Consider the following 57,671-nt stretch of genomic DNA (forward strand, 5'->3'; position numbering starts at 1 on the left):
ACGCCTTTGTTGTCATCATCGTCTTTACTAGAGAATTTATTTAAATCCTTATTACTCGCAGCAAGCTCTGTATTAATAGTAGTTGTTGTAGTAGGTTGATAACTGGCTTTGAGTCCTGCTATCGTAAGAATTTCTGGGGTAAACAATTGTATTACTGGATCATAACTTCCTTGCGGGACGCCATTAATAGGAGCCACATACTCATAAATATTAGAAATAGCCTGATCGTTTACTAATCGGTAATTTCCTTGATTAGCGCCTAGAAACGAAAATCTAACATTAAAAAGCTGTGCGGTTCTATCTTGTGAAAACACAAAAACTTCTTCGCCATTAACAATTTCTCTTTCGTATAATATTTGGTTCTCTGAAAACTCGCTAGGGACCGCGCTAGGAGCAATCGCTTGATCTAGATCATCTCCTGCATCTACTAGAATTGCTACCTGATCTTCATTTAAATTTTGTTGTAGCGGCTGGTTTTTGGCATCGGTCTCTGTATAAATGTAGGAGTCTATTTTTAATCTTTTAGATTCATAACCACCTGTTCCATAACCGATGAATCTGGTAAAATTACGCTCGCTGTACTGATATTCTATAGAGATACGCATCTCACTAGTTATAGGAAAAGTAGGCGTAAAACGTACCTCACCAGCGTTGTAATCGATAACATAGTCTTGGTTCTCACCACGTCTTAAAGGAACACCATTTACATATACGCGCTCACTTCCAGAAACTACCAGAATGAACAACTCACCATTCTGCCCGGTTAATTTGTACGGCCCTTGATTACCTTCTATACCAGTAAACCTACTTATATTAAAAGTTCCTCTTACTAAAGCACCTGCTGCACCAGCATATCCCGAAGAGTCACCACCATCAAATCGTACCGCTCCTGATATTCCTTGAACACGTTTTGTGAAATTATTGAACTGGTAATCATTTTGTACTAAATCTACATCTCCTGCTCGTATGTTCCAGTCATCGCTAAAAAGCTCAATGAATATTTGGTCAAATTCGTCCAGTCTTTGTGAATACCCATTTTGAGTTTGTGGGACGTTTGCATCTTGAATAGAAGCTCGTAATGACACACGATCACTTAGTTTACCGGTAATTCTCAGGTCCAATTCTGAGTCTACCACGCTATTTTGATTATTTCCTACGCGCGCGCCTCGAGTAATACTACCAGAAGTTTGTAAACCATCAAATGGAACAAATGTATTTACGGCAGTAGGCTTTTGCAAGGTAACCAGCTGTTCCTGACGGCTGTTATTATCTAAAATAATATTAGTATCATATTGCTTATATGTCTTAGTAAGAAAATCTGGAAGTGGCAGGTAAGTAACATCTATCGAGTCGGTAACAATGTTAGTCTGACTGTTTAGTATCAAGAGAGCCTTAGAATAATCTACACGATATTGCGTACTATCAATAGGCATCCCAATTTTATCCTGAATCTTAAAGTAAAACGGATTGATACTAACCGAATCCACCATTATAGAATCTCTAACTGCGACTCGTTTTTTTTTCAAGTTGCTGTATTCTTGCGCACCAGCTATAGAGCAGCATAACACTAGAATAAAAAGCAACTTGAACTTCATATTTATCTTAAACAGATGGTTTTCAAAAATATTTTAAATATTAACCTCTGATAGCTCAAAAGACATAAAATCTATAAAAAAAACCTATCCAGATAAACTAGATAGGTTTTGAAAGTATAAAAGCTCGATGGAAATCTAAGCCTTAATAGGCTTCATTTTGAAATCATCCATAAAAGCCGTTGTGTAATTTCCTTCTACATAAGCTGGGTCTTCCATAAGCTGTCTGTGAAAAGGTATGGTAGTTTTGATACCTTCTATGACAAACTCGTCCAAAGCACGCTTCATTTTATCAATCGCTTCCTGGCGTGTTCTTGCCGTAGTAATCAACTTTGCGATCATGGAATCATAATTAGGTGGGATAGAGTATCCTGCATAAACATGAGTATCAAGACGTACTCCATGACCACCTGGTGCATGAAGAGTCGTGATTTTTCCTGGAGAAGGACGGAAATCGTGATAAGGATCTTCTGCATTGATTCTGCATTCTATAGAATGTAAAGCAGGTTCATAATTCTTACCAGAGATTTTTACACCTGCAGCAACAAGAATTTGCTCTCTAATTAAATCAAAGTCAATCACCTGTTCTGTAATAGGGTGCTCTACTTGAATACGAGTATTCATCTCCATAAAGTAGAAATTGCGGTGCTTGTCTACTAGAAACTCTACCGTTCCTGCACCTTCATAAGCAATATATTCAGCAGCTTTAACAGCAGCTTCACCCATTTCTTTACGTAGTTTCTTAGTCATAAAAGGTGATGGTACTTCCTCGGTAAGTTTCTGGTGACGTCTTTGTACAGAACAGTCGCGTTCACTTAAATGACAGGCTTTACCATAACTATCTCCTACAATCTGAATCTCTATGTGGCGTGGCTCTTCAATAAGCTTCTCCATGTACATGTCGTCGTTTCCGAAGGCTGCTTTAGACTCATTACGTGCACTTTCCCATGCTCCTAGAAGATCTTCTTCTTTCCACACAGCTCTCATTCCTTTTCCACCACCACCAGCAGTAGCTTTAAGCATTACTGGGTAACCAGTAGACGCTGCTGTTTTCTTACAGTCTTCAAAACCCTCAAGAATACCTTCTGATCCTGGTACACAAGGAACACCAGCGGCTTTCATAGTAGCTTTGGCAGTTGCTTTATCACCCATTCTTGAGATCATCTCTGCACTTGCACCGATAAATTTAATTTGATGCTCTTCACATATACGAGAGAAGTCTGCGTTTTCAGATAAGAAGCCATAACCAGGATGGATTGCGTCTGCATTAGTAATTTCTGCAGCACTAATAATATTAGACATCTTTAAATAAGATAAATTACTAGGTGCTGGCCCTATACAAACCGCTTCATCAGCAAATTTTACGTGAAGGCTATCAGCATCGGCAGTAGAGTATACTGCGACCGTTTTGATACCCATTTCTTTGCAAGTTCTTATTACCCTTAAGGCAATTTCGCCACGATTTGCTATCAATATTTTTTTAAACATGATGTTTCTTTTAAGTTACGTCACAACGAGTTACAGTGAGTTGTATTCAGGTATATGTAATGTTCCGCTTTCGCGAAAGCGATATAAACACAATCAATGTTGCTACATTATGACACAAAAAAATCCCTCTAATACTTAAGAAGGATCTACTAAAAATAATGGCTGATCAAATTCAACTGGTGAAGAATCGTCTATAAGCACTTTTACAATGGTACCTGAAACTTCACTTTCTATTTCATTGAAAAGCTTCATTGCTTCTATAATACATAAAGTATCGCCTTCTTTCACGCTATCACCTACTTCTACAAATGCAGGCTTTTCTGGAGATGCTTTTCTATAAAACGTACCGATTATAGGTGACTTAACAGTAATGTATTTATCATCACTTGCAGCTGGCGTAGCTGGAGCTGCTGGGGCAGCAGTTTGTGGTGCAGCTGGAGCAGCAGGAGCTGCCTGTACCGGTGCCATTTGCTGTTGCATAGGTGCCGCTTGAGATACATAAGTTACATCTGCATCACTTCCAGTTTTAATGGTGATTTTTATATCGTCCATCTCTAATTTTACCTCGCTCGCTCCAGATTTTGCAACGAACTTGATTAAATTTTGTATTTCTTTAATTTCCATAAATTAAGGGTGGTTATTAAGTTTAACTATCGTATGCCCAAGATAATAAAATTGATCCCCATGTAAAACCACCTCCAAATGCGGCAAAAACAAGTTGATCTCCTTTTTTTAACTGAGTTTCATATTCTTTTAATAATAATGGTAAAGTGGCGCTAGTTGTATTTCCATACTTCTGGATGTTCATCATCACTTTTTCTTCTGGAAGGTTAACTCTTTTTGCAGTAGCATCAATAATGCGCTTATTTGCTTGATGTGGGACTAACCAGCTTATGTCTTGATTAGTAAGATTATTACGTTTGACGATTTGCTCTGAAACATCTGCCATATTAGAAACGGCATATTTAAAAACGTTCTTACCGTCTTGAAAAACGTAATGTTGCTTATTTTCTACTGTTTCATGAGAGGCTGGTAATAATGAACCGCCAGCTTCTATTTTAAGAAAGTTACGACCTATACCATCTGTACGTAAAATTTCATCTTCAAATCCGTAACCTTCATGGTTAGGTTCAAAAAGCACTGCTCCGCCACCATCTCCAAAAATGATGCACGTAGCACGATCTTCATAGTCTATTATGGATGACATTTTATCTGCTCCTATGAGAAGAACTTTCTTATAACGACCAGACTCTATGTAGCTACTAGCTGTGCTCATTCCATAAAGAAAACCTGAGCAAGCTGCCATTAAATCAAATGAAAAGGCATTAACAGCGCCTATTTGTGAAGCAACATAAGCTGCGGTAGATGCTACCGGCATATCTGGAGTTACTGTTGCTACTAATACTAAATCTATAGTTTTAGGATCGAGACCTGAACTGGAGATTAAATCTTCTGCAGCTTTTATAGCAAGAAAAGAAGCCCCTTTATCTTTATCTTTTAATATGCGTCGCTCCTTAATTCCTGTGCGAGAAGATATCCATTCGTCGTTTGTATCGACCATGGTTTCTAAAATAGCATTAGTAAGTCTATACTCTGGAGTATAGCCACCTACTGCTGTTATCGCCGCTTTGATATTACTCATATTGGTGATTCTATTGAATTATTTAGAGCCGTGAAAGCTACTAAAAAAGCTCTAGAAACAACAAAAAATGACACATTTTTAATAAAAACGTGTCATTTTTTGTGATTTCATATTGAAAACCAAAGTTTTCTAAGAAAAATACAACTTAGAATTAAGCTTCTGCTACTTCTGTTTTATCGATAAGTACATTACCTCTGTAATATAATTTACCTTCATGCCAGTGAGCTCTGTGGTAAAGGTGAGCTTCACCAGTTGTTGAATCTGTAGCAATTTGAGGAACTGAAGCTTTATAGTGAGTTCTTCTTTTGTCTCTTCTCGTTTTCGAGATTTTTCTCTTAGGATGCGCCATGGCTATAAGTTATTATCCGTTTTTAATTTCTTTAATGCGTCCCATCTGGGATCTATTTCTTCACTTTTATTCTCTTCTGGACTTGAAACACGCAGTTCTTCAAGTTTTTCTAAGACATCTGATTCTAATGAACCGTCTTCGACACCTGGATGAACTCTTTTTTGAGGAATAGAAAGAGCTATCATTTCATAAACATATTGAGCAATGTTAAATTCATACTCACCATGTGATAAAATTAATAATTCTTCATTATCATCATTAAAAGCTTCTCCAAATTTAATTACCAAATCCATTGAAGCCTCAACATCTAGATCAAAAGGTTCATTAGTAACATCACAATTGACATTTACAGATCCTCGAGCTTCTAATAAAAGATCCATGATAGTGTTTCTTTTATCTAATTGTGCCTCAACAGTTATAGATGAACTATTAAATTCTTCAAATCCAAAATTTTCAAAAAACGTATTATCAACCTCGTACTTAAACAGGTGTTTACCTTGCTTCAATCCTGCAAAGGATATTGTAAAAGCTTTGAGTTCCATAATAATACTCTTTCAAAGAGCGTGCAAAGATAATAAAAGTTATTAAAAACCAAGTGTTAATATCATCTTCGTTTACGAGAAAGTTTTTTCAAAGGGTTTTTATTGAGAATTTCATATTCACTACGCTGTTGATATATATGAATAGCTGAATGAATTGCTGCAATGAAAGAAGCTGGATTTGCTTCACCTTTACCAGCAATATCAAAGCCTGTCCCATGGTCGGGACTTGTTCTAACATGACTTAAACCTGCAGTATAATTTACACCTTTACCAAAGGCAATTGTTTTAAAAGGAATTAATCCTTGATCGTGATAACTTGCTAGTATCGCATCAAATTCTTTATATTTTTTATTTCCAAAAAAAGAATCTGCCGCGTAAGGGCCAAAAATAATATTGCCATCTTCTCTTAATTCTTCTAATGCGGGAATTAAGGTATCTTGATCATCGGTCCCTATCACTCCATTATCTCCTACATGAGGATTTATTCCTAGGACCGCAATTTTAGGTCTACTGATACCGAAATCCTTTTTAAGTGATTCCTTTATAGTACCTATTTTTGTTTTAATGACTTTTGCATTAATTCTTTCAGGAACGTTTTTCACAGGAACATGATCTGTAAGCAAGCCTACTCTTAGCTCATCTGATACCATGAACATTAAGCTTTCCCCTTCTAATTCTTGATTCAAATAATCAGTATGACCAGGGAAATTGAATTCATCAGAATGAATGGACTCCTTATTTATAGGCGCTGTAACTAACACATCAATTTCATTATTCTTCAAAGCCTGAGTCGCTGCTGCTAGACTTTTTACTGCAAGTTCACCTGCTTCTGAATTCACTTCACCCCAATTTACGTGAAACGGTTCTTTGATAAGTCGCAATACGTTAAATTTTCCATGAACAACTTGATCTAAAGATGTAATTCCATGTATTTTAGTCTTAATCCCAAACGTTTTAGCATGAAAAGAAAGAAGTTTTGTACTAGCAAAAACGACTGGCGTAACTAATTCTAGCATTCTAGGATCTTCAAATGCTTTTAGTATTATCTCTCCACCTATTCCGTTAGGGTCACCCAATGTTATTCCTACCTTGATATTCTCTTCCTTAATCATATCTTGCGCTCTTTAAGCCGTATTTTTGAAAGTATAAAAGTAAAGTTTTTTAATCAGTTATGTTTACAGGAATTATAGAGAGTGCCGCAGAAGTTACAGAATTAAGAAAAGAAAATACAAACCTCCATATCACACTGCGCTCGAGTTTAACTACAGAGCTTAAAATAGATCAAAGTGTAGCTCATAATGGAGTATGTTTAACAGTTGTTTCTATTCAAGACGATAAATACACGGTTACTGCAATTGAAGAAACATTAAATAAAACCAATATAGGACGTCTTAAAGTAGGTGATATTGTTAATATGGAACGCGCTATGATAATGGGCGCGAGATTAGATGGACACATCGTCCAAGGACATGTTGATCAAACAGCTACTTGTACAGAAGTGCTTAACAAAGATGGCTCATGGATTTTTAGTTTTGAGTATGATAGTGAACTCCATAATGTAACTATAGAAAAAGGTAGCATTTGTATCAATGGGGTAAGCTTAACTGTAGTAGACTCTAAAGTGAATAGCTTTTCCGTTGCAATAATTCCATACACTTTTAACCACACTGGATTCAAAACCCTATCTAAAGGTGATATCGTGAATCTAGAATTTGATGTAATAGGTAAATATGTAAAAAGATTAATGAATCTTTAAGCAGCTTTTTTGAGCTTTGGTAATAGGCGAGCGATTATTAAAATAATAGCTATAGCGATCAATATCCATGAATTGCTATCTATAGGAACAACATCACCTGGAGGCGTAGGACCCATTTTTGTTCCCATGTTAGGCGGCGGTGGCACTTGCTGTACAATCGCTAACAAGAAAAAGTGAAACTTAGCTAATATCATTTGATAAAATATTCGGTTGCGAATGTAGAAATTAAATTGAATTACGGCAAAAAAGATTTACTATCTATACATTAAATTTAAGTTATGCGTAGTTCATCGATCATTTATTTGATTCACAGTAAATAAAACATGTTTCCATTATTTTAGAAAAACTTAAGTTAGTAATTAAATAAATACAAAGTTACATCTCTTGCCCTGCTTCCATATGTACGTAATATTTGTAACTGTAGTTTTAAAACATAAAAAACGACTGATTATTTTATATTAACCAGCCGTTTTATAATTTACTAAATCAGTTTTCTACATTTTAGACGCAAGTATTAATGCGTTATATAGGTTAACCATCTTACCTGACACAGTAGTCTCACCAAATGGTTTCATGTCTTCAGCATTTCCTCCTAATGTTACTCTAGCACTAGTTGTTAAACCACTATCCATGATGACTTGCTTAACTTGAGCTGCAGTTAATTTAGGATACTGAGATCTAATTACCGCTGCCACACCAGCAGTAGCAGGCGCTGCCATACTAGTTCCACCAGCGTTGCGGTATTTATTGTTAGGCGCTGTAGAGTAAATTGCAACACCAGGAGCAAATACATCTACACTGCTTTTCCCGTAGTTAGAAAAATTAGCGAGTAGGTTTGCACCGTACTCAAAATTTAAAGCTCCAACCGTTAAAAAGTTATCAGAAATCTCTTCACCAGCTAGCTCTTGGTCTTGTGGATATACCTGAGTAAAGTCAGTATCTATACCTTCATTACCGGCTGCATTTACAAATAATACATCTTTACTTTCTGCATACTTGATAGCTTCCCAAACCCATTCTGGATTTGTAGAATGATATTTACCAAAACTACCATTAATTATAGTAGCACCATTATCTGCTGCATAACGTATAGCCTTTGCTATGTCTTTATCATACTCATCTGCCTGAGAAACAGCTCTTAAAACCATAATCTCAACATTGTTTGCTACACCGTTCACACCTAAACCATTATCACGTTCTGCAGCTATAATTCCTGCGACGTGCGTGCCATGAAATGCATCTGCCTTTTCAGGATCTGGACCAGAGTATTCATTATTTCCGTAAACTGGTGTATCCCAAGTGTAAGGATCATCATTTAAAATATCTTTACGGTAATTAGTTTTTAATTTATCACCATTTAATAAAGCTGTTAGACCGTCAATCTCACCTTGCAATAAATCAATAAGGTTTTTAAAGCTCTCGTATTGAGGGAAAACTCTTCCCGCTATACCTTTAGCTTGTACTAACTCTTGATCATTACCAGCATCAACGGCATTTACATCTTCTAATGTGTAGTCTTTTTTTCCAGTAGCAGTTTCTAACTTTGCATCAAATCCTTTTACTGCGGCAACTTGTTGCTCATAAAAAGCTTTTTGTTGAGCTGCCTCTTCTACTTTCTTATCGTACTCCTTTTGAGCTTTTGCAACCATGTCTGCTGGTAGCATAGCTTTATCTCTTACGATACGCTCATATTCTAAGTTCTCATCTACGATGTCTCCTAAGAAATTCCATCCATGAATATCATCTATGTATCCATTGTTATCGTCATCCTTACCGTTGTTAGGTATCTCATCTTCATTAGTCCAGATAACATCATCTAGGTCTTCATGCTCTACGTCTATTCCAGAATCTATAACGGCAACAATTACGGTTTTACCCTTTTTACCTTTTAATAATTCTGTATAAGCTTTATTGATACTCATTCCCGGAATCGTATCAGTAACTAGGTCGTAATCCTTCCAGTTTTTTGCTTGCTCTTCTGTAAGCTCTTGGGTTTTTAATGGAGTGCTATCTATATTCCCTATAGGAGGAGATACTATTGCTCCACCACTACCACAACTAACTAGAAAGCCTGTTGCAGCTACTGTAAACAAAGCAGATTTTAAAATTGAATATTTCATTTGTTGTTATTTAATTAATTATAATAAATCTTTAAAAGTAAATGTTTTATCGAGTCGCACGCCTTTTTCTGTGTGCTTTACAGTAATGATCTCATTATAAGGATCATGCTCGAGTATCAAGTAGTAGCCTTTAGTTGCAGCTTCATTTAAGAATTTTTCTTTTTCTCCTAATGTAAGAAGTGGACGTGTATCGTAGCCCATCACATAGGGTAATGGTATATGACCAGCTGTAGGAAGTAAATCTGCCATGTAAACAAAGGTTTTCCCGTTTAAATGTATATGAGGTATCATCATTTTCTCGGTGTGACCGTCCACAAATAAGATATCAAAGTCCATTTCCTTTTGCTTCTCGTAGGAACTGTTTTGAGAAATAAATTTCAACTGACCGCTTTCTTCAATAGGATTGATGTTTTCCTTAAGAAAACTAGCTTTCTCACGAGCGTTAGGCTCAGTAGCCCATTTCCAGTGACTAGAGTTGGTGTGGATTTCCGCTTTCGCGAAAGCGGGCTCAAAAAAATCTCCTTTACTACTTTTTTGAATCACTCCACCGCAATGGTCAAAGTGTAAATGCGTTAAAAAGACATCTGTAATGTCATCACGAGAAAAACCTTTTTCCTTTAATGAACTATCAAGATCATATTTGTGATCCAAATAATAATAACCAAAGAATTTCTCGGATTGTTTCTTACCCATTCCTGTATCAATAAGCGTCAATCGATCTCCATTCTCTATGAGTAGGCATCTTGCTGCCATATCTATCATGTTATTAGAGTTCGCAGGATTAGTACGTGTCCAAAGCGACTTAGGAACAACGCCAAACATGGCACCACCGTCTAATTTAAAGTTTCCAGCTTCTATAGAATGTATTTTCATAAAGTAATAATGGCTTATATGTAGCGCAAGTTATAAAAATGTTACCTCAATTTTCATGAAATTGAGTTAAACCGGTTTTTGCAATACTTGATGAAGTCGTTTACCAAAATCAATTAAACCTTTTACTTCTTTAATACCTAATGTACGGTCTTGCCTAAATATAAGTAAACTGTTACCGTCTGACTCTATATGATAGTACGGATTACTTTCTAAGAACCTTATCAACGGTGTTGAGAAAAAGTCTTGAATTTCTTCACTTTTTTTTCCTAAAAGAAAGAAACGTCTTGAGAAATCTGGATAGTTTTTAAAATAAATTTTTTTGAAACCTGCTAGACCATAAATACGTTCTAGAAACCCTTCTCGATCGAGAGTAAATTGAGGTATATCATTATCTAACTTAATATGCAGCATGGTTGTTTTAACATCAGCTTTAGTGATTAATTCACCTTCAGAATAATGGATATCAAAGATTTTAAACAGTTTATTGTGATTGAAGATGCGATTGTAAACTCGTTCTATTTTCTTGAATTGGAAATATTTAAATGACTGAAGAAAATCGCTATTTCTGGACTTTTCAGCTTCATAAATCATTTGCAACTCTATAGCGACCTCTTTTAAAGTTTTTTGCCTTTTTGTAAGATTTGAATTTATAAACGGGAGACCTGGTATCAACCTGCGTAAAGCAAATGGGTGTGCACTATCAGCCCCATGCATGTCTAGCCCTATAATTTCAAAATGCCCACCACGTTTATGAAAAATGGATTGATAACCGTTCAAATTTTCTAGAACAGTATGATCAACAAACTGACATAATGATAAATCTAAGATGACATCTTGATTTTCAGGAATCATGTCTAGCTGTATTTTAAGTTTATAGTAATTTAAAAACGTACAGAAATGCTTTATGCTTAAATAATAATTATCGCTAGACTCTTTATACATGAGAACATTAGGTTTCCCTATGTTTCTAAGGAAGAGTAAAGCGCTTTTATTTACAAATACATGTATGATAAATGTTATAAGTAAGCCAGCTGTTATACCTGTAATTAGATCTATAAAGAGTGTGGTCAATAGCGTCACAAAAAATATAAGTAACTGTTCTTTACCTACTGTAATGATCTTTTTAATGAGCTTAGGTGATGCTAGTTTATAGCCTGTGTAAACTAAAATTGCCATAAGTGCAGGTAATGGGATGCGAGTCAGTTGAGAGCTAAAAAGCCATACAAAAGACACTAGAAATAAAGCATGAGCAAAATTTGAAGAACGGTTTGTGCCACCGTTATTAACATTTACAGAGCTACGGGCGATAACAGTCACTACATTAAGTCCACCTAAAAAACCACTTCCTATAGTTGCTACACCTAGAGCTTTTAAATCTCTATTCACATTAGAACGTCTTTTTTGTGGGTCTAATTGATCTACTGCCTTAATACTCAATAAAGACTCAATGCTCGCTATAAGGGTGAGCGCAATTACACTAGACCAAAATGGCCAGCTATTCATTAAACCAAAATCTGGTGTTGGAATAGTAGAGATAATTTCTGCACCACTAGGGATTTCTGGAATCATGTAATCACTAGCAATAGGATGATCTTCCTTTAAAACTAACTCATAAAAATAACTAGTTGCGATAGAGATAACAACTATCCACATAGGAGCAGGAAAGAGCTGGAGATATTTGTTTCTAATTTTCCCGTAAAAAATCATAATTAACAAGGCCACCACTCCGGCAAGTGCCGCATGAGTAAGCTGAATATTTTCATAATGAAAAGCACCAATAACCGTCTGTGGAATTGCGATTAAATAATCTAGACTGCTATCCAGTTCTAATCTGTTTCCTAGCATGATGTGAAATTGCTTTCCTAAAATGATTAACCCTATAGCAGCAAGCATACCTTGAATGGCGCTAGATGGAAAAAAATCTGATAGCTTTCCCATTCTCAAAAAGCCTAATAGTATAAGCAATACTCCAGAGCATATGATTGCAGCATATGCAGCCTGAAATCCTAAAGTAGTAAAAGCTATGAGTAAAACACCTACTAACCCATTACCAGGACCAGTAATAGTAACATGACTACCACCTAAAACAGACACCACTATACCACTAACTACCGCAGTTATTATTCCGGCAATAGGCGGCGCTTCACTTGCCATCGCAAGACCTAAACCGAGTGGCAAAGCGATGAGGCTTACTACAAATCCAGAAAAAATATTTCTAGGTAATTGATTAATAAATTCTTTGATATTCAAGTTGGGTAGTATTATTTAATTATAAGAACATCTGTAGGTAACTCTTTGAGAATATACTCGATGTCGTTAGGAAATAGCCTATTCCAGAAATTTGTTTTCTCAGGAGCATTCATCACCAGTAAATCTGCACGCGATATCTGTGCATAATGTCCTATAGAATAACCTCGTTTACCAAAAATGGGTTGTTTATCAACTTTTACTTTTGATTTGTAATCCTCTGGAATTTCTTCTAGAATTTTATCTACACGAGCATTTTCTTTCCTGCGCAATTTTTCACGTTGTAAATTAGCTTTACGTAAAGTCGCGTCATCCTTAACTTTAATAGATAAAGTGCTTTTATTTATCTCTTCAACAATTGTAATCCTTTTTGAATTTAATTTATTTGCCATGTAAAAAGCATATAAAATAGTCATTGGTGTATTCTCACTTTTCAAACCGTTTACTACTATATGTTGACATACTACTCTTTCTACTGAAGGTTTAATAAGTAGTAATACTGAGCAAGGTGCTAGCCTTGCTATTTTTCTTGAAATAGAGCCTAAAGAATAATTGAAAAAATGCTCCTTTTGCAAAGCACCTAAAACAAGTAAATCAATTTGATACGTTTTAAGATACTGCATCATCACCTCAACAAGATTTCCTGTCTTAAAAACAATCGAGTACTTGAGATTTTTTTTACTAAATTCAGCAAGGTAGTTAGTTATCTTCTCCCTTTTTTCAACGCTTTCTTCTCCTACATGAATCATAGATAAAGTGGCATTAAAAGATTGTGCCAGTCTTGCAGCTTCATACAAGTTTGCCTGTAACTTTGGTGAGAATGCTATTCCTATTGCGATATTGTTAAAAGAATGTTCTATCAAAAGTTGAAATTAGGTTTTAAATATAGCGTTAATTCTTGCTTAAAAACGCTTTCGCGAAAGCGTAAATTCTTCATCATTTAAGAAAAGGTCGTAATTTTCAAAAAAATTACAAATTATGCTAGAATTAGCAGGAATCATTATTTTAGGAATACTTGCGCAATGGATGGCGTGGAGATTTAAAATTCCAGCCATTTTACCTTTAATAATTATAGGATTATTAGTAGGACCTTTATCTACACTTTATACAGAAGATGCATCAAAAATAATTGAGCCTATGTGGAATGGATCAGAAGGTCTTTTTCCAGGAGATAGCTTATTTTACTTTGTATCATTAGCAATTAGTATCATTCTTTTTGAAGGTGGACTTACCTTAAAACGGGAAGAAATTCTGAATACGGGACCAGTCATAGGTAAGCTCATTTCAGTTGCTGTATTAATAACTTTTATAGGTGGTGGCGTTGCGGCGCACTATATTTTTGGCCTAAGCTGGAAGATCTCCTTGTTGTTTTCGGCATTAATTATTGTTACAGGACCTACGGTGATAACGCCTATCTTAAGAAATATTCCTCTCAAGAAAGATGTGAGCTCCATTTTAAAATGGGAAGGAATCCTCATCGATCCTATAGGTGCATTATTTGCGGTATTAGTTTTTGAATTTATAAGCGCTGGAGCTGGTGGTGAATTTACCATTGTTGCTCTTGAAGAATTCGGTAAGATTGTTTTATTCGGTTTTACATTTGGGTTCTCATTTGCACATGCACTTGCTTTTTCTGTAAAAAAGAAACTGATTCCTCATTATTTACTAAATGTATTTACACTAGCTGCTGTTCTAGGAGTATTTGTATTAAGTGATAGTTTTGCTCATGAATCTGGCCTGCTTGCAGTCGTTGTAATGGGTATGGTACTAGGTAACATCAACCTACCTAATATCAAGGAGCTGTTATATTTTAAGGAATCGCTGAGTGTTTTACTTATCTCGATTTTATTTATTCTTCTTGCGGCAAATATTAATATGGAAGACCTCTACTTAATCTATAGATGGGAAACAGCAGTTTTATTTGCAGTTATAGCATTTTTAATAAGACCATTGGGAGTATTTGCCAGCTCTACAAATAGCGGCCTTAAGTTAAATGAGAAACTTTTTATCTCTTGGGTAGGACCACGTGGTATTGTTGCAGCAGGTATTGCATCTCTTTTTGGTTCTAAATTAGTTTCTCAAGGTGTAGACGGAGCAGAATATATTACACCTTTAGTTTTCATGATTGTTTTAGGAACGGTATTATTAAACGCGACTACAGCAAGACTATTTGCAAAAATTGTAGGAGTGTTCTTGAAAAAATCTAACGGAATAATGATTATAGGAGCGTCTAAATTTTCTAGACTTATCGCAACTTATCTCAAGGATAATGGTCGCAGTGTCGTGTTAATAGACTCTAACACAAATAATGTGCGTACAGCCAAAGAGCAAGGTCTTGAGGCCTTTGCAGCAGACATCTATGCCGATGCTTTTTCTGATAACATAGAGTTTAATAACGTAGGTTACCTACTTGCTTTAACTGGTAACTCACAAATTAATGAGTATGCAATAGATAGTTTTGGAGATCGCTTTGGAGAAAATGGTTCTTTTAGGCTGGTTCATTCTAGCGAGATTAACAACCCTAATAAAAATCCTACTAAAGGGTTATTCTCCGCTACTGATGACTATGTAAATATGATGGAAGTCGCACGCTATCATGGTAAAATTCATGAGATAGAGATTAAATCCCAAGATCATTTTGAAGGACTTATAGAAATCACAAAAACAGATGATGATATCATTCCTTTATTCATAAGAAATGGCGAAAAGATTGAAATCGTGCCTTCCATGTCTCTAAAAATGGAAATTGAAGAAAACAGTATTCTAGCTTACTTAGGTAAAGAAATTATAGAACAAGAAACAGGTGAAATAACTATGGAAGAAGAGGCTTTGTAAATATAGAAGTCGCCTATTAAACCTTTTCAATAGCTATTCAAATAAAAAGCCCCATCAATCGATGAGGCTTTTTACTTATAACGCTTTCGCGAAAGCGACATTAAAAAATAGTTAATCGTTCAATTTAAGAACTGCCATAAAAGCTTGTTGTGGAATCTCTACGTTTCCTACCTGACGCATACGTTTCTTTCCTTTCTTTTGCTTTTCAAGAAGTTTACGTTTACGAGAGATATCACCACCGTAACACTTTGCAGTAACATCTTTACGTAAAGCTTTGATCGTTTCACGAGCTATAATTTTTGCGCCTATAGCTGCTTGTACTGGAATATCAAACTGCTGCCTAGGAATCAATTCACGAAGCTTTTCAACCATTTTTTTACCAATGGTATAGGCATTATCAAAGTGAATTAACGCGCTCAAAGCGTCTACCGTTTGTGCATTTAATAAAACGTCTAGTCGCACTAATTTTGATACTCGCATTCCTATAGGAGCATAATCAAAGGAAGCATAACCTTTAGAAACTGTTTTTAATCTATCATAGAAATCAAATACAATCTCGGCCAGTGGCATATCAAAGGTAAGCTCCACTCTTTCAGTAGTTAAATACGTTTGATTAGTTACAATTCCACGTTTTTCTATACAAAGCGACATTACATTACCTACAAATTCAGACTTTGTAATTATAGTTGCCTTGATGTAAGGTTCTTCTACTCTGTTTAAAGTAGATGGTTCTGGTAAATCACTTGGATTATTTACAATGATGCGCTCATCTGGCTCCTTATTAGTATAAGCATAGTAAGAAACGTTAGGTACTGTGGTAATTACAGTCATGTCAAATTCACGCTCCAGTCGCTCTTGAATGATCTCTAAATGCAACATTCCTAAGAATCCACAACGGAAACCAAAACCAAGTGCTGCACTACTTTCTGCTGTAAATACTAATGAAGCATCGTTAAGCTGAAGCTTTTCCATACTAGATCTCAAGTCTTCATAATCTTCTGTATCTACAGGATAAATACCAGCAAATACCATAGGCTTTACGTCTTCAAATCCACCGATGGGATTTGTAGTAGGATTTGCATGATCTGTAATAGTATCTCCTACTTTTACCTCTTTGGCTTCTTTAATTCCAGTAATTAGGTAACCTACGTCACCTGCACTTATTTCTTTTTTAGGAACTTGGTTCAATTTCAGCGTTCCTATTTCGTCTGCATAATAGCTTTCTCCTGTGGCAACAAATTTAATATGCTGTCCTTTTTTAATGGAACCGTTTATGACTCTAAAAATAGTCTCCACACCACGGAACTGATTGTACTGTGAGTCAAAAACTAATGCTTGTAGAGGCTCGTTAGGATCTCCTTTAGGAGCAGGAACTCTTTCTATAATTGCATCAAGAATATCTTGTATTCCTAGACCAGTTTTTGCACTGGCAGGAATCACCTCGCTAGGATCACAACCTAATAGGTCAACTATATCATCAGTAACCTCTTCAGGATTTGCACTAGGCAAGTCTACTTTATTAAGAACTGGTATGATTTCTAGATCATTTTCTAAAGCCAGGTATAAATTAGAAATAGTTTGCGCCTGTATACTTTGTGCTGCATCTACAATAAGCAATGCACCTTCACATGCAGCAATAGAACGAGATACCTCATAAGAGAAATCTACGTGACCAGGAGTGTCTATTAAATTAAGGATATACTGCTCACCATCAGGAGCAATATAATCCATCTGGATAGCATGTGATTTAATCGTTATTCCACGTTCTCGCTCGAGATCCATGTTATCTAAAAGCTGCGCCTGTGACTCTCTTTTTGTAACTGTATGAGTTGCGTCTAACAGCCTGTCTGCCAGCGTACTCTTACCGTGATCAATGTGAGCAATGATACAAAAATTACGTATATTCTTCATATTCCTTTCCATAGGTGTGCAAATATAATCTAAAACATCCCTTTAAGTTTTCTTGATCTTTGGTATTTTAGCTTTTCATTAAATTCTTATAATGAAATATTTACAGTTTTTTATCTTTATTCTAGCTCTTAGTACGACGGCACAAAACGATCTTACAGGATCGATTACTAATAATGGTAATGAGCCGCTAGCTTACAGTAATGTCGTTTTATTTAAAATGCCTGATAGTGTATTCTATAAAGCGTCCTATTCTGATGAAAAAGGGAAGTTTAAGATAGCAAATTGTGCTGCTGGTGCATATACATTGCAAGTGTCATCAGTTGGTTATGTTCCGCTTTCGCGAAAACTGACACTCAATCAATCTACAGACATAGGAGCTATTATTTTAAATGCAAATCAAGAAGAACTAGATGCTGTTGTGGTAAATGCGGCACGACCTTCTATAGATAAACGACCTGATCGACTTATTTTTAATGTGGAAAACACCGTTTTAAGCACAGGAAACACACAAAACTTACTAAAAAATACACCAGGCGTTTTTGAAATGGAAGGAACGTATATGGTTCAGAATTCTCCAGCTGTTATATACATCAATAACAAAAGGGTTTACTTAACCAGCGAGGAACTAGATGCGTTGTTAAAAGGTTATAGCGCCGATAATATTAAAAGTGTGGAAGTAATTACAAATCCGCCGGCGAGTTATGATGCCGAAGGTGTTGCAGTGATCAATATCAATACTTCTAAAGGAATCTCTTTAGGTTATAAAGGAAATGTAAACGGACAATGGACGCAAGGAACTTTTTCAAAATACCAGATTGGGACCTCACATTTTTATAAAAACGACTGGTTAAATGTCTATGCAAATTATAATTACAATCCTGAAAAAAACTTTAAACTAGATGATTCGAGAATAGGTTTCTTTAATCCAGACGGTACTCGATCAGAGCGATGGTTTTCAGAATTAGAAAAAGTTGATCGTAGTGATGCACATAATTTCAATACCATCGTAGATATTACTGTAAATGATAAAAACTCCTTGAGCTTTTCTGGTAATCTAAGCAGCAACCAGAATAACGATGTGACTTACGATAATGAAACACTTATACTTCAAGATGGCAGCACTACTTTTACAGGTTTTGATGCCAATTCTTTGTTTGAAAAAAACCGAACTAATGGTTTTGTAAACGCACAGTGGCAACACAGTATTAATGAAACTGGTTCCTCCTTGAGTCTTGAAGGGAATTATATTTTTACTGATAGTGATCAATTGCAAAATTTAAATACTACTTTTTTTGATCAAAATAGAAACACCACTGGAACTAACAGCTTTCTAACTGATGCCTTTCAAGAAATTGATATCTACACCGCAAAACTAGATTATAATACAACGATAGGAAGCTACGATCTTAGTAGTGGACTGAAGTTTTCTAATGTGACATCCACCAGTTCTCAAGACTTTTTTGATACTGATGCTGGTACTACCTTAAATCCTGCACTTTCAGACTTATTCTTGTATGACGAGACGATTTTTGCCGCTTATGCACAGGTAGATCGCTATTGGGAAAAGTGGTCCCTTACTGCTGGACTGCGTGTAGAACAAACAGACGTAGAAGGAGATTCTAGATCTTTAGGGCAAGTAAATACGCAAGAATACTTAGAGTTCTTCCCTAATCTAGCATTGACTAATCAAGTTAACGAGAACAATTCTTACACGTTGAGCTACAAAAGAACTATCGACAGACCTCGCTATTCTGATTTAAATCCGTTCAGTACTTTTTTAAATGATTTTGCCTTCAATACCGGTAACCCTAATTTACAACCAGCGTTTAATAATAAGTTTACATTAAGCTGGAACCATCAAAATACGTGGTTTGTAGACGCCTATTTTCTCTATACTAAAGATTTATTGAGCGACGTACCATTTCAGAATAATTCTAATAACACACTCAATACTCAAAGTGTAAACTTAAATTATGAATTGCAATACAGTATTGACGCCGCTACTTTTCAATACATCAACAACAGCTGGTATACTGGTGCAAGCGCAAGTTTATTTTACATGGAGAATGAAACGAGAGCCTTACAATCTGGTAATGTAGATGTGGTCACTTCTACTACTGGTCTTTACCTCAACTCCTTTAACAGAATCAATCTTGCTGAAGATAGAACTTTATCTATGGATGTAGATGTCTCTTATATTTCTAGTATTCTATTTGGAACCTATGAATGGGGCGGCTCTTTTGCCTCTAACTTAAGTTTTAATAAAAGTCTCTGGGATAGAAGAGCTCAGTTAACACTTAAGTTAACTGACATTTTCAACACGCAAAACCAGCGTATGAGCACGCGTTATTTAAATCAAGATAATAGTTACCTAGCATTACCGGAAACCAGAACCATAAGTATTGGGTTTACCTACAATTTTGGTAATTTTAGGCTAGAAAATAATGAAGTCACTACACCTGAAGAACAAGAACGTATTTCTAAAAGGGAGCGTGGACTTTAAAAAGACTTATATCTTTGACCAAAACAAAAAAGGCTTCTCAACAATGAGAAGCCTTTTCAATTTGATTAGAATAGTTCTTTTAGAATTTGTAGTTCACACCTATCAAATAATAGGACTGCAATTCATTATCTACATTTTCAAACGTAAAAGGGTCTGCCATAGGTGCTAAGTTGTTATTAGCAAAATTAAGCGCTTCTTGCTTGTTACCTCTTAAACCAAATTCAAAACCAATACCGATATTTTTCCATAGCGTATAACCAAAGGAGTTGATCCACGTATAGTTAGAAAGGTCACTACTTTCATAGCTGTAAAACATGGAGAGATTTGATTTAAAACTGATTTTACCTATGCTGCGTGTATAGTCTGCAACTACTTTTGCACCTAGAGAAGAGTTAAAGACTGTATCATCATCAGCAAATACAAAATTGTAGTTCAAAGGATGTACAACAACAACTAAGTTGTCTGTAGGCGTCCAAGTACCACCGACTCCAAGGTCTAAATAACCAGGATCATTAAAATTATTCAATAGAGTCGTGCGATATTCTCCTAGAGCTGACACGGCTAACTTCTCATTCAAACGGTAACCATAAAGAGATGAAATATTGAAAACATCAGTAGCTTCCTGAAAACTATCATCATCAGTTGGGTCGTTTTTATCGTCAAATTTTACCCAACCTAAATTAATGTTTAATGAATTTCTCCAGAAGTACTTAGGTTGTTTCAAGTTTGCATAGGCATTTGCGATAAGAGCAATGTTTCCCGAAGAAACGTCTGCACTTCCTTGAGAATACCAGTTACTAAACTCAGATAAATTAACACCTACTGTACCGAAGGCACCTTTCTTCCATCCAGGAAGCGCATCAATTTTAGCCTGAATAGCATTTGCACGTGCTTGTATTTGTGCAATAGAATCTGTTTTAGTCTTTTTTAAAGCTTTTAATTCAGCCTCAGTTTGTGCCATTGCAATACTAGCAGTGAATAGTATCACAAGAGATAGTAATATTTTTTTCATAATAGAATTAATTAATGCAACAAAGGTAATTAACCCTATTATAATCTAAGAAAGAATTAAAAAGTTAGCAATAATAACGATCAACAACCTTTTATTAAGATCAATCGCGCTGTCTTTTATACATGTCTTTTAAAATGTAGATATCTTCGATGAGTTTTTCAACATCTTCTGCATCAGTACCATCATAGGAACGACTACGCAATCTTCCTTCTTTATCTACAAGCAGAAAGTTTTCTGTATGCACAAGTGCGTACTCGCCACCATATTTGTTTTCCTTAGCGGCAAGATATGATTTACGGGCAAGATCATAAATTTGCTTGCGATCGCCAGTGACCAAATTCCATTTGTGATCCAGCACACCTTTTTTCACTGCATACTTTTTTAAAACCTCTACAGAGTCTATTTCTGGTGTCACACTGTGAGAAAGAATCATAACTTCTGGATCATCTTTAAACTCTTCTTGAACCAGCATCATATTCTTTGTCATAACAGGACAAATAGTAGGACAAGTAGTAAAAAAGAAATCTGCTACATAAATTTTACCAGTGTAATCATCTTGCGTTATGGTATCACCATTTTGATTGACCAGCTCAAATGGAGCGATTTTATGGTATTTTTTGACAAAAAGCATAGAGTCATCTACCAGCGATGGATCAAATTCATCTGGTTGTCTTATAGGCAAGGTTTTTTCTGGTGTAAGTGCATATTGAAATGATGCCAAAATACCACCACACAAAATAACCATGAACAGAATACGCCATTTGTTTTTATCTAAGAATTGCAGCATTTGTGATACTTTTTTACAAAATTACGACCTAATTATCAGCTCGCATTATATTGGTGAAGCTTTCGTAACTTTCCTTACTAAAAATCGGTCGTAAATGAAGTATTTCAAATGGTTGTTATTTGTGGGTTTTGTTCTCGCTTTCGCGAAAGCGGAATCTCAACAATCACCATCTTCACAACCAGGAGTGGACGCCTGTTTATTAAAAGCGGCGCTTATACAACCAGAAATGAGAACGGTGAATCAATCTACAGCAAACTATGATTTGAAATATGTGCGTCTAGAATTAGACATTGATCCAGACGTAGCGCAAATCTCAGGAACTGTAACCTCTCATTTTGAAGCAGTAGGCGATATCGATGAGGTGATTTTTGATCTAGCATCTAATATGGCAGTTAGCCAGGTCACACAAAGAGGTGTTGCTCTTAATTTCAGAAATAACGGAAATGACGAGCTGGTTATTGATCTACCTGCCATTCAAAGTAATGGAATTTTAGACAGCTTAAGTGTCACCTATAGTGGTAACCCAATATCTAGTGGTTTTGGGAGTTTTGCACAAACTACACATAACAATGCAGGAATTATATGGACACTTTCTGAGCCTTATGGAGCAAAAGCCTGGTGGCCATGCAAGCAAGACCTCAACGATAAAATTGATGTGACTGAGGTCATTTTAAACACACCAGCGGGAAACACTGGTGTTTCTAACGGTCTTTTAATATCTGAAACCTCAACAACTACAGGAAAACGTTACCGATGGATGCATAAATACCCCATTCCAGCATACCTCATCGCTATCGCGGTTACTAACTATATAAAATATACAGATACAGTAGGTAGTGGCGCAACGGCTTTTCCTATAGATAATTATGTTTATCCAGAAGATCTTGTTACCGCGCAGGCAAGTACTGCCGTTACCGTTCCTATCATGAATTTCTTTGAAAGTAGCTTTGGACCGTATCCGTTTAGAAATGAAAAGTATGGTCATGCGCAATTCGGTTGGGGCGGCGGCATGGAGCATACGACTATTAGCTTCATGGGAAGTTTTAATCGTGGATTGATCGCTCACGAGTTAGGACACCAGTGGTTTGGCAACAAAGTGACATGCGGTAGCTGGCAAGATATATGGCTCAATGAGAGTTTTGCAACCTACCTGACAGGAATGACAGTAGAGCATTTAGACGGTGCTGCTGCTTTTAAAAACTGGCGCGTAAATGCAAATAATCGAGCAACAACTCCTACCAGCGGTAGTGTTTATGTAACCGCTCAAGACACATTGAATGTGGGACGCGTTTTTAATGATAATCTTTCTTACAACAAGGGAGCGATGGTATTGCATATGTTGCGCAAGAAAATAGGTGAGACGAACTTTAATCAGACACTTAGAGATTATCTTGATGATCCACAACTGGCATTTGATTACGCTGTAACTACCGACTTTAAGGCCATTGCCGAAAGTACGAGCGGCGAGAATTTGACCGAGTTTTTTAACGATTGGATCTATGGAGAAGGCTATCCAGAACACCATATTGAATGGAGGCAAGAACCTAACGGTGTGAATATTGTTTACCAGCAGTTCACCAGCCATCCTTCGGTCAATTTGTTTGAAGTGCAACTTCCCATAAAAATTACTGGTATCAACGGTCAAGAGCAACACTTTATGTTGCCTATTGATAATAATAACGAGAACTTTAATGTGAGTATTCCTTTTATTGCTGCAACTATTGAGATCGATCCAGATGTAGAAACGATAAGTAAAAATAACAACACTACCTTAGGTACTAGTGCCGCTTTCGCGAAAGCGGAATTTCAAATAGCTCCTAATCCTGCACAAGATTCTTTTCAAATAACTTCCTCAAATATAGAGGTGAATCAAGTTAAAATATTCGATTTAAATGGACGATTAATAGAGGAACACTTTCCTGAGCTTTCAAATTATTCTGACATGATATTTTCAACTCCAAAAATGAGTGGTATGTACCTAATTCAACTTACTACTAGCAAGGGGATTTTTACAGAGAAGCTGGTCGTGTTGTAAAACTCTTAACCTATTATGCAAACTGTCGTGAATGACCTATTTTTGCGACTCTTAAAATAAACACATATGCACCCTACGGTTGTTCTAATTATAAATTTCTTAATGAGTCTTTCCTTGCTTATTGTTCTTCATGAGCTGGGGCATTTTATACCTGCTAGACTTTTTAAAACACGAGTGGAAAAATTTTATCTATTCTTTGATATAAAATATTCTCTTTTCAAAAAGAAAATAGGAGAAACCGTTTACGGTATAGGATGGTTACCGCTAGGTGGTTATGTGAAGATCTCTGGAATGATCGATGAGAGCATGGATAAAGAACAAATGGCTCAAGAACCTAAAGAATGGGAATTTAGATCTAAACCAGCATGGCAGCGCTTGATTATTATGTTAGGTGGTGTGATTGTAAATGTAGTTCTAGGTTTTGTGATTTACATAGGTCTTATTGCCTATAACGGTACCAATGAAGCAAACGGTGCCGACTTTAAATACGGTTTTGGATTTCCAGAAACATTAGAAGATGTAGGTTTTAGAAAAGGAGATCAAATATTGCTAATAGATCAAGACACTATAGATTTTGCTCCATCATTAAATCAAAAACTTATATTTAGAGACATTGAAACTGTAACTGTTTTAAGAAATGGTGAGCAAGTAGAAGTTACAATTCCTGAAGATATAGGCAGCAAGATGTTTGAGGCTGGAGTTTCCACTTCATTAGAAGCTCGAGTACCATTTACTGTAGATTCTGTAGCTGTAGATTCTAAAGCATATAAAATAGGTGTTAAAGATGGTTCTAAAATTATCTCTGTAGCTGGATACCCTATTGAATATAATACAGACTATAGTTATGCGATGAATCATAAAGTGAAGCATGAAGAACCGTTTGAAGTGGTATGGGAATACAATGGCGAGCGTTACAATAAAGAAGTTACTTTTTCTACCATTGAAAAGAAGTCATTCTTTTTCTTTACCAAAGAAGTGGACGAGCCTAAGGTTTTAGGAATTATCAAAAAGCCTACTGAGAAGGAGTATGCGCAGGTTACTCGCAAACAATACTCTTTTTCTGAAAGTATTTCTGCAGGTATTTCAAGAGGCTACTGGACCATGCACGACTACATCGTTCAGTTTAAGTATGTTTTTACGGCAAAAGGTGCGAGCCAGCTGGGTGGTTTCGGTACGATTGCAAAGTTATATCCAGATACTTTTGACTGGACAGCTTTCTGGGCAACTACGGCTTTTATCTCTTTTATTCTAGCGATTATGAATATCCTGCCTATTCCAGCTTTGGATGGTGGACACGTTATGTTTTTGCTATATGAAATCATTACTGGTCGTAAACCAGGAGATAAATTCTTAGAACGTGCACAGATTATAGGAATAGTAATATTGTTATCACTGATGCTCTATGCAAATGGAAACGACTTATTTAAAGCCCTATTCGGATAATTTATGATTTTTAAGTAATATTTTTCTCTTAAAAGTTTGCCATAAATAAAAAACGTATTAAATTTGCCATCGCTTAAGCAAATAGCTTGAGTTTGTGTATATCACAGTCCTCTTTAGCTCAGTTGGTTAGAGCATCTGACTGTTAATCAGAGGGTCCTTGGTTCGAGCCCAAGAAGAGGAGCATAATCCCAATCAGCAATGGTTGGGATTTTTTATGCTCGATAATGTTTCAAATTGAACCGTTACTTCAAATAATCTAGAAACACCTCTCGATCCATCTCTGCGCCACCTAAGCTTGCTAGATGATCGTTATAAACTTGTGCATCTATTAGATGGTAATCGAGTTGCTGTAACTTCTCTACCAGATGCATAAAAGCTATTTTACTGGCATCAGTGGCTAGCGAAAACATGCTTTCTCCACAAAATATTTTTTTATCAGGAATATCAATACCGTATAATCCTCCGACCAATTCATTGTCTTTAAAAATCTCTACACTTTTTGCATGATCTAATTCATGAAGCTTTGAATAGGCATCAAGCATATCCTTATTAATCCAGGTACCATCTTGATCGTTGCGTTTTACCATGCCACAATGTTTCATCACATCAGTAAAACAAGTATTTTCTCTTATCTCATAACCTCGGTTGCGTTTGCTTTGCCTCATGGATTTAGTTATACGCATAGGTCGGTCAGATTTCAAATCAAACACCATACGAGGATCTGGACTCCACCAGCAAATAGGCTCTCCATCATTGTACCAAGGAAAATAGCCTGAATTATAAGCCAGTAACAACCGTTCAACACTTAAATCACCACCTATGGCAGCAAGTCCATGATCTGGAGTAACGTTAGGGTCAGGAAAAAACAAAGACTCGTCTAGTAAATACAAGAGAAATAGTAGATTATGTTTGGAAAAGCCCTCAAAATTAACAATATTTGAATGGTCTTCAAATTTAAATTTATTTCATCATTGCTTTTTTTGAGTTTGTTTGAGGACCAACCTATTGAAAACGAAATCCCGATCTTGAGAAAGTCGGGATTTTTATTTTAAGAACTCTTATCAAAACAAAGGTGCCTTAAAGACACTAAAGTAATATTACCATTCTTTGCCAAAGCATTTACTATTCTCTACATTCAAATACGGTCCATAACAAGGAATCAATTTGTAGCCATTTTTCTCGTAAAGAGCAATCGCTTCAGCCTGGCGTATTCCAGTTTCTAAAACACACTTTTTATAATCCAACTCAAGAGACCAACTTTCTAGTTCTGTAAGAATTTGTGATGCGATTCCTTTACCTCGATAATCAACTAAAGTAAACATGCGTTTCACTTCCATGGTTTCTTTATCAAATGGTCGTAGTGCGCCACAACCTACTGCAACCTCGTTTAAATAGGCAACTATTACATACTGTAATCCTTCAATTTTATTAAACTGGTTATAGAAATCATGCTCGTCACCATCCGTCACAGCTAGAAAAGCATCGAGATCTTTCACCAGTTGCTGGAAATCTTTGTTTTGTGATGTGACGCGTTTGAGTTGAAGCATGTTTAAAAAGTTACTGTTTTCTAGTTATCAAAAAAGCAGCAAGAAAACTTGCTGCTTTAAATATTCATCTTTGTCAGTCTGAGCTTGTCGAAGACGAGTTAGTAACTAACAATTCTTTACTAAAAAATATTCCTAGAAAGGCAAATCATCATGATCTTCATTCTTTGAGTTAGAAACTGGTTCATACTCATCAAATGGTGGTACTTCTGGAGCTCCAGCTGGTGCGCTTGCACCTACTTTTTCAATTCTCCATCCTGCGATAGAGTTAAAGTATTTCGTCTCTCCTTGTGGAGATTGCCACTCACGACCTCTTAAGTTGATTCCTATTTTTACAGGTTCGCCTACGTTGAATGCATCAAGCAAGCTCGTTTTATCCTGTACAAACTCGATCATCAAGTGCTGCGGATACTGCTCTTCAGTAGTTACAACAAGCTCGCGTTTCTGGAAACCGTTTGCTCCGTAAGTTTTCGTTTCTCCTATTAGTTTAATTTTTCCTTGTACTTCCATAGTCTATAATAATAAATAATTCCACGCATTCAGGATTTCTCCTCTTGCGATGAGCTCTTTTGCTCCGTTATGTTTATCTGTTGTAGAGAGGTTGAATAATTGTTCCGCTTTCGCGAAAGCTAACACTTCTTCCTTCTCTGGGATCTTTTCAATATTTCCTAACTTACCAAGATCATTTCCTGTAAGTATATCGCTATTTCTAGCATGTTCTGGTAACGCATCAACGCCTACACCTAATGTAGATAGCGGCTTTGCTACCTCAAACATCGCATCTTTAGAGCGACAATACCAGTTGCCACCCATTCTTGCTACCGTATCAATTTTAAAGGGATCGATCTTATGATCAGCATCAAGAACCTTGTCATTTACATGAACCATAACCACTTCACAAATGATGAGGTTACCAGCGCCACCTTCCTGACCCAGCTCTACGATATCTTTTACTTTACATTCAAATTGAACTGGACTTTCTCCTACTCTTGGCGGTGCGACGATGTCACTTGCTATCGCAGTAAGACCAGCTTTTTCAAACTCATTCACACCTTCGGCATACTCAGTGCTTGACAAAGACATTTGTTGAACGATGTCGTAATTTACTATATTGATAACCACTTCTCCAGTAGCTTTTGCATTCAATAAAGTATGCTTTACCGTATTATTTCTCACACGTCGAGCAGGAGAAAATATCATCACTGGCGGATTTGCACTAAACACATTAAAAAAAGAGTATGGCGATAAATTCACCTTTCCATTCTCATCTATTGTACTAGCAAAAGCGATAGGACGCGGCTGCACCGCTCCTAGCATAATACTGTGAAGTTGAGCCGTTTCTATGTCTTTAGGATTGAGTTTCAAGCTGTGATTTTAGTAAGTTACAAAGGTAAGATTTTAATTGAGAAGTTGAGAATGCTGCTGTCGTAAAATCTGTAATGAAGATTCCGCACTCAATGCAGGATTTGCTAGAATCTCTCTCGTGATCAATTTCTAAGCGCTCACTAGATATCAAAATAAAAACTCCTTTCCTTAAAAAAGGAAAGGTGGATTTGACTCGGTAGAGGCAAAGACGGAAAGGTTTTGCAGTGCTGGAATATATATCTAAACCTATCATTTTTAAAATCAGTCCTCAATTAGTTGGTGATTTTTCCATCTTCAAGTTCAATTTCTATTTCATCTTCATTTTGTTTAACTTTCCCATCTTCCATAAAACCTCCAAACCATGAGACCTAAATCTCACATTTCTTCGGCAGCATCTTTTCTAGTTTTAATAGTAATGATTTGGTATGCTTTTCATAGCCAGACACCTTCTTCGGATTTGAAGGATCATGTCCCAGAAACTAAATGGTCTACAGCTCGTGCACTAGATCATGTGAAAGCTATTTCTCTACAACCTCATTATATAGGTAGTGATGCTCATAATGATGTAAAAAAATACATTGAAACAGAGCTTAAAAAAATGGGACTGGATGTCACCACTCAAAAAGGTTATGACATCAGCTGGAATGGTAACATGTCTCAACCAGAAAATATTCTCGCTCGTATTAAAGGTTCTGAGTCCGGAAATAAAGCTTTGGTATTACTAACACATTACGATAGTGATCCGCATTCTAGTAAAGGAGCAAGCGATGCTGGTAGTGGTGTGGCAACAATTCTAGAAGGAGTAAGAGCTTACTTAGCTGTAAACAAAGTTCCTAAAAACGATATCATTATCTGCATTACCGATGGTGAGGAGCTAGGATTAAATGGCGCCAGCCTTTTTGTAAACAAACATCCATGGGCAAAAAACGTAGGTTTTGTACTCAATTTTGAAGCTCGTGGTAGCGGTGGACCAAGTTATGTCCTGGTAGAAACAAATGGTGGTAACCGCAAAATAATGGAAGAGTTCATGGCGGCTGGAACAGATTATCCTGTGGCAAATTCGCTCGCTTATAGCATCTACAAAATGATTCCTAACGATACTGACTTGACTATTTTCAGACAAGATGGTGATATCAACGGTCTCAACTTTGCTTTTATAGGAGATCATTATGATTACCATACGGAACTGGACAGCTATGAGCGATTAGACCGCAATACACTAGCACATCAAGGCTCATATTTAATGCCGTTGTTAAATCATTTCGGCAATCTGGATATGACAGATCGAGTGATGGTAGCTCAAGGAGATGATCTGGTTTACTTTCCATTGCCATTAGTTAAAATGGTCAGTTTTCCATTCAGCTGGCTGGCTGCCATGATCATAGTTAGTGGTGTATTGCTTTTATTTTTGATCATTTTAGGAATCCGTAAAAGACGTATTACTGCAAAATATTTATTCGGTGGTTTTATTCCATTCCTTGGTAGTTTAATTATCGGTTTTTTATTGAGCAAATACGGTTGGGAAGCTATCCAGACTGGTGAATTTTACATAGATCAGCTGCATGGTTTTCCTTATAACGGTTACTGGCTTCTTGCAGCATCTGCTTTTGCTGCTGTCACCATTTGTTTTTTCTTGTATCATAAATTTTACCATCGCGATCGCATTGCTAGTTTGAGTGTCGCACCTTTGATCTTGTTATGGATCATAAGTGTCGCAATAGCCTTTCCAGTAGGCGATGGTGGTTTAATTCCAGATGTTTATTTAGGCGGCGCAGGTTTCTTTTTGATTCCGCTATTTGCTGGATTGATCATGTTATGGCTCAATATTTATCATAAACGACCTAGCTACGTTTTACTATTACTCCTTGCTGTTCCTGCGATTTTTGTTTTCGCACCATTTATAAAAGCCTTTCCAGTGGCTTTGGGTATGAGTATTCTTTTTGTTGCTGCCGTTTTAAGCACGCTATTATTCGGCTTGCTTGTTCCTATTTTAGGACATTACCGCAAGAAAGGGTTACTATCTTTTGCTTCTTTATTGGTTACCATAACTTGTTTGTGTTTCGCTTTCGCGAAAGCGGAATTTTCACAAACCCAACCCAAACCTACCAGCTTGATCTACGTTCAAAATCAAGACGACCAGACCGCACAATGGGCAACCTATGATCGTGCATTGTCAGATTGGACCAAGGAAAAACTGGGCGAAAAACCACAACTTGCCAAAGAATTAAATGCCAACTCCATAGATTCAAAATACGGAACAGGATTCACTTATGCGGCGAAAACCATCTATCAAGACTTACCTGAAGTAGCTCTGGAATTAGTTGCAGATGCTACAGTAAATGATTTACGTACAGTTAAGTTTAAGGTCTCCAGTGAGAGCGATGTGCATAGATATGAAGTTTTTGCAGACTCTAAATATGTTTTTGAAAAAGCAATGGTAAACGGATTAGAAATCGAGCCTAGCGGTAAACCTAAAAAGCCCTTTGCAAACAGATGGGGCAACCGATTCTTAAGCTACTACGTGAAAAATAATGCACCACTAGAAATGGAACTAACTTTTGATGCGGCAACAGAGCCTGAAATCATCATCTATGCAGCGTCATTTGATCTACTAGAACAAGAGCAATTTAATGTCTCACAAAGACCTTTAGATCATATGTCAATGCCTTTTGTATTAAACGATGCTGTGTTGAGAAAACGCACGGTAAAACTATCAAAAGATTTCAGACAACCCAATGATGAGGTAACCTACGAACTAGCTGAGCCAAATGCAGAGTAAGAAAACAATCGGTATCTTAGGTTGTGGCTGGTTAGGTTACGACCTTGCGTTAAAGTTAAAAAAGCAAAATTATCAAGTAAGAGGTACGTCTAGATCTCAAGAAAAATTAGAAAAGCTTAGGCAAAATGGTATTCAAGCTTTTGAAATAGATCTTACTGAAGATAAAATCTATGGTGATTTACAAGGTTTTCTAGAACATCTGGATAAACTCGTTATTGATATTCCACCAGGATTGCGTAAGAATCCAGAGAGTAATTTTGCCTACCGCATGAGAATGTTGATGCGATTTGTGCAGGTCTATGAAATACCTCATGTCATTTTTATTTCTTCAACTTCAATTTTTGAAGATCGAGAAGACATTCCATCTTATGACGAACATTCTATTCCTAACGCTACCAGCAACAGTGGTAAAAAAATCATCGCAGCCGAAGAAGGAATACAAAAGATGGCACAAAAATCTACTATTATCAGACCATGTGGTTTGATAGGAGAAGATCGCCATCCTATTAAAATGCTAGCTGGTAAAAGCGGAATCAAAAATCCAGATGCGCCCGTGAATCTTGTATCACGAGATCATGTGAATAAAATCATCCAAAACGTGATTGCTGGTAAAATCGACGCTCCAGTGATTCATGCCATCAGTGAACCTCATGCAAACCGCAAAGTTTATTATCAAAAAACCGCAGAAGAATTTGGGTTAGAAGCTCCTATTTTTGAACAGGATAAAACTAGTGTTGGAAAGAAGATTGTTTCAATGATTAAATCATCATAAGAGGAGTCATTTATTTTGTATATTTTAATGAAAGTAAAACTTCTAAGTCTGAATAATTTTTATCAATTCTTTTTTTTGAATCGCAAACTAAAAGCTTTCCCCTTTATTTCAAAGGGGAAAATTTAATTCGTTTAAGAATTAAATAAGGGGTTTGCGCTGCTAGAAATATTTCAAAATTTTGTTTTTCAGAAAAGTATTAGCATCGTTTCAAACCCTTTTCATTTGTCGCTGTCACTACCAAATCTCTTTCCCTTCTTCTGAAGGTAAATGCTTCGAATTTTCATAGTTTATAAGGTTTGACATGCCAACTGTTTGTATTGGCATTGTCTAAATCTGTTCTTGATGATTGAACTGGTCTGAATTCTTGATTTAAAGAATAAGCCGTATTGCATTATACCCTTTTTGTTTGTCGCTGTCGATTCCAAATCTCTTTACACTTCGACAATTCAGCATAATTTGTCCAAGATTACCTGTTTTTCAAGTAATGTTTTAAAAAGGTATTGGAAAGTCTGTCGTTAAAAATGAAATGAGTGAAGCGGTAAAAAGAAAAATTGTTGATGCTTTTAAAAGATGATGTTTTCAAAAAAAACATTTAGTTTTTCAGCAGTTTGTAAAATCAAAATAGTTTTATTTTTCTTTAGCGCAATGAATGAAATTTTTAGACAGGTGTTCCATAGCCTAGATCTTTTTGGTTACTTTTTGGAGCAATGCGAAAAAGTAACAGGAGCAAGAAGTTTTCAAAAAAGACAATTATTATTGCAACCAACTGTTTTAAACAATTAAAGAATCCGTAGATTCAAGCAGTGAAAAAGTTTCTTTTTAAACATAAGATCAAACTCAGCGTCCTAACGGTTTTACTCATTTGGTATGCAGTGTGTTTACCAGAAAAATTATTTGATGTTCCTTATTCTACAGTAATAGAAAGTAAAGATGGCAGGCTGCTCGATGCACACATTGCTAGAGATGAACAGTGGCGTTTTCCTGCGGTAGATTCTGTTCCATATCGGTACAAACAAAGCTTGTTGCAATATGAAGATGCACATTTTTACAGTCATCCAGGATTCAATCCAGTTTCTATAGGAAGGGCATTGGTAGATAATATTTCGGCAGGAAAAGTGGTCCGTGGAGGAAGTACGATTACACAACAAGTGATCCGGCTGGCACGTAAGAAAGAACGTAAATACTACGAGAAATTTATAGAGCTTATTTGGGCAACACGTTTGGAGTTTCGGCTTACTAAAGAAGAGATTTTAGAACTTTATGCTAGTCATGCACCTTACGGCGGCAATGTGATCGGTCTGGATATGGCGGCGTGGCGTTATTTTGGAAGAAAACCACATGAACTCAGTTGGGCAGAAAGTGCTACGCTTGCCGTTTTGCCTAATGCGCCAGGATTGGTCTATCCTGGAAAGCGAGAAAGTCTACTTAAAGAAAAACGTGATCAAGTCTTACTTAAATTAAAAGAAGAAAACATTATTACAGAAATGGATTACGAACTCGCTATTTCTGAAAACGTACCGACTCAAGATTTTAGAGTACCGCAACTGGCGCCGCATTTGTTGCAAAGAGCTAACAAGGAATACGGTACCAAAAAACTGCGCACCAGTATTGATTATGAGATGCAAGAAACAGTGAGCCGTATTGTAAAAAATCATCATAGAGTCTTGCAACAAAACGGAGTAAACAATCTTGCCATGCTGGTTCTGGACGTAGAAACCCAAACCGTTGCTGCTTACGTAGGAAACGCACCTACTACCAGAGAACACAGTAAAGATGTAGATATTATCACTGCGCCACGTTCTACAGGTAGTGTTTTGAAGCCTTTTTTATATGCTGCGATGCTGGATGATGGTGAATTATTACCTCATAGCTTAGTAAAAGACACACCTACTATAATTGACGGATTTTCTACAGAGAATTATGATAAAAAATATACAGGAGCAATTCCTGCTTCTCAAGCTTTATCCAGGTCTTTAAATGTTCCAGCAGTGCGACTGCTACGAGAGCATACTGTACCACGATTTTACAATAAGTTACAAGATTTAAAACTTTCTCATCTCAATCGCGGCGCAGGAACTTACGGATTGAGTCTGATTATTGGTGGCGGCGAGAGCAGCCTTTGGGATATGAGCCGCGCCTATTTAGGAATGGCCAAAACCTTAGAGCTTTATACAGAAAACAGCAGTCAGTACGATCCTAATATTATGAATAGGTTGAGTTATCTCGATAATAGTGTGGATCTCGCTTTCGCGAAAGCGGAACAACCATCAAACAATAAAGAAATAAGCTGGTCATTAGAACCATTCATCTATGGTGCAGGAAGCATTTACCACACATTTGAAGCGATGAAAAAGGTAAACAGACCAGAAGGAGAAGAAATCTGGCACTTCTTTAATCCAGACAGAGAAATCGCCTGGAAGACAGGAACAAGTTTTGGAAATCGCGATGCATGGGCGATAGGCGTGACACCTAAATACATCATAGGCGTCTGGACGGGAAATGCCGACGGAGAAGGACGTGCCGAAATGACGGGAATAGACAGCGCCGCGCCAGTACTTTTTGATTTGTTCAATCGATTACCCACGCAACAATGGTTTGCGCCACCTTATGACAATATGCTAGAAGTTCAAACCTGCAAGCAATCTGGTTATCTCGCCACACCATTGTGTGAACCTATCAACCAATATATTCCAGCAATAGGGGAAAAATTCGCTTCGTGTCCGTTCCATAAATCCATAAATCTAGACGCTACAAAAACCTATCAAGTAAATGCCGATTGCGAGCCAGCATCACAAATAATTACACAGTCGTGGTTCACGTTGCCGCCAGTCATGTCCTACTATTATTCAAGAGCCAACCCTAGTTACCAACCATTACCAGATTACAGAGCAGATTGTGTGCCTTCCACAGATGATGTAATGCGTTTTATAAAACCAAAACACAATACCACAATTACTTTAACTAAAAATGTGGAAGGCGAGCAAAACAGCGCCATTTTTGAAATTGCTCATAAGAAAAGCGACACAGAGGTTTTTTGGTATCTAGACAATGAGTTTTTAGGAGCTACTAAAAACTTTCATGAACTAGCCATTTCTGGTAAAAAAGGAAAACGATTAATTACTGCAGTTGATGAAGATGGAAATGATGTGCGTATTTATGTGGTTTTTGAGTAAGTAATAAATTGGGTACTTATACTTATTGTTTATAAAAATTAACTATTTAAATTTAAAAACTAATTAAATTCTTATAATTCATGACTAAATCCATTCACGGATGGAGTGTCAATAGAACCGATAAAATAATGTTACAATAAATGCACAAAATTAAAAACCTAATTGCAGCGAGTATATTACTCGCTGCTTTTTTTTCAGAAGCGCAAGAAAGATCGTTAATAGAAAATATAGGGGTAAAAATAAACTATTCACAAACCAATAGTTTTGAAAGAGACTTTACGCCAGCTGTTCTTGATTGGCAACATAAAAATTACAGGACATTTAGGCTAGGATTAAGTTATGATGTAGCAACTAAAAAAAAATGGAATTATAATTACAACATCTCTATTGATTGGTCTAAAGATATTATTAATTATACTATTAATGATCCAGATTTTGATGAACAAGTTTTTTCTAGAAGATTAACTGGTAATGGAACTGTTTATTTTATTTTTGAAAGTCAATTTCTTTATGCCTTGAACAAAAGCCAGTCTTTACATGGGATGATAGCTCCACAGATTAATTTCACTTTATTTGATGACGAAGGTAGGTCAGGTATAGGTGGTTCAAATTCATTAAATGGTTATTCTTATAGATTAAATACTGTTGACCGCAATCGCATAATAAGACCAAGTCTTGCCTTAGGTTTACAATATGATTTACCTACTAAGACTAAAATGAGATTAGGTGCTTTTTATTCGTATTCTTTTACTCCTATATACTTTGGAGAGTTTACTTATGAAAATTCTAATGGCGTTACTGCCTCGGGAGAATGGGAACAGAAAGGACATCAAGCCGGTATTACTTTTCAGATATTTCCTTTTTTTAAAAGACCAAGTAATTAAATATTTACCACCCACAAAAAGGCTTCTCACTTATATAAGAATTATAATAACGATTATCTCCTGTTACTTCTTGACCGATCCAATCTGGTAGCGAGAATGATTCTTCTTCAGACTTCAACTCGATCTCAGCCAGGTTAAGGCCGTTGTTTTCTCCGTGAAAGATATCTATTTCCCAAATATGTTGTTCTATTTGAATTTCATATCTGGTTTTATCGATTACACCTGGTAAACAGAGTTGCAGAAGTTCCTCAGCTTCTTGAGTAGTAATTTCTTTTTCCCATTCATAACGAGATAAACCGCTGTCGTTTGATTTTCCTTTTATAGTTAAGAAACCTTGATCGCCTTTTAATCGCACGCGTACAGTTCTTTCAGGATCTGTAGTAAGATATCCTTGCGTGATTCGTTTTCCTGTTTTGTCTTTTAGGAAATCGATTGTTTTGAGAAGGAATTTGCGTTCTATTTCTGTCATGGGTTGTTCAATTGTTATGCAAGATATGATTTTGTGAGGATTGTCATCCCGCAAAATTTAACGTTTCATAATCTTAATAAGTACGAACGGCTTATTCCAAATTCATCTGGGATCTGCTATTTCTTTTGTAAATCTGTTTTGATAGGTTTTCAGCATGGCGTCAAACCCTTTTGGTTGCTCCATCGGCGGTGCCTCTGTCGACGCCAACCTGTTTTCCCTTCATCTGAAGGGAAATACTACTAATAGAAGATAAAAATTTTGAGATTTGATATGCTCACTATTCTTGTTGACATCGTCTAGATCTTGTTTTTAATAACAAATGCGATCATGTTAATGAGATCCCAGATAATTCGCTTAGGCAAATTTCTAGGATTGGTGACTTATAGCGATCTCTTTTAATTCATCGCTCTCAATCCGTACTTTATCATATCCATTTACAGCTATATAAATCATTGCTTTTGCGATTGTTTTTGGTTCTATGGTACGATATTTTTTCAGAAATCCTATTAGTAGTGGATCAATGAGTTTTTGAAACTTTTTCCAGGCACTTTCAAAGGATCGTTTTTCCTCTCTGGTGCCACCTATTAAAGCTGGCTGTACAAAGTAGGATTCGGTAAATCCTAATGCTTCTATGTCTCGTTCCATTGCTCCTTTGCCACGATTGTATATAAAGCGGCTATCAGGATTGGCACCTAATGCAGAGATAGCAATTACTTTTTCTACACCATTTTTTAAAGCCACTTCAGCAACTTGTAGTGGTAAATCGTGTTCAATTTTATAATAGGTTTCTTTATCAGGTGTTTTGGCTTGCGTCGTTCCTGTACAAATAAATAAATGATCGCCTTTTAATTGTTCCTCATAAGTTGTAGGATCAAATAAATCTGCGATGTAATTCTTATGTTTTGGGTGATTGTTTTCAATTCGCTTTCGCGAAAGCGTAACTACCTTATCATATCTAGAATTTTCTAATAACTGATTTAATAAAACGCCACCTGTTAAACCTGTTGCGCCAATGATTATTGCTGTAAAACCCATTTGAGAAGTATGTTAATGTATATCGTTTTCTTTGTGAAAGGTAGTAATTTTGAAGCATGCATGAACTGGCAGATAGAAAAATTATACATGTAGATATGGATGCGTTTTATGCATCTGTAGAGCAGCATGATGATCCAGACTTGCGAGGCAAACCTATTGCCGTAGGTGGCGGCAGTGATCGTGGTGTTGTGGCAGCGGCTAGTTATGAAGCTCGCAAATACGGCGTGCGCAGTGCGATGCCTAGTGTTACTGCAAAACGTTTGTGTCCAGATCTCATCTTTGTTAAGTCCAGATTTGATAGATACCGAAAGGTATCTGCGCAGATAAGAGAGATTTTTCATGATTATACAGATCTTGTAGAGCCGCTTTCCTTAGATGAAGCTTATCTAGATGTCACAGAGAATAAGTATGATTTCCCAAGCGCAACGATTATTGCATATGAAATAAGAAGACGCATTTATGAGACTACAGGAATTACAGCAAGCGCTGGAATATCAGTGAATAAATTCATTGCCAAAATTGCTAGCGATTATAACAAACCTAACGGCCAGAAAACGATCGTGCCCGAAGAGATTATTGAGTTTCTAGAAGAACTAGAAATCCGCAAATTTCATGGAATAGGGAAAGTTACTGCAGAGAAGATGTATCAATTTGGCATATTTACTGGAAAGGATCTGAAAAGAAAGTCTCTAGAGTTTTTAGTAGAGAACTTTGGTAAAAGTGGTAGTCATTATTACAAAATTGTAAGAGGTATTCATAAAAGTCCTGTAAAACCAGATCGAATAAGAAAATCTCTTGGCGCAGAACGCACTTTTTCTGAAAATATATCGAGCGAAGTTTTCATGAAAGAGCGACTGATTCAAATTGCTGAAGAGATTGAAAAACGCATTGCAAAATCTGATGTATCAGGGAAAACAGTCACGCTTAAGATCAAATATCGAGACTTTAAAACGCAGACTAGGAGTAAAACATTGCCATATTTCATACGCGATAAGCAGACAATTTTAAATACTGCTATAGAGCTTATGGAGCAAGAAAGTTTTCGCGAAAGCGTACGCCTACTAGGCATTACACTTAGTAATTTAAATACTGGCGAAGAGGAAGAAAGTGATTTTGTTGAAGTTCAATTAGGATTTTCGTTCTAAAATATTAACAAATCTTATGCTGAAATTAAACTTCAAATTATAGACCTTTGAGAATTATGCAGTTAAAAGATTCTCAATTCACCATTATTCATAACGAACTTAAGTCTACTCCATTATTACCTTGGGAAATGGTCAAGAAGCTACTTTGGGATCTTGATAAAAATCTTATGGAAGATATAGACTGTATTGCTCAAGAATGCAACTGGCATTTCAAATACTTTATTGATGGGTTTTCGCATTTTAAAAATTACAGCATCGTCATAGCAGATAAAGACTTAACTATTTGCGCTGCATCTTCAAATATTTATGACATGACTGGTTACACTGCAGAAGAAATGGTAGGTAATAGACCTAGCATATTGCAAGGTGTTGATACAAACGAGGATAGTAAGTTTTTATTAAAAATTGCTATTGATGAAGAAGTACCTTTTCATAGTAGGCTAGTAAATTATACTAAAGATGGCACTAGTTATGGCTGCGAGATTCACAGTTTTCCTATTTATGATGGAACTGGTAACCTTTCTCATTTTATTGCCTTTGAAAGTGAATATTACGCTTAGAGTCTAAAATAAAAAAACCGCTTACAATGAATGTAAACGGTTCTATTTTTTCATTAGCGTGTAGCTTGTTATTCTACCTCTGAGACGCGTAGGGTATTTACCATACCGTGGTTTGCAACTGGCATAGAAACTAAGTTGATCAAGAAATCTCCTTTTTCTACAAATCTTTTTTCTCTAGCAAATTTATTTACGTCTTCAATTGTCTCATCCGTACTTACATAACGATCGTACAAATAGGCCTTAACTCCCCAGAGTAAACTTAACTGTGTGAGTATGCGTTCATTACTGGTGAAAGTAAGAATATGAGCGTCTGGTCTCCAGGCACTTATTTGAAATGCTGTGTAACCAGAATTAGTCATGGTTGTGATGGCTTTAGCATTCATCTCATCGGCCATTTTTGCAGCGTGGTAACAAACAGATTTAGTTATATAACGCTTCGTTTTAATATGCGGTGCAGAGTGAGGCACTGATATCAAATTGCTATTCTCTACTGTTTTACAAATACTTGCCATTTTTTCTATCACCTGAACTGGATACTGTCCTACAGAAGTCTCTCCTGAAAGCATCACAGCATCCGCTCCATCCATTACGGAGTTTGCAACGTCATTTACTTCGGCTCTAGTTGGAGTAAGACTGGTAATCATTGTTTCCATCATTTGTGTTGCGATGATAACAGGAATACGAGCTTTCTTTGCTTTAAGAACTAATTGCTTTTGAATCAATGGTACTTCATGTGCAGGGATTTCTACACCCAAATCACCACGAGCAACCATAAGTCCATCACAATAAGCAACTATCTTATCGATATTTTCTACGGCTTCTGGCTTCTCGATTTTAGCAATGATCGGTATTTTATTTTCTGAGTGTTCTTTAATTAAATCTTGCAATTCAATTAAGTCTCTACTATGACGCACAAATGAAAGTGCCATCCAGTCTACTTGCAACTCACAAGCAAATTTTGCATCGACTACATCTTTCTCAGTTAAGGCAGGTAAAGAAATATTTGTTTGAGGTAAGTTGACTCCTTTTTTAGAGCGTAATGGACCACCTTGAATTACCTTAGTAACAACGTCTTTCTCTCCATCAGTAGAGATTACTTCAAACATTAATTTCCCATCATCTAAAAGAATACGCTCACCTGCTTTAACATCTCTAGGAAAGTGCTCATAATTCATATAGACACGCTCTGCAGTACCTTTAAACGGCTCACCAGTAGAAATAGTAATTTGGTCTCCAGGCTGTACGACTACTTCTTCTTTCATGACACCTACCCTAAGTTTAGGCCCTTGAAGATCTCCTAGAATTCCTGTCGCAAAACCATGTTCCTTGTTTAAGTCGCGTATCATTTGCACGCGTTCTTTAACGGCGTCATGATCTGCGTGGGAGAAGTTGATTCTAAATACATTAACGCCAGCTTTCATCATATCCAGCAATACTTCTTTTTTTGAAGTAGCCGGACCTAATGTCGCGACGATTTTAGTTTTTTTAGTGTTTGGCATTATTCAAATATTAAATAATCTTGTTGTTTAATTTTAAAGGTATCTATTTGATAGACACTTATAACTTGGGGTATTTCCCCAATGGAATTTATCATTTTTTTAAGCGGAAAAACATCTTCCTCTTTCTCGATTTTGAGTAAAAAATCTACAGTACCATATTCTTTGATTAGGACAGTTTTTACTTTTATAGACTCATTATTATCAAACAAACTAGACGTTATAGGTTGATGAGTTGCTGTTCCCCAATATTTATTTGGTATCAAATAAAGAGGTGCATTTTGTTCCTGGTCAAAATATTTATAAACAGGATAATTTGCGGTGTAAGCTGGCTCCACTATATCTTGATCTTTTGTACACCTACTAAAACTCTTAAGCAAATGCTTGTTTAAAAGATAAGCCATTCTATATGGCTCTAGCGTAGAATGTATCGCAATTAAAATATATGGCTCGTCTTCTAATTCCCAATCTGCTAGTTTGTGAATGGCCATTCTTTATCCTCTTTAACCTTGCTAATTTAAGAATACTCAAAGCAATCTCATTACGCATTAACTTTAAATAAAGGTAAATATTTACGAAAACGATAGTAGTTTATACTTTAATTTTCTGATTTCGCAAAAAGTCAGGTTTGATTTAGAGAATTACGTCTCTTATGGAGCAATTAAAATTTGTCCTGTAAAGCAAAGTAAGCTCTTTTGCTTGCTTTTTCTTCAGCTTTCTTTTTTGAAGTAGCTCTAGCTTTAGAAATTACTTTTTTATCTATGGTAAGTTTTACAGAGAAGTGTTTTACATCGTCTGCACCAGAATCTTCGTAAGTGTTGTAGTCAAATTTCTTTTTATGCTTTTGACACCACTCGATAAGTAAACTTTTATAAGATATAACCTTTCCTTCTAGCTTTTCAATATCTACGTATGGCTCTACTACTTTTTTGCAAATAAACTTCTTGCATGTTACATAGCCTCTATCTAGATATACAGCTCCTACTAAAGCTTCAAATAAGTTACCATGAATATTTGCTCCAAAGTTGCGTGTAGGCACCTGAGTTTTTGCATATTTTATGAGACCAAAATCTTGACCCAACTCATTTAAGTGCTCACGACTTACAATTTTAGATCTCATTTTTGTCAAATAGCCTTCATCGCCACTAGGGACTTCATTAAAAATATACTCAGCAATAACCGCTCCTAGGATAGCATCACCTAAAAATTCTAATCGCTCATAACTTTTAGCATAACCCATGTCAGTTTTGAGCCCCATAGATTTGTGTGTAAATGCTGTTTCATAGAGGCAGATATCCTTAGGCTTTAAACCAGTAATAGACTTTATAGCATTAAATAATTGCTCGTTAGTATGAACAGTACTTCGAGATTTGAATATTTTGCGAATTCTATTCATAAATAGGAAAAGACCTGATTAGATCTTTCTAAAAGCAATACAACAGTTGTGACCACCAAAACCGAAAGTGTTACTCAATGCAACATTAACTTCTCGTTTTTCAGGTTCATTGAGAATTAATCTTAAGGAAGGATCAATATTTTCATCTACAGTGTTGTGATTAATTGTAGGTGGCACAATACCTTCATTAATTGCCATAACACTTGCAATAGACTCAATTGCACCTGCAGCACCTAAAAGGTGACCAGTCATAGACTTAGTAGAATTGATACTTATATTAGGTGCATGATCACCAAAAACCGCTTTAATGGCTTTCAACTCTGCAACGTCACCTAGCGGTGTAGAAGTTCCATGAGTATTAATGTGATCTACATCTTCAGGATTAATACCTGCGTTTTGTAATGTATTTTTCATTACTGCGATAACACCACGACCTTCAGGATCTGGCGCAGTAATATGATATGCATCACTTGAGAAGCCACCACCTATAACCTCAGCATAGATTTTTGCTCCACGAGCTTTTGCATATTCATAATCTTCTAGAACTAAGGCTCCAGCACCTTCTCCTAGTACAAAACCGTCACGAGTCGCATCAAAAGGGCGACTTGCAGTTTCTGGATTCTCATTGCGAGTAGATAAAGCATGCATGGCATTAAAACCACCCATTCCTGCTTGAGTAACTGCAGCTTCAGAGCCACCTGTCACTATAACGTCACAATGTCCTAATCTTATATAATTTACAGCATCGAGCATCGCATTTGCACTAGAAGCACAAGCAGATACGGTCGTGTAATTAGGACCCATAAAACCATATTTGATAGAAATATGAGCTGGCGCGATGTCTGCAATCATTTTAGGTATAAAGAAAGGGTTAAATCGTGGCGTACCATTACCAGCAGCAAATGATTTTACCTCTTCCTGAAAAGTTTCTAGACCACCTATTCCTGCACCCCATATAACACCTACTCTAAATTTATCGATGGCGTCTATATCAAGTCCAGAGTCTGCTATCGCTTCATCACCTGCAACCAGTGCGTACTGGGCAAATCGATCCATGCGTCTAGCTTCCTTACGGTCTATAAAGTCAGTGACTTTAAAGTCTTTGACCTCACAAGCGAATTTTGTCTTAAAATGTTCTGTATCAAAATATGTGATAGGAGCACAACCACTCTTACCAGCTTTTAATGCTTCCCAATATTCCTCAAGGTTATTCCCTATAGGAGTAAGGGCACCCATTCCTGTAATGACAACTCGCTTTAATTCCATGTAATTTTACTTTATACTTAAAGAGCTTAAAAATACCTTTAAAAAATCAATATAATGATTCTTAAGATATTTTTAAGCTCAGAATAGTATTACGCTTTTGCTTCCTCTATGTACGAAACAGCTTGACCTACAGTTGCAATGTTCTCTGCTTGATCATCTGGGATCTGGATATCAAATTCCTTTTCAAATTCCATGATCAACTCAACTGTATCGAGTGAATCTGCGCCTAAGTCGTTTGTGAAGCTTGCTTCTGTTACAACTTCGTTCTCGTCAACACCTAATTTGTCTACGATAATTGCTTTTACTCTTGATGCAATGTCTGACATAATAATCTTGTTTTAATTTTAAATGAATCGCAAAAATAACAAACTTTGGATTAAAACCACGTTTTAGTCATTTGAGTTAACTTGCAATTTCATTTATTTTATTTAATTAACTAACTCACTCGAGGCTTTACAACAAGCTTGCCATTAATTTATATGAAGAAAATAGTAATCTTAGCCAGCGGTAACGGTACTAATACTCAAGCAATTATAGATAAATATAATAGTTCTAATGAGGTGCAAATTTCTTTAGTTTTATCTAATAAACCACAAGCACATGTGTTAGAAAGAGCACGACTAGCAGGTATTCCAGCAATGAGTTTTAATAGGTACGCTTTCGCGAAAGCGGGACAAATACAATCTATTTTAAAGCAAGAACAGCCTGATTTGATCGTTCTAGCAGGATTCCTATGGAAAATTCCAAGTTTTTTAATTGAAGACCATCCTAATAAAATTATTAACATTCATCCTGCATTATTGCCTAATTATGGTGGTAAAGGAATGTATGGTATGAATGTACATCGATCAGTTATTGAAAATAAAGAGCAAAAAAGCGGTATTACCATACATTATGTAAATGAAAATTATGATGAAGGTGCGATCATTAAGCAAGCAACTTGTCAAATTGATGAAAATGATACTGCCGAAGATCTCGCGAGTAAAATTCATCAATTAGAACATGAACATTATCCTACAGTCATTGCTCAACTTTTAAAATAATGGATCAAGTACATATTTATACAGACGGTTCTTCTAGAGGTAATCCTGGACCAGGTGGTTATGGTATTGTAATGATTGCGGTGGGAAAAAATTTTAAAAAAGAATTTTCTCAAGGGTATCGTAAAACGACTAACAATCGCATGGAACTACTAGCGGTTATTGAAGCATTAGAAAAAATTAAACCAGATCATGAAGTTGCTATCACTGTTTTTACTGACAGCCGTTACGTGAGTGATGCGGTAAATAAAAACTGGATTGCAGGATGGATCAAACGCAAGTGGAAAAACGTGAAGAATCCAGATCTCTGGAAACGGTTTATTAAAATCTACAATCGCACACAACCTAAAATGCAATGGGTTAAAGGTCATAACGATCACCCCATAAATGAAAGGTGTGATGCTCTTGCCGTAAATGCAGCACTAGATAAAAGTAAACACTTAGTTGACGAGGGTTTTGAAACGGCAGAGAAAGGATTGTTTTAGTTTTATTATATTCAAAAGACTTATTTAGACAGAAGATCTTTGTAAAGTTCTAAATCATTTATTATGAAAAACCTCCTTGATCACTTGTCATTCCGCACTCGATGTGGAATCTGTTTGATACTATTCTCAATACTTTTAATTGCCTGCGACAGCGACGACGCACCATCTCAAGAAAGTTTATTACCACCCATTACCATGACAGGAGAAAACACATTTGGTTGTTTAATCGATGGCAAGTTTTTTAGACCTAGGGATGGGAACACCTCAATTAATATAGCAAATAGAGGTTTGAGGGTTTTGCGATCTGAAACAAATAATATAGAGTTTGAAAGCCATGATTTCAAAACTAATGTTGCTAGAACCTTCATAATTCATGTTGAGGATTTACTATTATCTGGTGAAGGTATTTATGAAGTAAACACATCAAATGGTTTACGAAGTTTAGATGGTAACAACAATTCTTACATTCATTGTACAACCAAAAGTCCTCTTACTGATGAGCAGGCGTTTTACACATCTTATGACAATTCTGGAAACATTTATATTGAGGAACTGCTTTTAGATTCAGTAAACGGTAATATCATCTCTGGAACCTTTAATGCTAAGTTGACTAACATTCTAAATCCACAAGACACTGTTTTAATTAACAAAGGACGATTTGACATTAACTCAATAACAATATTACAAACCACTTTTAACTAAAAGGCTGCTCATAATAATGGCTGCCCTTGAAGGCTTAACAACTAACGAAACCTTATCACTTAACATATTAAATCTATGAAAAAAATAATTCTTATAGTAGGATTAGTACTATCATTATGCAATGGTGTTGCTCAAAATCAAGATCCTACTTTGGATGTTGCTCTAAATAATGTTAATCAATCTGCGGTAAGCAGTGGGATTATTTATGAGCGTACGATGCAACTTGCCAATCTTTATAATTTCAATAGAGAAGAAGGTTTTAATGTCGCTAATTATAAATATTTCAAACAGGCATTACTGGAAATGCATAACGCAAGTAACAAAAATTTATTTGTTAATCTAGATCAACTGGACGGGCAACTAGAACAAGAAGCTCAAAATATAGTACCTATAGGTATTTTGAATACAGACTTTCAGTTGCTAAATTATAACATGGATAATGAGACTTTAGGTGGTTTATTATATAATGAAGACACTAAGCGATTTTCTCAAATTAATGGTAGACCACCATTTTATACCTTGCATACTACCGTCATAGCTCCATTGAAAAAAGTAGTAAACGAAATCGAGATTAACTATAAAATGCAACCGGTTTTAAGTAATTACGTAAATCCATAATATTGTTAATAGCTCGTATCTTAATTTACATTAGAAAACAGTTAAAAGACTAATTATCAAGTTTATTAGAGAATATTGTTTTACTTTTAGAGTAGTGATTGAACAGAGCGCTTTAGCGAAAACATAAAATTTCAAATTATGAAAACCATTTATCTACTTCTCATAGTATTACTTGCCACAGCCTGCGACAGCGACGACGCACCATCTCAAGAAAGTTTATTACCACCCATAACCATGACAGGAGAAAACACCTTTGGTTGTTTGATCGATGGCAAGTTTTTTAGACCTAGAGATGGAAATGGAAATTTTACCAGTACGAATAGAGGAATGAGAGTAAGACAAACGGAAAATGTTAATATAGAGCTAGATGCGAGAGATTTTAAAAGTGATAGGACTTCAAACATTTTGATTCACTTAGAAAATTTAAATCTAAATGGTGTAGGTGTCTATACTCTTGGTGAATCTAATGGATTAACGGGAATAGACGGTAACGACAATAACTATATTCATTGTAGAATTTGGAATGATGAAACTAACAGTTATGAAGGATATGTTTCCTACACAAATTCAGGATCTGTAGAAATATCTTACATTAATTTTATACAGGACGAAGAAAATATAAGGAGTGGTACTTTTGAAACAAGATTAGTTAATATTATTAACCCTCTAGATACTATAAAAGTTGAGTTAGGTCGATTTGACTTAGAAAGTTATTCATTAAGAAATACAACATTTAATTAAATAATGCTCCTAGAACCAAAGTCAAATAATTTTTAATAATCAACATCAATCAATTATTAAACTTCCAAATTTATGAAAAAAATTATTCTAAGCATCTGGATATTGCTATCGTTAAGTAATGTCATGTCGCAAAACCCAGAAGCTACTCTTGACGACGCTTTGCAAAATGTAAATCAGAGCACTGTGACTAGCGGTATAATATATGAGCGTACCATGCAACTAGCTAACCTATACAATTTCAATAGAGAAGAAGGTTTTAACACAGCAAACTACAAATATTTTAGACAAGCGTTATTAGAAATGCATAATGCGAGTAACAAAAATTTATTTGTTAACATAGATCAACTGGACGGGCAACTAGAACAAGAAGCTCAAAATATAGTACCTATAGGTATTTTGAATACGGACTTTCAGTTGCTAAATTATAACATGGATAATGAGACTTTAGGTGGTTTATTATATAATGAAGACACTAAGCGATTTTCTCAAATTAATGGTAGACCACCATTTTATACCTTGCATACGACAGTTATTGCACCGCTTAAAAAAGCAGTGGAAGGAAACAATGTTACCTATAAGCTCAACATCAATTATTTGTTTCAAAATCAGCAACAAAAGATCAAGACTTTATCCGCAGATTTTGGTGATGGCGTTAACCGAACGTTAATTACTAATCAACAACTTATTTCTCAAAATATTACAGTTCCTTATGCTACTAGTGGTGTTAAAACTGCCACTTATCAAGTTACTTATGAAGATAACAGTTCGCTTACTACTTATTCTACGCTATATTTTAAGAAAACGCAAGGTCTACAAAAGAGTATCGGATTGCTGTGCGCTGGTACACAAGGATTAGGAACTACAAAAAATGATACTTTACAGGCTGATATTTCTTTTCAAGGCTATAATAATGATCCATCAGATCCTAATCGAGATCCAACCATTAAAGCAAAAATTCAATACCGCACCTATTTTGCAAATAGTAACTCTAGTGGTGTCGTTAATAGTCCTATTATCATTTTAGATGGCTTTGATCCAGGCGATAAACGTAAAATAGAAGATTGTGATTGTGAAAATGATGCTGACTGTCTGAGCGTTAATTTGAATAGTGACGGTAGCTTTAACGGTGATGATTATAGGAGTATAGTTGATTTGCAAAATTATCAAGATAATTTAGGGTTTACTCAAAATGTATTAAATTCTTTAAGAGAACGAGGCTTTGACGTGATCATCGTTAACTTTCCCACTTACAAGACAGATGATTTAAACACTCCAGAAGTTATTCTCGATGAAGTAGAGATAGATGGTGGTGCTTATTATATAGAAAGTAATGCCTTTGCATTAGTTAAATTATGACAGGAAACCAGAGATTTACTGGCTGCTAATGGAAGCGATAAAAAAATAAAACTTATAGGTCCAAGTATGGGTGGGCAAATCGCAAAATATGCGCTTTCTTATATGGAAAAGCAAGAACAAGATACAGGAAATAGTGCCGTTTGGGATCACAATGTATCTCACTATGTGAGTTTTGACAGTCCACATTTAGGAGCAAATATACCTCTAGGAGATCAGGCTTTACTTTACTTATTGAGCGGCGAGTCTGCTGCTGCAAAAGAATTTTATGAAGAAGAACTTGCTAGCCCAGCCTCTAGGCAGCAATTAATAGAATTTCATCAACCTAAAATGGTAGATGTTTTAGGCATGCAAGTTCCTAGTAATTCACAAGTTCAACAATCACTTCTCAATGCTAGAACAATATCACAAGGCTTTTCACAAAATCATGGGGATGATTTTTTCAAATACACTATAACAACCAATTCAACAATGGGGTTTCAGGTTCCAATGGTTTTCCTTTAAAAACTGTTAATCTTGCCGTAGTAAATGGTTCTTTATCTGGTAGTACTCTAACAGATTATGTGGAAGATGAACGAGCTTATCATTTTGGAAATGATAGCCAGCGTGTTTTTAACGCAACTGCTCATGCAAGAGTTAAAATTGATTTACCTATAGAAAATATAGTATTTAGAGTTCAAGTAGCTAGTTTAGATTCACATTTTATGCCTTCATCAGGAAGTTCTGATAAGAAAATCGCTAGATTTTCTAATATTCGTTCTTCTGAAAAAGTGACTAAAGCGCCTAACTTCAATAATAGAGGGAACATGGATAATGTTTCAGGTGGTTACTTTGATGTTCAAGGTCAGATTCAAAGTTCTGTTGAAGGTGGACCACCACCATTTAACACAGTTAACCACATTCCCCTTTTACCTTCTGCTCAAGGTTTTCTTTACTCGCAACTTCATTTATTTGGAGCAAATGCAAGCGGAGAATACCGTTTTAGCGACGGTAATAACCCTATCAATTCATTCATACCTACTTTTTCAGCTATGGCTCATTTAAATCCAGATCAAGATTGGAGCAATCCTTTAAGTTTTAATCTGACTTGCGAGTCAAATACCCTAACACCTTTTGACAGTTATTACGGTGAGAGTTTAAATACGGAACATGTTAGTTTTAATCAGAAAAGTATAGATTGGTTGCTAGGTAATTTTGCCTTGGATGTTGGAGATGTTTTAGAACCAGTTTTCCCTATTGATACTGCTAGCTTTTCTAGTCCAGACACCATGTGTGTAGGTGATATTGTAACTATAGGATTTGAAGATGAGTGTAAAGTGGCAAGTGCTCCTACTTATATTGTACATAGCGATAATTTAAGAATAGTTTCTCAAAATGGATATTCTGCTCAGGTAGAAGCCCTATCAAATGGTGTAGGCTATATACAAGTAAATATCAGTAATAGCGTAGGTCCTTCACAAGGATTCGGTCGTCAAATTCATGTGGGTACTCCTAATTTAGATAATGCCTTTGTTACTGAAATTGATTCAAGTACATTTTTATCTCTTTATCCACCTAATAATTTTTGTGATCTGGTAGCATTAAGAATAGATGGGATAGAACGATTTGATTTAGTGGATGAAATTGAAATGCAAAAATTACCCACATCTATAGCTTACTGGGATGGAGATCAAAGAACAGGAAGAGATAATACCGTAGGCATTTACCCTAATTGTAATGAACTATTTAGATTTCAAGTTAGAGCTAGAAATGCTTGTGGATGGTCAGAATGGGTAGAATTTGTAAAAGATATAGACGGTTGCGGTAACGACTGCTCTTCCACAAGTTCAAGCAATATCGTAAGTAACAATTTCATTATTTCTCCTGTACCAGCGAGTACCATTATTGCAATAGATATGATTCAAGATCCACAATGGACATTCTATACCAAGGCATGTAGTGATGGCATTGCAGATGTAGGTGGAACAACCCATTGTACCTATTTTGTGAGTATTCAATTATATGACTTTAGCGGTAATCAGGTTTTGAACATTTCTCATCATGAGTTAGGGACATCATTCGATATTTCTCATTTAACAACTGGTACTTATGTAATGCACGTTTCTCATGGCGGGCAAACTGAAATACACCAAATACCTATAAATTAGAACAATATATTTTCTGAAGCCTCTATTATTTTGCAATAGAGGCTTCTTTATTTTAATATGTTGTTTGTTGATTCCTCTTTCGTGAAAGCGAGATAGATCAACCTTCATACTTCTTTAACAACATATATTTTACCAAACCATAATCATGGCTTACTTTTGCTTATTCAAATTTATTCTAAATAAGAATGAGTAACACCATTGCACATCTTAAACGTGGGGAAACAGCTATTATCAAAGAATTTGATGAAATCGATGTTCCTTTAAAATTATTAGAAATGGGGTGTTTACCTGGTAATCGTGTTACCATGATGCAATCTGCTCCATTTAAAGATCCTATTTATCTAGATATAAACGGGACACATCTAGCCATAAGAAGAGAAACAGCAGTAAAAATAAGCGTGGAACGTCATGGGTAAATCAATTAATGTTTCTCTAATCGGTAACCCTAATACTGGTAAAACATCGCTTTTTAATAGACTTACTGGTTTAAACCAGCAAGTAGGAAACTATCCAGGTATTACGGTAGAGAAAAAAGAAGGCGTTTGTAAAATAGACCGCAGTCTTAAAGCTCATATTCTAGATTTACCTGGTACGTATAGTTTAAATACTACCTCGATAGATGAGAGTATAGTGGTAGAAACACTTCTCAATAGAAATTCAAAGGACTTTCCAGATGTTGCCGTAGTGGTGTCTGACATTGAGAATCTAAAAAGAAATCTTCTTGTTTTTACTCAGATTAAAGATCTTGAAATTCCTACCATTCTAGTCATCAATATGGCAGATCGTATGGAGCGCAAAGCGATCTCTCTTGATATTGATTTGATGCAAAAAGAACTCAATACAAGTGTTGTTCTAGTAAGTGCTCGCAAAAACCAAGGAATTGATGAGTTAAAAAAAGCGATTGCAAATTACAAACAACTCACAACAGAGCCTTGTATGAATGCTTCTGTCATCGATACAGAATATTTCAATACACTTAGAAATACATATCCTAATCAGCTGGTTTACAAATTATGGCTGGTGATCACCCAAGATGTAAACTTTGGGAAACTAGACCGCAATAGAGATATAGAAGACTTAAAAAAGCACAAGTTTGATATAAAGTCTGAGGCCGATCTTAAGAAAATGCAACACAAAGAAACCGTGGTGCGCTATCAGTTCATAAACGGTCTGCTTAAAAAAGTCCTAACTGTTGATAAAGTAAATGCAAAAGATTTAAGATCAAGACTGGATCGTATTTTACTTCATAAAGTCTGGGGTTATTTAATATTCTTTTTTATCCTCCTACTTATTTTTCAGGCCATTTATGACTGGAGCACCTATCCTATGGACTGGATAGATGGGACATTTGCTAGTATAAGCTCTTGGATCAATAGTACATTCCCAGCAGGACCATTTACAGATTTGTTTGCAGAAGGTATTATTCCGGGCTTAGGTGGCATCGTTATTTTTATTCCTCAAATCGCTTTCTTATTTCTGTTTATAGCTATACTCGAAGAAAGTGGTTATATGAGTCGCGTGGTTTTTCTCATGGATCATATTATGAAACGATTTGGTTTAAGTGGTAAAAGTGTTGTGCCACTAGTATCAGGGACCGCTTGTGCCATTCCGGCTGTTATGGCGACTAGAAATATTGAAGACTGGAAAGAACGATTGATCACTATTCTGGTAGTTCCTTTTACAACATGTTCTGCTCGATTGCCGGTTTACTTGATCATTATCGCATTAGTAATTCCAGATGAGCGCATTTTAGGAGGTGCATTTAACATGCAAGGACTTACTTTAATGTTATTGTACTTATTAGGTTTTGGCGCGGCTATATTCTCTGCTTGGGTATTGAATAAGGTGTTACCTATAAAACGCAAAGCATTTTTTGTAATGGAAATGCCTGCTTATAAGCTGCCTATGTTTAAAAATGTAGCCATCACTGTTATAGAAAAAACCAAAAGCTTTGTAGTAGGAGCAGGAAAAATAATCATGGCGATTTCTATCGTTTTATGGATTCTTGCAAGTTACGGCGTAGGCGACCAGTTCAACGGAGCCGAGCAAATCGTTACAGAAAAATATGCCAGTCAAAATTTAAGTCAGGAAGAACTCGATCAAAAAATCGCTTCTCATGAACTAGAATACAGTTTTATAGGTTACATAGGTAAAGGAATTGAGCCAGCGGTAAGACCATTAGGTTATGATTGGAAAATAGGAATTGCTATTGTAAGTTCTTTTGCCGCTCGTGAAGTTTTTGTAGGTACTCTTGCGACCATTTATAGTGTAGAAAGCGATGGTGAAGAAGAGCAAACTATAAAAAATCGTATGGCAGCAGAGACTAATCCTATTTTAGGCGGCCCATTATTTAATTTTGCCAGTGGTATATCGTTGCTGCTTTTCTATGCATTTGCTATGCAGTGTATGAGCACGCTTGCTATCGTAAAACGAGAAACCAATAGCTGGAAATGGCCAGCAATTCAATTTTTATTCATGACCGCAGCTGCCTATTTTGCAGCACTAGGTGCTTTTCAAATTTTGAAATAATGTACATCGCACAAACGATATTAGTAGTTTTAATAGCTGTTTCAGCACTTGTTTGGTTGTTTAGAAAATTCTTGTTCCCTAGTAAATACAACTCCTCAAACTGTGGTGATGGAGATTGTGGCTGTCATTAAAGTAAGTGTTGATCTCGCTTTCTATTTTCTTTTTTGAAAATAGAAGTTTATGCTGAACTTGTTTCAGTACGAAAGCGGAATAAAAAATCACCTCTCTTGAGGCATGTGAATAAATAGAATCATATTGCAGTGCAGTCACCTTTTCTCTTATTTTTACAACTATGAATAAGAATCCGATAGGTTTTTTTGACTCTGGAGTAGGCGGCACAAGCGTGTGGAAAGAGGTAATAGAACTGTTACCTCATGAAAATACCATTTACCTAGCCGACTCGAAACACGCGCCTTACGGGCGTAAGTCTAAAGAAGAAATCATTGCGCTATGTGTAAAAAACACTGAATACTTACTTAACCAAAACTGTAAAATCATTGCAGTGCCTTGTAATACCGCTACTACAAATGCGATTAGTTACTTGCGCGCTAATTATGATGTACCGTTTATAGGGATAGAACCAGCTATAAAGCCTGCGGCGCTCAAAAGCGACACAAAAAAGATAGGAATTCTTGCTACTAAAGGAACCTTATCTAGTGAGTTATTTAATAAAACTCAAAAAGAGTTTACTCAAGATGTGAACACCATTGAAATAGTAGGTACAGGAATCGTTGAGCTCATTGAAGCTGGGAAAAAAGACTCTCAAGAAATGTATGACCTGCTTATTAAAATCACAGAACCGTTCATGATTTCTGGAATAGATTATCTGGTTTTGGGATGCAGTCACTATCCGTATATTAAAGATCGGTTACAAGAATTGTTACCAAACAGAGTGCGTATTATAGACTCTGGAGCAGCAGTAGCAAGACAAATGCTCAACGTTTTAAAATCTAAAAATTTATTGAATGTAAGTGAAAAGCCTGGTGAGCATGTGCTTTATTCTAATTTACAAGTACAAACACTTGATTCTTTAACTAGCGAGGTTGCTAACAGAAAAGTGTATTTACTAGATTTCTAGGAATGATTATCTAAAATACTCAAACAATCCCAACTTCTTACTTGGACTAACTGGCAACTCTACTTTTCCTAATAGTACACTGCCGCCTTTTCCTTTTTTATAAGCCGTGACGTGAGAAACATTAATCAAATGAGATTTATGAATACGCGCAAAACCTTTATCAGATAACATATCATCAAAATGTTTCAAAGTTTTAGAAACCAGTTTTGTATCGTTTTCTAGATAAATATGTGTGTAATTATCGTCTGCACTACAATAAATAATGTCTTTGATAGGCAAGACTTCAAAACCTTCTTGAGTAGGAATGGTGATCTTATCAGTAAGTTGTGAGCTGTTTTCTTCTTTGATACTTAAATCTACGTTCACCTCACTTTCTCGTGTTTTTATCGCTTGTACTATTTCTACTGCTTTGATCAACTCATCTATGTCAATAGGCTTAGTCAGATAATAAGCCGCCTGCTGATTAAGCGCATCTTTTGCATACTGGTCATAAGCAGTAACAAAAACGGTTTCAAAGGTTCTATTAGGTAATTTGTCTAGCAAATCAAACGCAGTACCAAAAGGCATTTCTACATCTAGAAAAACCAAATCCACCTCAGTATGTTCAAGAATTTTAAAAGCCTCATCTACATTAGTCGCTTCATTCAATACGCTAACGTCCTTGCAATATTTGGCAATATAGTTCTTCAAGATATCTCTAGATATTTGCTCGTCTTCTACAATTATGGCGTTTAGTTTCATGGGTTCATTCTGTTTTCCAAATGTTAAATTCTTCTCTGACAATTTGTAATATCTCACACATGAATTGTAATTCATCTACTTCTGGATACTCTTCTAAATAGTAATCTGGACTACTGTAGCTAAAAGAATTGTTCCGATTGTGGGCTCTGACCTGAACATAAAAAATTTTTCCGTCAACCGTAGTTGAAAATGTACTTGACGCGTAGTATTTTTTAAAAGCTTTTCCTCTCTTATCTATTCCTTCATCAATTATTATGTCATTTCTTTTCTCTAGTTTCCAATTTATTTTACTCATTGTCGGTAAATCAAGAGCATAGCTTCTTATAAAATTTTGAAACACAAAATCAGAATCACTTATAGGTATCAACTGCCTTTTTATGACTTGAGGTTCTAAACCATTAAAATGTTCATAAAAGTGAGAAGACCATTTATCAGAGTCATCTTTGAACATTACAAATACAGATGAGTAAGTAGTGGTGCCTCCACCTTGATAAATACGGATTTCAGATTTGTGGGATAAGGAATCAGGTATCTTTAAATCTGAGTTTATTTCACTCACGTTTTGTCCCATGAGGATTGACGTACTTAAAATAGCCATTATAATTTGTATTGTTTTCATAACTACAACTTTTTAAAGATATACTGCAAGTCGGTCGTCCACATCTTAATTCCTCATTAAAACCACAACCTCAGTCCCCACATCAGGACTCAATCCAGCATCAGTAACTTTGATATCTATCTCGCAATCGTGCAACTCATTTAATAAGGCCACACGGTTTTTAATATTGCCCAAGCCTTTAGAATCGCGTTTCTTTTGATGTTCTGTTTTTATGGCTTTGGACTTTTCTCTCCCGATGCCGTTATCTGTTATGGTGACTTGGATTCCTTTTTCCGCTTTCGCGAAAGCAACATCTAAAAAGCCTTTTTCTTCTTTATAACGCAATCCATGCCACACGGCATTTTCAATGATAGGTTGCAGCAACATAGGCGGTACTTTCAATTTTGTATCTCGCAATGAAGGATCAATTTCTAAGGTATAATCAAATTTATCCTTGAATCGCTCGTGTTCTAGTTTTAAATACAAACCTAAGAGATCAATCTCTTTCTCTAGCGGCATAAAGTCTAACTCACTATTCTCTAAAACACTACGCATGAGTTTTGAGAAATCGGCAAGGTATTTATTTGCAGCACGTTCATCATTTTGAGCGATATAGTTGTTTACAGAATTGAGCGCATTAAATATAAAATGCGGATTCATCTGACTGCGTAATGATTTTAAAGCAAGTAAATGGTTGTTGATCTTTTGCTGTTTATTATTACGATACATAAAGTAAGCAAGTGTAAGAAGCAGTAAACTAAGCGCTACAAGTGAATAAATGATCCATCGCTGGCGCTGGTTCATTTCTTGTGTGAGCTCGCGCTCTGTGTTTACTAATGCCAGCTTATTTTCTGTAAGCTCTCGGTCTTTTTCTAAAGTTAAAATTCTAGTCTGTTTAGCTACAAGTTCTTTTGCTCTTCTTGCTGTAGCTTCTAGCTCATTTTCTTTTTCTAGATAAAGGGCATCGACTGTGTTGATGTATAATTCATTGTAATCCAATGCTTTTTTAGTATTTCCGGCTTTTTTATTGAGCTCATAAAGGTTTTTTGCAGCATCTTTTTTTACTTCAAGATCATTATTTGTGGTTGCTTCTTCTAGACTGGACTCGTAATAAGTTATGGCATCACTTATTTTATTTTGAGCTTTAAAAGCTTCAGCAATTTTGAGTTGTTCTTTTTGTTTAGAAAGGCCATCAATCACTTCATTTTTCAATGGTTCTACTGTAGGAGTAACCACTACTTCTTCCAGAGAGCTTTCTTCTTCAAGATCATTCACCACTATCTCTGACTCATCTTGCAGCTGCTTATCTACAGAGTTTAAAAAGCCTTTAGTACCTGACTGCTTTTTTGCCTTATTTTCATCACTTCTTTCCCTAGACTTAATGCTATCTAGAAGCTTAATGTTATTCTTACGCAAAGCAATCTCTTCATCAAATCTGGAGTTGCTGTTATAAAAATCTGCTGTTTGAGACTGTATTTGTGCATTTACAATAGGACTTTCCTTCTTTGATTCAATTATTGCCTGATCAAAATAAACCTCAGCATCATCTTCTCTACCGAGATCATTTAAGAGTTTAGCAATTTTAGAATTGATGGTAGTTACCTGTTGAGTACGTTGCTCTTTTTGGGCAAGTTGCAAGGCGTTCTTATAGGTTTCTAATGCTAGGTCGCCTTGGTTTGTTTTGGCATATGCATCTCCTAAACCGGTCCATCGCCTTATATTTAAATCATCAGTATTTTGATTATTTGATGATTTTGACTTTTTACTAGAAGGTGAGTCCAGACTTTTATATGCAGTGATCGCTTCTTGATAATTACCATTTAATCGCAAGGCATCTGCCTTTTTTACAACAAGCTCTGTATTAGAAACAAGCTGAGCAGCTTGATTATAATTAGATACAGCAAGATCGTATTGTTCATTAAAAAGGTACAAATCACCTAACTTTTCATAAGCTGCGCTCTCTTGAATTTTAGTTAAGGACTTAGGATTATTAGAAAGAGCAGCGATGAGGAAGTCTGCAGTTTTTTTTGCGTCTTTTCTTAGGTATTCTTGAGCACTGTCCATCGCCACTTGATAGCTTAAAGTACTTAACTCTTTGGCATCTTTTTCTTGATTTTGAACACGTATTTCAATGTCGTTTCTAGTATTGATGCGGTAATAAACCGTTTCAAAATTAAGGCCTCTTATGGTTACTTCTTCACCCATATTTGCAGGTAAAGTAAATCGCCCTAAAGCATCTGTAGTGGTATATCTACCCATTTTACCTTCAATATTTACCCCAGAAATAGGCTTTCCACTCTCTGTAAGCACACGACCTTCTAACACCATACTAGTACTAGAGGTACGAGACTTCTGATTGGAAGTGTTTTGAGCAAAATTGATTTGTACACAAAACAGTAGGAAAATAAATAAGAATAGATGTTTCATTTCGGTGTAAACTTAGTCATTAAAAAATATATGACTCTTTGTAAATAGCTTGTTTTAGGCATTTAAGATGGTGTTTTTTCCGCTTTCGCGAAAGCGAACTCACCAGCATACTTCTTTCACTCATTCAAAACTGTCTTTCACTCATTTCAACTATTAATACGGTTTTATTCCAGATAGATTTGGATCAAAATCA

Annotated in this window: 50 protein-coding genes, 1 tRNA gene and 1 pseudogene; 23 read left to right on the plus strand and 29 right to left on the minus strand. The window is 36.0% G+C overall.

Going from position 1 to position 57,671, the window contains the following annotated elements:
• From A9Q93_RS06815 to pdxA, 7 genes and pseudogenes are all read right to left on the minus strand, one after another.
• Nucleotides 1-1,595: pseudogene (locus tag A9Q93_RS06815) on the minus strand (hypothetical protein); the annotation flags it as partial.
• Nucleotides 1,596-1,730: 135 nt separating this feature from the next.
• A complete protein-coding gene (gene accC, locus A9Q93_RS06820) occupies nt 1,731-3,080 on the minus strand; it encodes an acetyl-CoA carboxylase biotin carboxylase subunit (protein ID WP_303686634.1) in 1,350 nt (449 codons plus the stop codon).
• A gap of 135 nt (nt 3,081-3,215) precedes the next feature.
• Complete coding sequence (gene accB, locus A9Q93_RS06825; protein ID WP_303686635.1) at nt 3,216-3,704, minus strand: acetyl-CoA carboxylase biotin carboxyl carrier protein; 489 nt, start codon at nt 3,702-3,704, stop codon at nt 3,216-3,218.
• A 22-nt stretch (nt 3,705-3,726) separates the two neighbouring features.
• Entirely contained in the window at nt 3,727-4,722 is a 996-nt protein-coding gene (locus A9Q93_RS06830) for a beta-ketoacyl-ACP synthase III (RefSeq protein WP_303686636.1), read from the minus strand.
• A gap of 151 nt (nt 4,723-4,873) precedes the next feature.
• Entirely contained in the window at nt 4,874-5,071 is a 198-nt protein-coding gene (gene rpmF, locus A9Q93_RS06835) for a 50S ribosomal protein L32 (RefSeq protein WP_015361852.1), read from the minus strand.
• Between the two features lie 2 nt (nt 5,072-5,073).
• Nucleotides 5,074-5,613, minus strand: a complete 540-nt coding sequence (locus tag A9Q93_RS06840; protein ID WP_303686637.1) for a DUF177 domain-containing protein — start codon at nt 5,611-5,613, stop codon at nt 5,074-5,076.
• 62 nt (nt 5,614-5,675) lie between these two features.
• Nucleotides 5,676-6,725 (minus strand): 4-hydroxythreonine-4-phosphate dehydrogenase PdxA, encoded by a 1,050-nt coding sequence (gene pdxA / locus A9Q93_RS06845; RefSeq protein ID WP_303686638.1) that lies wholly within the window; start codon nt 6,723-6,725, stop codon nt 5,676-5,678.
• A gap of 59 nt (nt 6,726-6,784) precedes the next feature.
• Here pdxA and A9Q93_RS06850 point away from each other — a divergent pair, with 59 nt between their 5' ends.
• Nucleotides 6,785-7,369, plus strand: a complete 585-nt coding sequence (locus tag A9Q93_RS06850) for a riboflavin synthase (RefSeq protein WP_303686639.1) — start codon at nt 6,785-6,787, stop codon at nt 7,367-7,369.
• Here the strand turns inward: A9Q93_RS06850 and A9Q93_RS06855 are convergent.
• The 5 genes from A9Q93_RS06855 to A9Q93_RS06875 form a co-directional block, all read right to left on the minus strand.
• Nucleotides 7,366-7,563, minus strand: coding sequence for a hypothetical protein (locus A9Q93_RS06855; protein WP_303686641.1), 198 nt, complete (start codon nt 7,561-7,563; stop codon nt 7,366-7,368). The genes A9Q93_RS06850 and A9Q93_RS06855 overlap by 4 nt on opposite strands.
• 300 nt (nt 7,564-7,863) lie before the next feature.
• Nucleotides 7,864-9,489: a S8 family serine peptidase gene (locus A9Q93_RS06860; protein WP_303686642.1), complete on the minus strand. Its 1,626-nt coding sequence runs from the start codon at nt 9,487-9,489 to the stop codon at nt 7,864-7,866.
• 18 nt (nt 9,490-9,507) lie between these two features.
• Complete coding sequence (locus A9Q93_RS06865) at nt 9,508-10,362, minus strand: MBL fold metallo-hydrolase (RefSeq protein WP_303686643.1); 855 nt, start codon at nt 10,360-10,362, stop codon at nt 9,508-9,510.
• Between the two features lie 66 nt (nt 10,363-10,428).
• Nucleotides 10,429-12,612 (minus strand): SulP family inorganic anion transporter, encoded by a 2,184-nt coding sequence (locus A9Q93_RS06870; protein WP_303686644.1) that lies wholly within the window; start codon nt 12,610-12,612, stop codon nt 10,429-10,431.
• Between the two features lie 11 nt (nt 12,613-12,623).
• Nucleotides 12,624-13,472, minus strand: coding sequence for a universal stress protein (locus A9Q93_RS06875; protein ID WP_303686645.1), 849 nt, complete (start codon nt 13,470-13,472; stop codon nt 12,624-12,626).
• 115 nt (nt 13,473-13,587) lie between these two features.
• Here A9Q93_RS06875 and A9Q93_RS06880 point away from each other — a divergent pair, with 115 nt between their 5' ends.
• Nucleotides 13,588-15,444, plus strand: coding sequence for a sodium:proton antiporter (locus A9Q93_RS06880; RefSeq protein ID WP_303686646.1), 1,857 nt, complete (start codon nt 13,588-13,590; stop codon nt 15,442-15,444).
• A gap of 111 nt (nt 15,445-15,555) precedes the next feature.
• Here the strand turns inward: A9Q93_RS06880 and lepA are convergent, their stop codons facing one another.
• On the minus strand, nt 15,556-17,355 hold the full coding sequence (lepA, locus tag A9Q93_RS06885) for a translation elongation factor 4 (protein WP_303686647.1): 1,800 nt from the start codon (nt 17,353-17,355) through the stop codon (nt 15,556-15,558).
• Between the two features lie 91 nt (nt 17,356-17,446).
• On the opposite strand from lepA, the gene A9Q93_RS06890 reads away from it, so the two are divergent.
• Nucleotides 17,447-19,858, plus strand: a complete 2,412-nt coding sequence (locus A9Q93_RS06890; protein ID WP_303686648.1) for an outer membrane beta-barrel family protein — start codon at nt 17,447-17,449, stop codon at nt 19,856-19,858.
• 79 nt (nt 19,859-19,937) lie between these two features.
• Here A9Q93_RS06890 and A9Q93_RS06895 read toward each other — a convergent pair whose 3' ends face one another.
• Together A9Q93_RS06895 and A9Q93_RS06900 are read right to left on the minus strand one after the other, a co-directional pair.
• Complete coding sequence (locus A9Q93_RS06895) at nt 19,938-20,870, minus strand: DUF3078 domain-containing protein (protein WP_303686650.1); 933 nt, start codon at nt 20,868-20,870, stop codon at nt 19,938-19,940.
• 100 nt (nt 20,871-20,970) lie between these two features.
• Nucleotides 20,971-21,657: an SCO family protein gene (locus A9Q93_RS06900; RefSeq protein ID WP_303686651.1), complete on the minus strand. Its 687-nt coding sequence runs from the start codon at nt 21,655-21,657 to the stop codon at nt 20,971-20,973.
• Between the two features lie 94 nt (nt 21,658-21,751).
• On the opposite strand from A9Q93_RS06900, the gene A9Q93_RS06905 reads away from it, so the two are divergent.
• From A9Q93_RS06905 to A9Q93_RS06915, 3 genes are all read left to right on the plus strand, one after another.
• On the plus strand, nt 21,752-23,692 hold the full coding sequence (locus A9Q93_RS06905) for a M1 family aminopeptidase (RefSeq protein WP_303686652.1): 1,941 nt from the start codon (nt 21,752-21,754) through the stop codon (nt 23,690-23,692).
• Between the two features lie 66 nt (nt 23,693-23,758).
• Entirely contained in the window at nt 23,759-25,135 is a 1,377-nt protein-coding gene (gene rseP / locus A9Q93_RS06910) for an RIP metalloprotease RseP (protein WP_303686653.1), read from the plus strand.
• A gap of 107 nt (nt 25,136-25,242) precedes the next feature.
• A tRNA-Asn gene (locus A9Q93_RS06915) sits at nt 25,243-25,316 on the plus strand.
• 61 nt (nt 25,317-25,377) lie between these two features.
• Here A9Q93_RS06915 and aat read toward each other — a convergent pair.
• From aat to A9Q93_RS06935, 4 genes are all read right to left on the minus strand, one after another.
• Complete coding sequence (gene aat / locus A9Q93_RS06920) at nt 25,378-26,025, minus strand: leucyl/phenylalanyl-tRNA--protein transferase (RefSeq protein ID WP_303686654.1); 648 nt, start codon at nt 26,023-26,025, stop codon at nt 25,378-25,380.
• Nucleotides 26,026-26,232: 207 nt separating this feature from the next.
• Nucleotides 26,233-26,682 carry a GNAT family N-acetyltransferase gene (locus tag A9Q93_RS06925; protein WP_303686655.1) on the minus strand — a complete coding sequence of 150 codons (450 nt, stop codon included), beginning with the start codon at nt 26,680-26,682 and terminating at the stop codon, nt 26,233-26,235.
• 132 nt (nt 26,683-26,814) lie between these two features.
• Entirely contained in the window at nt 26,815-27,189 is a 375-nt protein-coding gene (locus A9Q93_RS06930; protein ID WP_303686656.1) for a DUF3127 domain-containing protein, read from the minus strand.
• A gap of 3 nt (nt 27,190-27,192) precedes the next feature.
• Nucleotides 27,193-28,044, minus strand: coding sequence for a flavin reductase family protein (locus tag A9Q93_RS06935; protein ID WP_303686657.1), 852 nt, complete (start codon nt 28,042-28,044; stop codon nt 27,193-27,195).
• 361 nt (nt 28,045-28,405) lie between these two features.
• Here A9Q93_RS06935 and A9Q93_RS06940 point away from each other — a divergent pair, with 361 nt between their 5' ends.
• The 4 genes from A9Q93_RS06940 to A9Q93_RS06955 all read left to right on the plus strand — a co-directional run bounded on the left by A9Q93_RS06940 (nt 28,406) and on the right by A9Q93_RS06955 (nt 35,652).
• Complete coding sequence (locus A9Q93_RS06940; RefSeq protein ID WP_303686658.1) at nt 28,406-30,823, plus strand: M28 family peptidase; 2,418 nt, start codon at nt 28,406-28,408, stop codon at nt 30,821-30,823.
• The gene (locus tag A9Q93_RS06945) at nt 30,813-31,595 is read left to right on the plus strand and encodes an NAD(P)H-binding protein (protein WP_303686659.1); all 783 of its coding nucleotides are present in this window, start codon (nt 30,813-30,815) and stop codon (nt 31,593-31,595) included. Before A9Q93_RS06940 ends, A9Q93_RS06945 begins: the two co-directional genes overlap by 11 nt.
• Before the next feature lie 803 nt (nt 31,596-32,398).
• Nucleotides 32,399-34,768, plus strand: coding sequence for a penicillin-binding protein 1C (pbpC, locus tag A9Q93_RS06950; RefSeq protein WP_303686660.1), 2,370 nt, complete (start codon nt 32,399-32,401; stop codon nt 34,766-34,768).
• Between the two features lie 140 nt (nt 34,769-34,908).
• Entirely contained in the window at nt 34,909-35,652 is a 744-nt protein-coding gene (locus A9Q93_RS06955) for a hypothetical protein (RefSeq protein ID WP_303686661.1), read from the plus strand.
• A gap of 4 nt (nt 35,653-35,656) precedes the next feature.
• On the opposite strand, the gene A9Q93_RS06960 is transcribed toward A9Q93_RS06955, so the two are convergent.
• Both A9Q93_RS06960 and A9Q93_RS06965 read right to left on the minus strand, forming a co-directional pair.
• Nucleotides 35,657-36,121, minus strand: coding sequence for a CYTH domain-containing protein (locus A9Q93_RS06960; RefSeq protein ID WP_303686662.1), 465 nt, complete (start codon nt 36,119-36,121; stop codon nt 35,657-35,659).
• Nucleotides 36,122-36,487: 366 nt separating this feature from the next.
• Nucleotides 36,488-37,156 (minus strand): NAD-dependent epimerase/dehydratase family protein, encoded by a 669-nt coding sequence (locus A9Q93_RS06965; protein WP_303686663.1) that lies wholly within the window; start codon nt 37,154-37,156, stop codon nt 36,488-36,490.
• Nucleotides 37,157-37,212: 56 nt separating this feature from the next.
• Here A9Q93_RS06965 and dinB point away from each other — a divergent pair, with 56 nt between their 5' ends.
• Both dinB and A9Q93_RS06975 read left to right on the plus strand, forming a co-directional pair.
• Nucleotides 37,213-38,301: a DNA polymerase IV gene (gene dinB, locus A9Q93_RS06970; protein WP_303686664.1), complete on the plus strand. Its 1,089-nt coding sequence runs from the start codon at nt 37,213-37,215 to the stop codon at nt 38,299-38,301.
• A gap of 56 nt (nt 38,302-38,357) precedes the next feature.
• Nucleotides 38,358-38,861, plus strand: coding sequence for a PAS domain-containing protein (locus A9Q93_RS06975; protein ID WP_303686665.1), 504 nt, complete (start codon nt 38,358-38,360; stop codon nt 38,859-38,861).
• A gap of 68 nt (nt 38,862-38,929) precedes the next feature.
• Here A9Q93_RS06975 and pyk read toward each other — a convergent pair whose 3' ends face one another.
• The 5 genes from pyk to A9Q93_RS07000 all read right to left on the minus strand — a co-directional run bounded on the left by pyk (nt 38,930) and on the right by A9Q93_RS07000 (nt 43,345).
• The gene (gene pyk / locus A9Q93_RS06980) at nt 38,930-40,360 is read right to left on the minus strand and encodes a pyruvate kinase (protein ID WP_303686666.1); all 1,431 of its coding nucleotides are present in this window, start codon (nt 40,358-40,360) and stop codon (nt 38,930-38,932) included.
• Complete coding sequence (locus A9Q93_RS06985) at nt 40,360-40,848, minus strand: IPExxxVDY family protein (RefSeq protein ID WP_303686667.1); 489 nt, start codon at nt 40,846-40,848, stop codon at nt 40,360-40,362. Before A9Q93_RS06985 ends, pyk begins: the two co-directional genes overlap by 1 nt.
• A gap of 170 nt (nt 40,849-41,018) precedes the next feature.
• Nucleotides 41,019-41,753, minus strand: coding sequence for a ribonuclease III (gene rnc, locus A9Q93_RS06990; protein ID WP_303686668.1), 735 nt, complete (start codon nt 41,751-41,753; stop codon nt 41,019-41,021).
• Nucleotides 41,754-41,771: 18 nt separating this feature from the next.
• The gene (fabF, locus tag A9Q93_RS06995) at nt 41,772-43,019 is read right to left on the minus strand and encodes a beta-ketoacyl-ACP synthase II (RefSeq protein ID WP_303686669.1); all 1,248 of its coding nucleotides are present in this window, start codon (nt 43,017-43,019) and stop codon (nt 41,772-41,774) included.
• Nucleotides 43,020-43,108: 89 nt separating this feature from the next.
• The gene (locus tag A9Q93_RS07000; protein WP_015361896.1) at nt 43,109-43,345 is read right to left on the minus strand and encodes an acyl carrier protein; all 237 of its coding nucleotides are present in this window, start codon (nt 43,343-43,345) and stop codon (nt 43,109-43,111) included.
• A gap of 153 nt (nt 43,346-43,498) precedes the next feature.
• On the opposite strand from A9Q93_RS07000, the gene purN reads away from it, so the two are divergent.
• The 11 genes from purN (at nt 43,499) to murI (ending at nt 53,712) form a co-directional block, all read left to right on the plus strand.
• Nucleotides 43,499-44,062 carry a phosphoribosylglycinamide formyltransferase gene (gene purN / locus A9Q93_RS07005; RefSeq protein WP_303686670.1) on the plus strand — a complete coding sequence of 188 codons (564 nt, stop codon included), beginning with the start codon at nt 43,499-43,501 and terminating at the stop codon, nt 44,060-44,062.
• Nucleotides 44,062-44,544, plus strand: coding sequence for a ribonuclease HI (gene rnhA / locus A9Q93_RS07010; RefSeq protein WP_303686671.1), 483 nt, complete (start codon nt 44,062-44,064; stop codon nt 44,542-44,544). The genes purN and rnhA overlap by 1 nt, the downstream gene beginning before the upstream one ends.
• A gap of 63 nt (nt 44,545-44,607) precedes the next feature.
• Nucleotides 44,608-45,246 (plus strand): DUF5025 domain-containing protein, encoded by a 639-nt coding sequence (locus A9Q93_RS07015; protein ID WP_303686672.1) that lies wholly within the window; start codon nt 44,608-44,610, stop codon nt 45,244-45,246.
• A 75-nt stretch (nt 45,247-45,321) separates the two neighbouring features.
• A complete protein-coding gene (locus tag A9Q93_RS07020) occupies nt 45,322-45,864 on the plus strand; it encodes a hypothetical protein (RefSeq protein WP_303686673.1) in 543 nt (180 codons plus the stop codon).
• A 138-nt stretch (nt 45,865-46,002) separates the two neighbouring features.
• The gene (locus tag A9Q93_RS07025; RefSeq protein ID WP_303686674.1) at nt 46,003-46,605 is read left to right on the plus strand and encodes a hypothetical protein; all 603 of its coding nucleotides are present in this window, start codon (nt 46,003-46,005) and stop codon (nt 46,603-46,605) included.
• Nucleotides 46,606-46,677: 72 nt separating this feature from the next.
• Entirely contained in the window at nt 46,678-47,961 is a 1,284-nt protein-coding gene (locus A9Q93_RS07030) for a hypothetical protein (protein WP_303686675.1), read from the plus strand.
• An 18-nt stretch (nt 47,962-47,979) separates the two neighbouring features.
• Complete coding sequence (locus A9Q93_RS07035) at nt 47,980-48,462, plus strand: hypothetical protein (RefSeq protein ID WP_369674701.1); 483 nt, start codon at nt 47,980-47,982, stop codon at nt 48,460-48,462.
• A 59-nt stretch (nt 48,463-48,521) separates the two neighbouring features.
• Nucleotides 48,522-50,105 carry a T9SS type A sorting domain-containing protein gene (locus A9Q93_RS07040; RefSeq protein WP_303686676.1) on the plus strand — a complete coding sequence of 528 codons (1,584 nt, stop codon included), beginning with the start codon at nt 48,522-48,524 and terminating at the stop codon, nt 50,103-50,105.
• A gap of 185 nt (nt 50,106-50,290) precedes the next feature.
• On the plus strand, nt 50,291-50,521 hold the full coding sequence (locus A9Q93_RS07045) for a FeoA family protein (RefSeq protein ID WP_303686677.1): 231 nt from the start codon (nt 50,291-50,293) through the stop codon (nt 50,519-50,521).
• A complete protein-coding gene (feoB, locus tag A9Q93_RS07050) occupies nt 50,514-52,634 on the plus strand; it encodes a ferrous iron transport protein B (protein ID WP_303686678.1) in 2,121 nt (706 codons plus the stop codon). The genes A9Q93_RS07045 and feoB overlap by 8 nt, the downstream gene beginning before the upstream one ends.
• Before the next feature lie 292 nt (nt 52,635-52,926).
• Complete coding sequence (gene murI / locus A9Q93_RS07055; RefSeq protein ID WP_303686679.1) at nt 52,927-53,712, plus strand: glutamate racemase; 786 nt, start codon at nt 52,927-52,929, stop codon at nt 53,710-53,712.
• Nucleotides 53,713-53,718: 6 nt separating this feature from the next.
• Here murI and A9Q93_RS07060 read toward each other — a convergent pair whose 3' ends face one another.
• From A9Q93_RS07060 to A9Q93_RS07070, 3 genes are read right to left on the minus strand one after another with little or no spacing between them, the layout of a single operon-like run.
• Complete coding sequence (locus A9Q93_RS07060; protein ID WP_303686681.1) at nt 53,719-54,453, minus strand: LytTR family DNA-binding domain-containing protein; 735 nt, start codon at nt 54,451-54,453, stop codon at nt 53,719-53,721.
• 4 nt (nt 54,454-54,457) lie between these two features.
• Nucleotides 54,458-55,072 (minus strand): hypothetical protein, encoded by a 615-nt coding sequence (locus A9Q93_RS07065; RefSeq protein ID WP_303686682.1) that lies wholly within the window; start codon nt 55,070-55,072, stop codon nt 54,458-54,460.
• Between the two features lie 45 nt (nt 55,073-55,117).
• Nucleotides 55,118-57,478: a histidine kinase gene (locus tag A9Q93_RS07070; RefSeq protein ID WP_303686683.1), complete on the minus strand. Its 2,361-nt coding sequence runs from the start codon at nt 57,476-57,478 to the stop codon at nt 55,118-55,120.
• Nucleotides 57,479-57,671: the final 193 nt, after the last annotated feature.

Source organism: Nonlabens dokdonensis (genome assembly GCF_002162835.1).
GTDB lineage: Bacteria > Bacteroidota > Bacteroidia > Flavobacteriales > Flavobacteriaceae > Nonlabens > Nonlabens dokdonensis_B.

Excerpts from the sequence above, each read along its gene's own strand:
- A9Q93_RS06905 (WP_303686652.1), top strand. The coding sequence starts at position 21,752 with ATGAAGTATTTCAAATGGTTGTTATTTGTGGGTTTTGTTCTCGCTTTC.
- rseP (WP_303686653.1), top strand. The coding sequence starts at position 23,759 with ATGCACCCTACGGTTGTTCTAATTATAAATTTCTTAATGAGTCTTTCC.
- A9Q93_RS06855 (WP_303686641.1), bottom strand. The coding sequence starts at position 7,563 with ATGATATTAGCTAAGTTTCACTTTTTCTTGTTAGCGATTGTACAGCAA.
- murI (WP_303686679.1), top strand. The coding sequence starts at position 52,927 with ATGAATAAGAATCCGATAGGTTTTTTTGACTCTGGAGTAGGCGGCACA.
- A9Q93_RS06925 (WP_303686655.1), bottom strand. The coding sequence starts at position 26,682 with ATGCTTCAACTCAAACGCGTCACATCACAAAACAAAGATTTCCAGCAA.
- pyk (WP_303686666.1), bottom strand. The coding sequence starts at position 40,360 with ATGCCAAACACTAAAAAAACTAAAATCGTCGCGACATTAGGTCCGGCT.
- A9Q93_RS06945 (WP_303686659.1), top strand. The coding sequence starts at position 30,813 with ATGCAGAGTAAGAAAACAATCGGTATCTTAGGTTGTGGCTGGTTAGGT.
- accB (WP_303686635.1), bottom strand. The coding sequence starts at position 3,704 with ATGGAAATTAAAGAAATACAAAATTTAATCAAGTTCGTTGCAAAATCT.
- A9Q93_RS06955 (WP_303686661.1), top strand. The coding sequence starts at position 34,909 with ATGCACAAAATTAAAAACCTAATTGCAGCGAGTATATTACTCGCTGCT.
- A9Q93_RS06960 (WP_303686662.1), bottom strand. The coding sequence starts at position 36,121 with ATGACAGAAATAGAACGCAAATTCCTTCTCAAAACAATCGATTTCCTA.
- A9Q93_RS06940 (WP_303686658.1), top strand. The coding sequence starts at position 28,406 with ATGAGACCTAAATCTCACATTTCTTCGGCAGCATCTTTTCTAGTTTTA.
- A9Q93_RS07065 (WP_303686682.1), bottom strand. The coding sequence starts at position 55,072 with ATGAAAACAATACAAATTATAATGGCTATTTTAAGTACGTCAATCCTC.
- A9Q93_RS06840 (WP_303686637.1), bottom strand. The coding sequence starts at position 5,613 with ATGGAACTCAAAGCTTTTACAATATCCTTTGCAGGATTGAAGCAAGGT.
- fabF (WP_303686669.1), bottom strand. The coding sequence starts at position 43,019 with ATGGAATTAAAGCGAGTTGTCATTACAGGAATGGGTGCCCTTACTCCT.
- pdxA (WP_303686638.1), bottom strand. The coding sequence starts at position 6,725 with ATGATTAAGGAAGAGAATATCAAGGTAGGAATAACATTGGGTGACCCT.
- feoB (WP_303686678.1), top strand. The coding sequence starts at position 50,514 with ATGGGTAAATCAATTAATGTTTCTCTAATCGGTAACCCTAATACTGGT.
- A9Q93_RS06850 (WP_303686639.1), top strand. The coding sequence starts at position 6,785 with ATGTTTACAGGAATTATAGAGAGTGCCGCAGAAGTTACAGAATTAAGA.
- A9Q93_RS06860 (WP_303686642.1), bottom strand. The coding sequence starts at position 9,489 with ATGAAATATTCAATTTTAAAATCTGCTTTGTTTACAGTAGCTGCAACA.
- A9Q93_RS07030 (WP_303686675.1), top strand. The coding sequence starts at position 46,678 with ATGAAAAAAATTATTCTAAGCATCTGGATATTGCTATCGTTAAGTAAT.
- A9Q93_RS07020 (WP_303686673.1), top strand. The coding sequence starts at position 45,322 with ATGAAAAAAATAATTCTTATAGTAGGATTAGTACTATCATTATGCAAT.
- A9Q93_RS06880 (WP_303686646.1), top strand. The coding sequence starts at position 13,588 with ATGCTAGAATTAGCAGGAATCATTATTTTAGGAATACTTGCGCAATGG.
- rpmF (WP_015361852.1), bottom strand. The coding sequence starts at position 5,071 with ATGGCGCATCCTAAGAGAAAAATCTCGAAAACGAGAAGAGACAAAAGA.
- rnhA (WP_303686671.1), top strand. The coding sequence starts at position 44,062 with ATGGATCAAGTACATATTTATACAGACGGTTCTTCTAGAGGTAATCCT.
- A9Q93_RS07045 (WP_303686677.1), top strand. The coding sequence starts at position 50,291 with ATGAGTAACACCATTGCACATCTTAAACGTGGGGAAACAGCTATTATC.
- A9Q93_RS07060 (WP_303686681.1), bottom strand. The coding sequence starts at position 54,453 with ATGAAACTAAACGCCATAATTGTAGAAGACGAGCAAATATCTAGAGAT.
- dinB (WP_303686664.1), top strand. The coding sequence starts at position 37,213 with ATGCATGAACTGGCAGATAGAAAAATTATACATGTAGATATGGATGCG.
- rnc (WP_303686668.1), bottom strand. The coding sequence starts at position 41,753 with ATGAATAGAATTCGCAAAATATTCAAATCTCGAAGTACTGTTCATACT.
- A9Q93_RS06965 (WP_303686663.1), bottom strand. The coding sequence starts at position 37,156 with ATGGGTTTTACAGCAATAATCATTGGCGCAACAGGTTTAACAGGTGGC.
- accC (WP_303686634.1), bottom strand. The coding sequence starts at position 3,080 with ATGTTTAAAAAAATATTGATAGCAAATCGTGGCGAAATTGCCTTAAGG.
- A9Q93_RS06865 (WP_303686643.1), bottom strand. The coding sequence starts at position 10,362 with ATGAAAATACATTCTATAGAAGCTGGAAACTTTAAATTAGACGGTGGT.
- A9Q93_RS06985 (WP_303686667.1), bottom strand. The coding sequence starts at position 40,848 with ATGGCCATTCACAAACTAGCAGATTGGGAATTAGAAGACGAGCCATAT.
- A9Q93_RS07000 (WP_015361896.1), bottom strand. The coding sequence starts at position 43,345 with ATGTCAGACATTGCATCAAGAGTAAAAGCAATTATCGTAGACAAATTA.
- lepA (WP_303686647.1), bottom strand. The coding sequence starts at position 17,355 with ATGAAGAATATACGTAATTTTTGTATCATTGCTCACATTGATCACGGT.
- A9Q93_RS06895 (WP_303686650.1), bottom strand. The coding sequence starts at position 20,870 with ATGAAAAAAATATTACTATCTCTTGTGATACTATTCACTGCTAGTATT.
- A9Q93_RS06890 (WP_303686648.1), top strand. The coding sequence starts at position 17,447 with ATGAAATATTTACAGTTTTTTATCTTTATTCTAGCTCTTAGTACGACG.
- A9Q93_RS06900 (WP_303686651.1), bottom strand. The coding sequence starts at position 21,657 with ATGCTGCAATTCTTAGATAAAAACAAATGGCGTATTCTGTTCATGGTT.
- A9Q93_RS06975 (WP_303686665.1), top strand. The coding sequence starts at position 38,358 with ATGCAGTTAAAAGATTCTCAATTCACCATTATTCATAACGAACTTAAG.
- A9Q93_RS07015 (WP_303686672.1), top strand. The coding sequence starts at position 44,608 with ATGAAAAACCTCCTTGATCACTTGTCATTCCGCACTCGATGTGGAATC.
- A9Q93_RS07070 (WP_303686683.1), bottom strand. The coding sequence starts at position 57,478 with ATGAAACATCTATTCTTATTTATTTTCCTACTGTTTTGTGTACAAATC.
- A9Q93_RS07025 (WP_303686674.1), top strand. The coding sequence starts at position 46,003 with ATGAAAACCATTTATCTACTTCTCATAGTATTACTTGCCACAGCCTGC.
- purN (WP_303686670.1), top strand. The coding sequence starts at position 43,499 with ATGAAGAAAATAGTAATCTTAGCCAGCGGTAACGGTACTAATACTCAA.
- A9Q93_RS06830 (WP_303686636.1), bottom strand. The coding sequence starts at position 4,722 with ATGAGTAATATCAAAGCGGCGATAACAGCAGTAGGTGGCTATACTCCA.
- A9Q93_RS06930 (WP_303686656.1), bottom strand. The coding sequence starts at position 27,189 with ATGGAAGTACAAGGAAAAATTAAACTAATAGGAGAAACGAAAACTTAC.